The sequence below is a fragment of the Geojedonia litorea genome (genome assembly GCF_042654525.1).
GTDB classification, from domain to species: domain Bacteria; phylum Bacteroidota; class Bacteroidia; order Flavobacteriales; family Flavobacteriaceae; genus Geojedonia; species Geojedonia litorea.
On record NZ_JBHSGP010000024.1, the window covers coordinates 1 to 57,671 of the forward strand.

The 57,671-nt window shown below is 34.2% G+C and carries 39 protein-coding genes and 3 tRNA genes; 36 read left to right on the forward strand and 6 right to left on the reverse strand.

The annotated features are described in order from the left end of the window. Nucleotides 1-1,244: T9SS type A sorting domain-containing protein (locus ACFO5O_RS14920; RefSeq protein ID WP_387965228.1), on the forward strand; the 1,244-nt coding region annotated here is incomplete at its 5' end. 90 nt (nucleotides 1,245-1,334) lie between these two features. On the opposite strand, the gene ACFO5O_RS14925 is transcribed toward ACFO5O_RS14920, so the two are convergent. The 4 genes from ACFO5O_RS14925 to ACFO5O_RS14940 form a co-directional block, all read right to left on the reverse strand. Further along, nucleotides 1,335-2,159: a choice-of-anchor J domain-containing protein gene (locus ACFO5O_RS14925; protein ID WP_387965230.1), complete on the reverse strand. Its 825-nt coding sequence runs from the start codon at nucleotides 2,157-2,159 to the stop codon at nucleotides 1,335-1,337. 460 nt (nucleotides 2,160-2,619) lie between these two features. After that, on the reverse strand, nucleotides 2,620-4,392 hold the full coding sequence (locus ACFO5O_RS14930; protein ID WP_387965232.1) for a T9SS type A sorting domain-containing protein: 1,773 nt from the start codon (nucleotides 4,390-4,392) through the stop codon (nucleotides 2,620-2,622). A gap of 358 nt (nucleotides 4,393-4,750) precedes the next feature. Continuing rightward, complete coding sequence (locus tag ACFO5O_RS14935; protein WP_387965234.1) at nucleotides 4,751-5,125, reverse strand: hypothetical protein; 375 nt, start codon at nucleotides 5,123-5,125, stop codon at nucleotides 4,751-4,753. 74 nt (nucleotides 5,126-5,199) lie between these two features. Further along, on the reverse strand, nucleotides 5,200-7,752 hold the full coding sequence (locus ACFO5O_RS14940; protein WP_387965236.1) for an ATP-dependent Clp protease ATP-binding subunit: 2,553 nt from the start codon (nucleotides 7,750-7,752) through the stop codon (nucleotides 5,200-5,202). A gap of 260 nt (nucleotides 7,753-8,012) precedes the next feature. Between ACFO5O_RS14940 and gyrA the strand changes: the two genes are divergently transcribed. Beyond that, nucleotides 8,013-10,577 (forward strand): DNA gyrase subunit A, encoded by a 2,565-nt coding sequence (gyrA, locus tag ACFO5O_RS14945; RefSeq protein WP_387965238.1) that lies wholly within the window; start codon nucleotides 8,013-8,015, stop codon nucleotides 10,575-10,577. 24 nt (nucleotides 10,578-10,601) lie between these two features. After that, complete coding sequence (locus ACFO5O_RS14950; protein ID WP_387965240.1) at nucleotides 10,602-11,876, forward strand: tetratricopeptide repeat protein; 1,275 nt, start codon at nucleotides 10,602-10,604, stop codon at nucleotides 11,874-11,876. 53 nt (nucleotides 11,877-11,929) lie between these two features. Here ACFO5O_RS14950 and ACFO5O_RS14955 read toward each other — a convergent pair whose 3' ends face one another. Beyond that, entirely contained in the window at nucleotides 11,930-12,679 is a 750-nt protein-coding gene (locus ACFO5O_RS14955) for a C40 family peptidase (protein ID WP_387965242.1), read from the reverse strand. 9 nt (nucleotides 12,680-12,688) lie between these two features. Beyond that, entirely contained in the window at nucleotides 12,689-13,867 is a 1,179-nt protein-coding gene (locus ACFO5O_RS14960) for an acetyl-CoA C-acyltransferase (protein WP_387965243.1), read from the reverse strand. A 198-nt stretch (nucleotides 13,868-14,065) separates the two neighbouring features. Here ACFO5O_RS14960 and ACFO5O_RS14965 point away from each other — a divergent pair, with 198 nt between their 5' ends. The 33 genes from ACFO5O_RS14965 (at nucleotide 14,066) to ACFO5O_RS15125 (ending at nucleotide 57,643) form a co-directional block, all read left to right on the forward strand. Continuing rightward, nucleotides 14,066-16,111, forward strand: a complete 2,046-nt coding sequence (locus ACFO5O_RS14965) for an HD family phosphohydrolase (RefSeq protein WP_387965245.1) — start codon at nucleotides 14,066-14,068, stop codon at nucleotides 16,109-16,111. Between the two features lie 94 nt (nucleotides 16,112-16,205). Then, nucleotides 16,206-16,289 (forward strand) — tRNA-Ser (locus tag ACFO5O_RS14970). A gap of 20 nt (nucleotides 16,290-16,309) precedes the next feature. Next, a tRNA-Pro gene (locus ACFO5O_RS14975) sits at nucleotides 16,310-16,384 on the forward strand. A gap of 105 nt (nucleotides 16,385-16,489) precedes the next feature. After that, nucleotides 16,490-16,563, forward strand: a tRNA-Arg gene (locus ACFO5O_RS14980). 230 nt (nucleotides 16,564-16,793) lie between these two features. Further along, nucleotides 16,794-18,065, forward strand: coding sequence for a site-specific integrase (locus ACFO5O_RS14985; RefSeq protein ID WP_387965247.1), 1,272 nt, complete (start codon nucleotides 16,794-16,796; stop codon nucleotides 18,063-18,065). Between the two features lie 178 nt (nucleotides 18,066-18,243). Further along, nucleotides 18,244-19,101 carry an RteC domain-containing protein gene (locus tag ACFO5O_RS14990; RefSeq protein WP_387965249.1) on the forward strand — a complete coding sequence of 286 codons (858 nt, stop codon included), beginning with the start codon at nucleotides 18,244-18,246 and terminating at the stop codon, nucleotides 19,099-19,101. A 468-nt stretch (nucleotides 19,102-19,569) separates the two neighbouring features. Then, nucleotides 19,570-19,848 (forward strand): helix-turn-helix domain-containing protein, encoded by a 279-nt coding sequence (locus tag ACFO5O_RS14995; protein WP_387965250.1) that lies wholly within the window; start codon nucleotides 19,570-19,572, stop codon nucleotides 19,846-19,848. Nucleotides 19,849-19,936: 88 nt separating this feature from the next. Beyond that, nucleotides 19,937-20,494 carry a hypothetical protein gene (locus tag ACFO5O_RS15000; protein WP_387965252.1) on the forward strand — a complete coding sequence of 186 codons (558 nt, stop codon included), beginning with the start codon at nucleotides 19,937-19,939 and terminating at the stop codon, nucleotides 20,492-20,494. 164 nt (nucleotides 20,495-20,658) lie between these two features. Next, on the forward strand, nucleotides 20,659-21,348 hold the full coding sequence (locus ACFO5O_RS15005) for an ATPase (RefSeq protein WP_387965254.1): 690 nt from the start codon (nucleotides 20,659-20,661) through the stop codon (nucleotides 21,346-21,348). A gap of 386 nt (nucleotides 21,349-21,734) precedes the next feature. Next, the gene (locus ACFO5O_RS15010; protein WP_387965256.1) at nucleotides 21,735-21,950 is read left to right on the forward strand and encodes a hypothetical protein; all 216 of its coding nucleotides are present in this window, start codon (nucleotides 21,735-21,737) and stop codon (nucleotides 21,948-21,950) included. A 357-nt stretch (nucleotides 21,951-22,307) separates the two neighbouring features. After that, nucleotides 22,308-23,135 carry an SDR family oxidoreductase gene (locus ACFO5O_RS15015; RefSeq protein WP_387965258.1) on the forward strand — a complete coding sequence of 276 codons (828 nt, stop codon included), beginning with the start codon at nucleotides 22,308-22,310 and terminating at the stop codon, nucleotides 23,133-23,135. A 14-nt stretch (nucleotides 23,136-23,149) separates the two neighbouring features. Then, nucleotides 23,150-24,124 carry a Gfo/Idh/MocA family protein gene (locus tag ACFO5O_RS15020; protein ID WP_387965260.1) on the forward strand — a complete coding sequence of 325 codons (975 nt, stop codon included), beginning with the start codon at nucleotides 23,150-23,152 and terminating at the stop codon, nucleotides 24,122-24,124. Continuing rightward, the gene (uxuA, locus tag ACFO5O_RS15025) at nucleotides 24,125-25,300 is read left to right on the forward strand and encodes a mannonate dehydratase (RefSeq protein ID WP_387965262.1); all 1,176 of its coding nucleotides are present in this window, start codon (nucleotides 24,125-24,127) and stop codon (nucleotides 25,298-25,300) included. It abuts the gene before it with no gap. A 19-nt stretch (nucleotides 25,301-25,319) separates the two neighbouring features. Beyond that, nucleotides 25,320-26,162 (forward strand): 5-dehydro-4-deoxy-D-glucuronate isomerase, encoded by an 843-nt coding sequence (gene kduI, locus ACFO5O_RS15030; protein ID WP_387965264.1) that lies wholly within the window; start codon nucleotides 25,320-25,322, stop codon nucleotides 26,160-26,162. 3 nt (nucleotides 26,163-26,165) lie between these two features. Beyond that, entirely contained in the window at nucleotides 26,166-26,960 is a 795-nt protein-coding gene (locus tag ACFO5O_RS15035) for a gluconate 5-dehydrogenase (RefSeq protein WP_387965265.1), read from the forward strand. 92 nt (nucleotides 26,961-27,052) lie between these two features. Further along, nucleotides 27,053-28,231, forward strand: a complete 1,179-nt coding sequence (locus ACFO5O_RS15040; protein WP_387965267.1) for a DUF4861 domain-containing protein — start codon at nucleotides 27,053-27,055, stop codon at nucleotides 28,229-28,231. A gap of 7 nt (nucleotides 28,232-28,238) precedes the next feature. Further along, nucleotides 28,239-29,651: a glucuronate isomerase gene (uxaC, locus tag ACFO5O_RS15045; RefSeq protein ID WP_387965269.1), complete on the forward strand. Its 1,413-nt coding sequence runs from the start codon at nucleotides 28,239-28,241 to the stop codon at nucleotides 29,649-29,651. Between the two features lie 12 nt (nucleotides 29,652-29,663). Continuing rightward, a complete protein-coding gene (locus ACFO5O_RS15050) occupies nucleotides 29,664-30,635 on the forward strand; it encodes a TRAP transporter substrate-binding protein (protein ID WP_387965271.1) in 972 nt (323 codons plus the stop codon). A 2-nt stretch (nucleotides 30,636-30,637) separates the two neighbouring features. Beyond that, nucleotides 30,638-31,129 carry a TRAP transporter small permease gene (locus ACFO5O_RS15055; protein ID WP_387965273.1) on the forward strand — a complete coding sequence of 164 codons (492 nt, stop codon included), beginning with the start codon at nucleotides 30,638-30,640 and terminating at the stop codon, nucleotides 31,127-31,129. 2 nt (nucleotides 31,130-31,131) lie between these two features. Continuing rightward, nucleotides 31,132-32,436: a TRAP transporter large permease gene (locus ACFO5O_RS15060; RefSeq protein WP_387965275.1), complete on the forward strand. Its 1,305-nt coding sequence runs from the start codon at nucleotides 31,132-31,134 to the stop codon at nucleotides 32,434-32,436. Nucleotides 32,437-32,732: 296 nt separating this feature from the next. Beyond that, nucleotides 32,733-35,861: a SusC/RagA family TonB-linked outer membrane protein gene (locus ACFO5O_RS15065; RefSeq protein ID WP_387965277.1), complete on the forward strand. Its 3,129-nt coding sequence runs from the start codon at nucleotides 32,733-32,735 to the stop codon at nucleotides 35,859-35,861. A 58-nt stretch (nucleotides 35,862-35,919) separates the two neighbouring features. Continuing rightward, nucleotides 35,920-37,794, forward strand: coding sequence for a RagB/SusD family nutrient uptake outer membrane protein (locus ACFO5O_RS15070; RefSeq protein ID WP_387965279.1), 1,875 nt, complete (start codon nucleotides 35,920-35,922; stop codon nucleotides 37,792-37,794). Between the two features lie 39 nt (nucleotides 37,795-37,833). Then, on the forward strand, nucleotides 37,834-40,869 hold the full coding sequence (locus tag ACFO5O_RS15075) for a SusC/RagA family TonB-linked outer membrane protein (protein ID WP_387965281.1): 3,036 nt from the start codon (nucleotides 37,834-37,836) through the stop codon (nucleotides 40,867-40,869). Between the two features lie 27 nt (nucleotides 40,870-40,896). Beyond that, nucleotides 40,897-42,624, forward strand: coding sequence for a RagB/SusD family nutrient uptake outer membrane protein (locus tag ACFO5O_RS15080; protein WP_387965283.1), 1,728 nt, complete (start codon nucleotides 40,897-40,899; stop codon nucleotides 42,622-42,624). Between the two features lie 40 nt (nucleotides 42,625-42,664). Next, nucleotides 42,665-43,831 (forward strand): DUF5627 domain-containing protein, encoded by a 1,167-nt coding sequence (locus tag ACFO5O_RS15085; protein WP_387965285.1) that lies wholly within the window; start codon nucleotides 42,665-42,667, stop codon nucleotides 43,829-43,831. 310 nt (nucleotides 43,832-44,141) lie between these two features. Further along, nucleotides 44,142-45,530 carry a 3-keto-disaccharide hydrolase gene (locus ACFO5O_RS15090; protein WP_387965287.1) on the forward strand — a complete coding sequence of 463 codons (1,389 nt, stop codon included), beginning with the start codon at nucleotides 44,142-44,144 and terminating at the stop codon, nucleotides 45,528-45,530. A 3-nt stretch (nucleotides 45,531-45,533) separates the two neighbouring features. Next, nucleotides 45,534-46,877, forward strand: a complete 1,344-nt coding sequence (locus ACFO5O_RS15095; protein WP_387965289.1) for a Gfo/Idh/MocA family protein — start codon at nucleotides 45,534-45,536, stop codon at nucleotides 46,875-46,877. Between the two features lie 3 nt (nucleotides 46,878-46,880). Beyond that, entirely contained in the window at nucleotides 46,881-48,074 is a 1,194-nt protein-coding gene (locus ACFO5O_RS15100) for a Gfo/Idh/MocA family protein (protein ID WP_387965291.1), read from the forward strand. A 186-nt stretch (nucleotides 48,075-48,260) separates the two neighbouring features. After that, nucleotides 48,261-51,794: a sulfatase-like hydrolase/transferase gene (locus ACFO5O_RS15105; protein WP_387965293.1), complete on the forward strand. Its 3,534-nt coding sequence runs from the start codon at nucleotides 48,261-48,263 to the stop codon at nucleotides 51,792-51,794. Between the two features lie 86 nt (nucleotides 51,795-51,880). Next, nucleotides 51,881-52,810: a BNR-4 repeat-containing protein gene (locus ACFO5O_RS15110; protein WP_387965295.1), complete on the forward strand. Its 930-nt coding sequence runs from the start codon at nucleotides 51,881-51,883 to the stop codon at nucleotides 52,808-52,810. Between the two features lie 85 nt (nucleotides 52,811-52,895). Beyond that, a complete protein-coding gene (locus ACFO5O_RS15115) occupies nucleotides 52,896-54,245 on the forward strand; it encodes a family 43 glycosylhydrolase (RefSeq protein ID WP_387965297.1) in 1,350 nt (449 codons plus the stop codon). Further along, nucleotides 54,245-56,509 carry a glycoside hydrolase family 3 N-terminal domain-containing protein gene (locus ACFO5O_RS15120; RefSeq protein WP_387965299.1) on the forward strand — a complete coding sequence of 755 codons (2,265 nt, stop codon included), beginning with the start codon at nucleotides 54,245-54,247 and terminating at the stop codon, nucleotides 56,507-56,509. Before ACFO5O_RS15115 ends, ACFO5O_RS15120 begins: the two co-directional genes overlap by 1 nt. Nucleotides 56,510-56,515: 6 nt before the next feature. Then, complete coding sequence (locus ACFO5O_RS15125) at nucleotides 56,516-57,643, forward strand: glycoside hydrolase family 88/105 protein (protein ID WP_387965300.1); 1,128 nt, start codon at nucleotides 56,516-56,518, stop codon at nucleotides 57,641-57,643. The last annotated feature ends 28 nt before the right edge of the window (nucleotides 57,644-57,671 follow it).

Genomic DNA, 57,671 nt, shown 5'->3' on the forward strand with positions numbered 1-57,671 from the left:
ACTTAAGTGGTTATGCACTAGATACAACCCATACGTTTACGTATACAGTAGCCGCCAATGGTGACTGTCCAGGTGATAATGAGTCAGTAGATATCATTATCTACAGCCAGCCAACAGCAGGTACTGGAAGTGATTTACCCGCATTCTGTGAAGGTGATAATATTAATGGAGGTTCTGTAGATTTAACAGCTTTATTAACAGGGGCTGATCCAGGAGGAACTTGGACAGATTTAGATGGAGCAGGCGTTGATTTAACTAATCCTACTGCAGTAAACTTCACAGGTGTAACGGCGAATTTAAACCCATATAGGTTTAAATATACAGTTGCAGCCAATGGCGATTGCCCAGCAAGTGATACTATGGTAACAGTAACTGTACAAGATTGCATTGTAGATTGTGGTACTGCTTTTGGCGTATTTATAGATGATGCAGGTACTGTAGATTCTGGTGCCAGCAGATGTTTCCGTCAAGATGGTTTTAGCCGTTGGGGATGGACTAACTTTATTTCTGGATTTGGTACTTATACTTTAGAGTTATACCAAGGTGCTGGAAAATGTGATCTAGGAAAAGGAACATTTGTTGGAATAGTTACCGTTTCATATACACAAATTGGCGCAACCGATCAAGGTTATGTTAATGTTGAGTATGATATGGAGCCCGGCTATGGTATCGATGAAGCGCATTTATATATCGGTTGTGAACTCTATCCTAAGCATAATGGTAAAAAAACCGTTGCACCTGGTCAATATACCTTTGTTGCAGACGGGCTAGGTCATATCGACAAATGGAGTACTGAAACCGATGAGATAACCGTTACAGGAGGATTCTACATTATTGCGCATGCAGTTGCTTGTGGAGAAGATATTCCTGAAGGAAGTTATATTCCAGGTTCTCCATTTGAAGAAGGAAACTTCAATGGTGGAGTAGATCCTCAATGTAAAGTTGAAGTATCAGACTTTGGTAGAGTAGCAGACTTTACTGCCTATCCAAATCCATTTGAAAATGAGATTAATGTGAAATACTTATTTGAGTATGAAACAGATGTTAAAATAGAGGTCTTTGATGTTAAAGGAACTCTAGTGAGAGCGTCACTTGACAGAAATTATGTTAAGGGATCTGTAGGTAGAACAACCATAGATCTTTCAAAAGCAGATAACCAAATGTATTTTGTAAGGTTAACTACTAATGAGGGAACTGTTGTTAAGAAAATTGTTTCTTCTTCAAGCCTTGATAGACAACGGTAAGTTTTAGAACATCATCAATTAAAAATAAAAGAGCGACCGTTAATGGTCGCTCTTTTACATTTGACTAACTTAAAATTATATAAAACTATTCTATTGTTTCAAAAATTTAATTGATTTGGTACTATTGTTTATTTCTACTTGAGCAATATAAATGCCATCAACTAAGGTAGATAGATTTATAGTTTCATTAGATTTTGACAATGGTTTATCAACAACTGATTGACCCAAAATATTATAAATTTTAATAGAACTAATAGGGGCGGTTGAAGACTTTAATACCAAATTATCATTGGTACTGTTATAATAGTGCTTAAAATTTTGTTTAGCAAAATCATCACTACTTAATGTTCCTGACATGGTGAAATTATCTATATCAATTTTATTTTGATCAGTACTATTATGATGTCTAAAAGCTACATATATCGTTTCACCGGCGAGTGATGATAAGTCTAAACTTCTACTTGCAAAATTCAAACCAGCTGCATCGCTGTTATCTAAATCGTCATACATTGATACTGAACTTGCCAAAAAGTTTGAAATTTGATTTCCTGTGGCTGCATAAACTGAATAACGTTCTTTATCAAAAGACCAATCTGGAGTTCTTACATCCCAGTTCAATTGAATAGCTGAACCAGAACTATATGATGTCAGGTCAATGGCATTTGTTATAACCCAATTATCAGGATTTAAAGGGCCAGTGCTTGGAGTCCAAGAATTAGATACAAGGCCATTGTTTCCGCCTAAACTAGTTACAGTCCAATTATATCCATCTGTATCATTATCAATAAATGACCAGCAAACATTTATAGTGTTTGGATCATTGAAATCTTCATAGATTGGTAAAGAAGAATTACATTGGGCACTACTATTAAAAGTCCAACTTATAACAATAGTTAAAAGTAGTATTTTTTTCATATCTAAATAGGTTAAATTCGGTGTAAACATAGTGTTTATAATATTGAAATACAACATATAAACCGATTTTTATGTATTTAATCGATGAAATACAGTTATTTTGTAAGTATTGTAAGAATATACTTTAATATAATTTGTAATAATTTTAAGTTATTTCAAGTTTAAATAAAAAGTTGCCTATATAATTAACTTTCGGATTAAGCTTATCGATGTTTGAGAATACTTATATATAATTAAACTGTTGAATATCAACGCAACGGCAAATGGTTTGTTTTTAATTTGTAAGTAATCGATTATTTTTTGTGATAACCAAATTATATTTTCATTTCATCGAATACAATTAAAGGAGAAACTGGAATATGAAAGTATTTTAAGTGTCTTCATCTAATGTCATAAAACAAATACTGGTCATTACAGTACAGCAATGACCAGTTTTAATCTTTATTAATACATCTATTGATTAATTAATCACTATGCGTTCTGTTTTTATGACGTCACCGTTGTTATTTACAATTCGCAATAAATACAATCCTGTAGGTATCTTTTGAATATCAATTTTTTGACCTTTATTTGATGAATTATCGATTTTTGCTCCAAGAACTAAAGTACCATTAATATTATAGAGTAAAATATTGGAACTTCCTTCATTTGAAATACTTTTTACATATAATGCATCCGAAGCAGGATTTGGATAAACCTTTATTGATGATTCTATCGGTTCATCACTAATACTATTAGATGTCTTCCCAGTATTTAATTCACCAGATGTTCTGGCGGTACTAGTGGAACAAAACGTTACAGAACTTAAATCTACGCTCATCGTAGAAGTTGTATTACCATTTTGCCCATCAGTTAAACTTACTGTAATAGATTGAACTTTACCTTTTATATCGACTAAAGTTGAGCCAATGTTAGAGCCGTTAAATGTTCCATGTGTTTTAGTTAAACCTAACCCATCTTTATAAGTTACGGTAACTTTTTCAACATATTTATTACTCTCTTTTCCTTTAAGTTTATCGTCTAAACCACTAATCGTAAATACTACATCTTCACTATTGGTTGGTAAATTTAAAGTAGTTGAATTAGATCCAGAACCAGAATGCGTCAATGGGTTTTTTGTGAAATTTAATGAGCTTTGAACACATCCACTTTCACAACCATCAGGAATACCATTGTTATTGACATCAATCCTGTCATCTTTTCCTGGACATTGGTCTAAAGTGTCACAAATAGTATCTCCATCACTATCGGTACATGGAGGAGGAGCAGATCCAATATTACAATAACTAACTGAACTTAAACTTACACTCAAATTAGAATCAGAATTCCCACTATATATATCCTCAAGAGTTACAGTAATAGACTGTACTTTATCCAGTATGTTTACATCGGCTGAACTTACATTCAGTCCACTATATGATCTATAAATTCTTGAAACACCTAGTCCATCTTTATAGCTTATGGTAACATTTTCAATATATTTTGAACTTTCTTTACCTTTGGTTCTTTCATCAATATCACCAACAGTAAAAGATATATTTTCACCTAAATTTGGTAACACTAATGTAGTTGATTTAGAGCCACTTCCTAAATGACTTAAGCTATTACTACTGAAATTAGCTGAAGATTGAATACAATTATTTCCTCCGCCTCCAGAGCTACTACCAGAGAATATTTCAAAATCATCAATATTAATTTCATTTTGGTCAGTACTGTTATAGTGTCTAATGGCAACATAGACAATATTTCCAGCTAATGATGAAATATTAAGATTTCTTGTTGCATAATTCAAACCAGCAGCGTCACTATTATCTAAATCGTCAAACATTGTTACTGAACTTGCCAAAAAGTTTGAAATCTGATTTCCAGTTGCTACATAAACAGAGTACCTTTCTTTATCAAAAGACCAATCAGGTGTTCTAACTTTCCAACGAATTTGAATAGAAGACGACGAACTAAATGATCTTAAATCAATAGCATTGGTAATTACCCAGTTATCTGGTGTAAGAGGACCTGTTGCGGGAGTCCAAGATGCAGAAACTAATCCTGGATTGCCACCCAAATTTTCAATGTACCAATTATTGCCATCATTATCATTGTCCAGAAAAGTCCAACAACTATTAATTGTACTGATACTGTTAAAGCCTTCATTAATAGGCAGGGTTCCATCGCACTGGGCCTTTACTGTGAAAACTGCACAAAAAAGTCCCATAAAACATAAAATTTTATTCATAACATAATAGGTTTAGTTGGGATAAACGTATTAAAAAGAAATAAACAATCCAACAGAATAACCTGTTTATTAGTATTTTATCGATGAAATACTGTACTTTTTACAATAATGTAAGATAAAACTTGCTTAAACTTTAAAATAATTGCTATTAATTTAATCCCTATATTATAATACATACGTTAAAAACTATCATTTTGACGTTGAAACGCAAATATTTTCGCAAAACTAATTTTTTTATAAAAAAAATAAGGCGTTCAACGAAATAGTTATTAACAATATCTAATTGATTGTTAGTATGATAGCTTGTAATCATACAAAAGGCTAAAAATAATATACAATTATCAAACTATTATTGCTTTTATTGATTGGTGCCAGTAATAGTTTTAGCCCAAAGTATGGCCAATTCCATAGAATTAAAAATTTCAAAAGGTTTATTGAAAAAAAGCTTTTCTATTTCAGCATTTAGCTTTGCTTTATAATTTTTAGAGACTATAGCGAAGCCTAGTAAATTTGGAATTTTACTAGTTTCAAAATAAATAGCAGGGTCTACAGAATACGAATTTAGGCGGTGAGTTATATAAACAAATGATTTTTTTTTAAAATAACGGTTTACTATATTAATTAAGATTTGATTATGTTTAGGTAGTACAGTAATACCTTCATTCATGGTTACTATCATATAGTTATCATAAATTTGAATTTCAGAATATTGATTTTTTATTATATCTATCATTAATTTAGCAAAATAGAATATTTAAAAAACTCCTTTATTTCTAAAGGAGTTTTTATATTAAATAATTTAAACTCTTAAGATTCAGTCTGTTTTTCAGACTTTTCAATTTTAATAGTCAATTCATTAGTTTTAGAATCTAAATCCATTACTATTTTGTCACCTTCTTGTATTTTTGAATTGATAATCTCTTCGGCAAGAGCATCTTCAATATATTTTTGAATTGCTCTTTTTAGAGGTCTAGCACCGTATTGCTTATCAAACCCTTTTTCAGCGATATAGGCTTTAGCTGTTTTGCTCAATTTAAGTTCATAACCTAAATCTTTTATCCTTGTGATTAGCGCAGCCAATTCTATATCAATGATTTTATTGATGTCTTCTTGCTCTAAAGCGTTGAATACCATGACATCATCAATTCTGTTTAAAAATTCAGGCGCAAAAGCTTTTTTAAGCGCATTTTCAATAATGCTTCTTGAGTTGTCATCTGCTTGAGCGGTTTTCGCAGCAGTACCAAATCCAACGCCTTGACCAAAATCCTTTAATTTTCGGGCTCCAATATTAGAAGTCATTATTAAAATGGTATTTCTAAAGTCAATTTTTCGACCTAAACTATCAGTTAAATAGCCATCATCCAGTACTTGTAATAGCATGTTGAATACATCAGGATGGGCTTTTTCTATTTCATCTAGTAAAACCACTGCGTAGGGTTTACGACGAATTTTTTCTGTTAATTGACCGCCTTCTTCATAACCTACATAACCAGGAGGTGCTCCAACAAGACGAGAAATAGAGAATTTTTCCATATACTCACTCATATCAATGCGTACCAGCGCATCCTCACTATCAAATAATTCTCTGGCTAATACCTTGGCCAACTGCGTTTTACCAACACCAGTTTGACCTAAAAATATAAATGAACCAATAGGTTTGTTGGGATCCTTTAATCCAGCTCGATTTCTCTGTATAGCTTTTACAACTTTAGCAACCGCTTCGTCTTGGCCAATAACTTTACCCTTAATAAGTTCCGGAAGTTTGGCTAATTTATTGCTTTCTGTTTGAGCTATTCTGTTGACAGGAATACCAGTCATCATTGAAACAACGTCAGCAACATTGTCTTCAGTTACAATTTCTTTATGAAGTTTAGTTTCTTCTTCCCATTTTTCTTGTGCCAGGGCTAAATCCTTTTCAAGTCGTTTTTCGTCATCACGCAATTTCGCAGCTTCCTCATATTTTTGTTTTTTGACCACTGAATTTTTGGTAGTCTTAACTTCTTCAAGTTTCTTTTCTAACTCAAGAATCTGTTTAGGAACTGCAATGTTTGTGATATGAACACGTGATCCGGCTTCATCTAATGCATCAATAGCTTTATCTGGTAAAAACCGTTCAGTCATGTAACGATTTGTTAATTTTACGCAGGCTTGTATAGCTTCTTCAGTGTATTCTACATTATGATGCTCTTCATATTTCTCCTTAATATTATTAAGAATTTGAATCGTTTCTTCAACTGTAGTGGGTTCAACAATCACTTTTTGAAAACGTCGCTCTAAAGCACCATCTTTTTCTATATATTGTCTATATTCATCAAGAGTGGTGGCGCCTACACATTGAATTTCTCCCCGAGCTAAAGCAGGTTTAAACATATTGGAGGCATCTAAACTTCCAGTTGCTCCACCAGCCCCCACAATAGTGTGAATTTCATCTATGAATAAAATTATATCATCATTTTTTTCAAGTTCATTCATCACAGCTTTCATTCGCTCCTCAAACTGTCCTCTATATTTTGTTCCTGCTACTAAACTCGCCAAATCTAAAGTTACAACACGTTTATTAAACAAGATTCTAGATACCTTTCGTTTTACTATTCGTAAAGCTAAGCCTTCGGCAATGGCCGATTTACCAACTCCTGGTTCACCTATTAATAAAGGGTTGTTTTTTTTGCGACGACTTAATATTTGTGAGACACGTTGTATTTCCTTTTCTCGTCCCACAACAGGGTCTAACTTATCTTCTTCAGCCAATGCGGTTAAATCCCTTCCAAAGTTATCTAGTACAGGGGTTTTAGACTTTTTAGTAGATTTTGAACTCGATTGACTAAATGGATTTTGTTTAGCATCGTCTTCCTCATGTGCATCATCGTCATCAGAAAAAGATTCAGATTTTGGTGCATCTATATAATCATCATCACTTGTTATCATAAATTTGAATTGTTCTTTTACATTATCATAATCTACTTTGAGCTTATTTAAAAGTTTGGTAGTAGGGTCGTTTTCGTTTCTTAATATACAAAGCAACAAATGTGCTGTATTTATTGAAGTACTTTGAAAAAGCTTGGCTTCTAAAAATGTAGTTTTTAGGGCACGCTCGGCTTGTCTGGTTAAGTGTAGGTTCTTTTTTTCATTAGAAGAAATTCCACTATTTGGATTCGCCGGGCTTAATATTTCAACTTTTCTCCTTAAGTGATTGAGATCAATTTGTAAGGCGCTTAAAATATCAATTGCTTTTCCACTGCCATCACGAAGTAGCCCCAACATTAAATGTTCGGTCCCTATAAAATCGTGGCCTAAACGTAATGCCTCTTCCTTACTGTAAGCAATTACATCTTTGACTCTTGGTGAAAAATTATCATCCATAATAAAATCCTTTCTGCATTAAAAATAGTAAAAACAAATATATAAAGTCAAAAACTATACCCTAAATGTTTTCATATTGGCTAATAGAGTGAAAAAACTTTAAAAATTCAAAACATTTAACAGGATACTTATCAAATAAAAGCCTAGAATTATTGTTAATAAAAAACACTAAAAAAGACCTCATAAAGTTGAGCAACAACTATCAAAATACTTATATTAGCACGATTTGAAAACCTACAAAAAATCTAATTAATTTATATATGATTGAAGGAGAAAAACTGATTCCCATTAACATCGAAGATGAAATGAAGTCGGCTTACATTGATTATTCAATGTCGGTCATTGTGTCACGTGCCTTACCAGATGTGAGAGATGGTTTAAAACCAGTTCACAGACGTGTTTTGTATGGTATGCATGAATTAGGTGTAAGATCTAATACGGCACACAAGAAGTCAGCAAGAATTGTTGGTGAAGTTTTAGGAAAGTACCACCCACATGGTGATACCTCGGTATATGATACTATGGTACGTATGGCTCAAGAATGGAGTTTGCGCTATATGTTAGTAGATGGTCAAGGTAACTTTGGTTCTATAGATGGCGATAGTCCTGCGGCTATGCGTTACACAGAAGCAAGGATGCGTAAGATTTCTGAAGACATGTTGGCAGATATTGATAAAGAAACTGTTGACCATAAGTTAAATTTTGATGATACTTTAGAAGAACCTACAGTTCTTCCTACTAGAATCCCAGGACTATTAGTTAATGGTGCATCTGGTATTGCTGTAGGTATGGCCACAAATATGCCTCCTCACAATTTGAGTGAAGTTGTTGACGGTACAATAGCCTACATCGACAATCCTGATATTGAAATTGACGAGTTGATTACTCATGTAAAAGCTCCCGATTTTCCTACCGGAGGTACTATTTATGGTTACGATGGGGTCCGTGAAGCTTTTAAAACGGGAAGAGGACGAATCGTCATTAGAGGAAAAGCTAATATAGAAGAAGTACAAGGTCGTGAATCTATAGTTGTTACAGAGATTCCTTATCAAGTCAATAAGGCTGATATGATTAAGAAAACTGCGGATCTGGTAAATGACAAAAAAATTGATGGCATTTCTACTATTCGTGATGAATCTGATAGAAATGGGATGCGTATCGTATATGTATTAAAGCGTGATGCCATACCAAATATTGTATTAAATACTCTTTATAAATATACCGCGCTACAATCTTCTTTTAGTGTAAACAATATTGCATTAGTAAAGGGTAGACCTCAATTATTAAATTTAAAAGAGCTCATTCATCATTTTGTTGAACATCGCCATGAAGTAGTTACACGTAGAACTGTTTATGAACTTAGAAAAGCTGAAGAACGTGCTCATATATTAGAAGGTTTAATTATTGCTTCAGATAATATTGATGAAGTTATCGCTTTAATTCGTGCATCTTCTAATGCAGATGAAGCTCGTGAGAAATTAATAGAGCGTTTTGAGCTTTCAGAAATTCAGGCTAAAGCTATTGTGGAGATGCGTTTGCGTCAATTAACAGGCTTAGAGCAAGACAAACTACGTTCAGAATATGATGAGTTGATGAAGACTATTGAGGATTTAAAAGACATCCTTGATAAAAAAGACCGTCGTATGCAAATCATTAAGGACGAGCTTATTGTAGTTAAAGATAAATATGGTGATGAGCGTCGCTCTATCATTGAATATGCTGGGGGAGATTTGAGTATCGAAGACATGATTGCAGATGAACAAGTTGTGATTACTATTTCTCATGCTGGTTATATCAAGCGTACTTCTTTAACCGAATACAAAACTCAAAATAGAGGAGGGGTTGGGCAAAAAGCATCAACAACTCGTAATGAAGATTTCCTTGAACACTTATTTGTAGGAACAAATCATCAATATATGTTGTTCTTTACTCAAAAAGGAAAATGTTTCTGGATGCGCGTTTATGAAATTCCGGAAGGAAGTAAAACTTCTAAAGGAAGAGCAATTCAAAACCTTATTAATATTGAACAAGATGACAAAGTAAAGGCTTTCATATGTACTCAAGATCTGAAAGATGAAGATTACATCAACAGTCACTATGTGATCATGGCCACAAAGCAAGGTCAAGTAAAGAAAACATCTTTAGAACAATATTCTCGTCCGAGAACTAATGGAATTAACGCTATAACTATTAAGGAAGACGATGAACTTCTTGAAGCTAAATTAACAACTGGAAATAGTCAGGTAATGTTGGCTTTACGTTCAGGAAAAGCGATTAGATTCGAAGAAAGCAAAACAAGACCTATGGGTCGAAATGCTTCTGGTGTGAGAGGAATTACCCTAGCCAGCGATAAAGATGAAGTTATAGGTATGGTTGCTGTAGAAAATCCACAAGAAGAAACTGTTTTGGTTGTTTCAGAAAATGGTTATGGCAAAAGAACATTCATTGATGATCCGGAAGATGGTGAACCAGTTTATCGTATTACCAATCGAGGTGGAAAAGGTGTAAAAACTATTTCTATTACCGAAAAAACTGGTAATCTTGTAGCCATAAAAACAGTAACAGATGATGATGATTTAATGATTATCAACAAATCTGGTATTGCTATTAGACTAGAAGTTGCTAACTTACGAACTATGGGAAGAGCCACTCAAGGTGTTAAATTAATCAACTTGAAAGGAAACGACTCTATTGCTGCGGTCGCGAAAGTGATGCGAGATGAAGACGAAGAAGACATTTCTGACACACTTGAAAACCCGGATGTAGAAGGCAATTCTGAAAATGGCACAACTCTTGATAATTCACAAGACGAAAATAATAATTAACTCAAAAACTTAAATTTAACTAAAATGAAAAAAAGATTAATCATTGCTTTAGCCCTTATGGTTAGTGGTTTTTCTTTCGCACAGAAAGATGAAATAAAAACTGCTGAAAAAGCATTAAAAGATAATAATTTCGCAGAAGCTAAATCTGCGTTAAATGCGGCACAATCATTAATTGGTTCTGCTGACGAAAAAACCCAAGCCAAATATTACTTCCTAAAAGGACAAGCATTGTATGCTAATGGTGCTGGGTCCAATGCTGACATTGATGCGGCCATTGAAAGTTTTACAAAAGTAAAAAAGATTGAAGCCGATTCTGGTAAAGAAAAATACAGCTCTGAAGTTGATGAAATTAAAACGCAAATGTTGAGCAACTTTTTAACAAAAGGTCAAACTGCTCTAGAACAAAAACAATATCTCAAATCCTCAGATCATTTTGAGAAAGCTTATAGAATGTCTCTAAAAGATACAGTCTATCTATATTATGCTGCTTCTACCGCAGTATCAGCACAAGATTATGATAAATCATTAGGTCTTTATGAAGAATTAAAAGCTTTAGGTTTCACCGGTATAGAAATGGAATATACTGCCGTAAATAAGGAAACTAATGAAGAAGAAAATTTTACTAATAAAAGCATGAGAGATATTGCAATGAAATCTGGGGATTACATCAAACCTCAAGATAAGAAAAGCGAATCTAAAGCTTCAGAAATCATGAAAAATATTGCTCTTATTTATGTAAGTAAAGGTGATAACGAAAAAGCGATTTCTGCTATTAAAGATGCTCGTCAACAAGATCCTGATGATTTAAATCTTCTTATTACTGAAGCTAACGTGCATTTAAAGTTAGGAAATAGAGATGAATTTAAAGTTTTAATGGAAGAAGCTACTACAAAAGATCCTGATAATGCCGAATTGCAATACAATCTAGGCGTTATAGCAGCTGAAGGTGGTGATAACGAAGCTGCTAAAAAGTACTATGCAAGAGCAATTGAATTAAATCCAGAATATGCTGATGCACAAAATAATATGGCAGTATTAATTCTTGCAAAGGATGAAGAAATTATTGAAAAAATGAATGCTCTTGGGAATTCAGCAGCAGATAATAAAAAATATGATGAGTATAAAGCAGCAAGATTGGATCTCTATAGAGATGCAATTCCATATTTAGAAAAAGCTTATAAAATTAAACCTAATGTGTCTACCGCTAAAACCTTAATGAATATTTACAGTGCTATTGGTGATACTGTTAAGTTCAAAGAAATGAAAGCTAAAGTTGAGGCTTTAGAGAACGGAAACTAAATTAAAAGGACATTTAATTATATAAAAAAGCTGCAAAATAATTGCAGCTTTTTTTATATAATCTTTTTAATAACTCGAAGCTTATGGGTATGCATGCTTTTGTCTACATTATAAATTCCTGAATGGTCCAGCCTATCAATTCTAACTTTACCATGTGCATGGATGATGTAATTATCTTCCATAATTATACCCACATGAGTAATATGTCCCTCGCTATTGTCGAAAAAAGCAAGATCTCCAGGCTCGCTCTCTTCAATAAAACTTAAAGCATCACCTTGTGTGGCTTGCTGTGAAGCATCACGCAGTAATTTGTATCCATTAAGCTTATATACCATTTGAGTAAATCCTGAGCAATCAATACCAAAAGGCGTTTTTCCACCCCAAAGGTAAGGTGTGTTAAGGTAGGTGAAAGCCGTTTCTATTAAGTGTGATTTAGGTAATTGTTTATTTGTATGATTACCTTCGTGAGTATGATTCAATAACTTTAATCCATTCAAGGACGATCCCATTGGAATTGTAAAAAGTTGATGATTTTCATTTTCAACAAACTCAACTAGATCAGTTGAAAGCTTGAGTGCCTGTGAATTTAAGGCTTTATAGTCATCTTCAGTAATTTCTGTATACTGTTTATTATCAATCCAACCTTCGTACTTATCGAATGCTAAACGAATTCGACTCCATGATTTACGTTGCTCAAGAATTTTAAATATATCTCCATAAAGGAGTTGCGAGATTAATTCACTTTTATCTGAAGGTTCAGGCCTTAAAGGCACAATGCTTAAATTACAAATTCCGTATTGCATCAATAATATTTAGTTACGCTCTATAACAATTGCAGATGCACCACCGCCGCCATTACAAATAGCAGCAGCACCAATTTTTGCATTATGTTGTTCTAAAATATTTAATAAAGTAATTATAATTCGAACTCCAGAACATCCCAAAGGATGACCAAGTGACACTGCACCACCATTAACATTGACATTACTATCATTTAAACCAAGTAATTTCATATTGGCTAAACCAACTACTGAAAAAGCTTCATTAAATTCAAAAAAATCCACATCGTTTAATGAAATTCCAGCTTTATCTAATGCCTTTGGAAGTGCTTTAGCAGGAGCTGTGGTAAACCATTTTGGTTCATGAGCGGCATCGGCATAACTTTTTATAGTTGCCAATGGTTTTATTCCAAGTTCCATTGCTTTTTCCTTACTCATTAAAACAACCGCGCCAGCACCATCATTTATTGTTGAGGCATTAGCAGCTGTAACTGTTCCATCTTTTGTAAAAGCGGGACGCAAAGAAGGAATTTTTTCCAATTTCACATTCGTATATTCTTCATCTTTAGAAACTACTATGGCATCACCACGTCGTTGTGGCACTTCAACAGGAACTACTTCATTATCAAATTTTCCAGTTTCCCAGGCTTTAGCTGATCTATTATAGGACTGTATGGCAAAAGCATCTTGATCTTCACGCGAAAAATTATATTCAGTTGCACAAGCATCTGCACAAACGCCCATAGCATTTTGATCATAGGCGTCAACTAAACCGTCTTTTTGCATGCCATCTTCAAGTGTAGATGGACCAAATTTAGTTCCTGTTCTCGCATGAAAATAATGGGGAATTAAACTCATATTCTCCATACCACCAGCAACTACGATATTAACATCACCAAGTGCAATAGCTTGCGCGCCTTGCATCACAGCTTTCATTCCTGAAGCACAAACCTTATTAACAGTTGTACAAGGTACAGTGTTTGGTATTCCTGCATAAATAGCTGCCTGCCTTGCTGGTGCTTGACCAGTTCCTGCTTGAACTACATTTCCCATTAACACTTCTTCAACGAGTTCTGGTTTTAAGCTGATTTTTTCAAGTGCGCCTTTAATGGCAATTGCACCTAATTTAGGAGCTGGCACTGTTGAAAGACTACCTAAAAAACTACCAATTGGTGTCCTTGCTGCTGATACGATAACGACCTCTTTACTCATTTTCAATTCATTTGATTTTTACAGCCGTAAAATTAATCAAATTTTAGGAGACTATAGAACGAATTAAGATTAACCTCGGGTTTAAATAAAGTCAATGAATGTGTTTTAACTTCAACTCTTAAAAATGAATGAATTACTCTATTTAAGCTCAAAGTACTTTATTAATTTATTACTTTTGAATCTAAACTCAATTTCTGCATGAAAGATTTTATTAATGCGCTTTATAGAAATCATTCCTTGGCTTATAAAGTGCTTTTATTTTTCAGTACGACTTTTTTAATCGTTTACCTGTTTCCAAAAAGCGGAAAGTTTAAATATAATTTTGACAAAGGGAAGCCCTGGCAGTCTGAAAATTTATTAGCGCCTTTTGATTTCGCCATTAAAAAATCTTCCGAAGAACTAGAGAAGGAGCGTTTGGCTCTTACGCAAAATAGCCCTGTATATTTTGATATAAACACCACTATTGAAGCTGATGTTTTTGAAGCCTATAAAACCCAGTTTCGTGAAGTCATTGTTGATTCAACAAGGAGTTTTGATCAACGACTATATAATATCGGGATAGAAATTTTAGTGGACCTTTATGATCCAGGAATACTAGATGAAGATTACAACTACGAGGCCGATAAAAAAGTAGTTCTGCTTGAGAATCAAGTTCAAAAAGAAGAAGCCCTATTTTCCGATTTTACAAGTTTGAATTCGTTTCGAAGTATAACCGAACGCCAATTAGATTTGAAAGGCTATTCAAAATATGCGCCAAGCCTAATATCCTTATACTTTGATATTATTAAACCTAATGTCAAACTCAATGTTTCTTTAACGGAAAAAGCATCACAAGAAGAATTAAATAAAATTTCTCCAACACGAGGAAGTATCGAAAAAGGGACGCTTATTGTTTCAAAGGGTGAAATTATAGATGCTAATACATATGATATCCTTAAATCATTACAGTCTGAATATGAGTCCCAAGTGTGGACAGAGTCAGGCTATAACTGGGTTATTTTTGCTTATACAGTATTAGTTTCATTGACCTTATTAATGCTTTTATTGTTTTTAAGGAAATACAGAATGGAAGTGTTTTTGGACAATACTAAAGTCACTTTTATTTTCTTCAACATTTTTTTAATGATCTTTCTTACAACTTTGATTATTAACTACAACTCAAAATACGTCTACGTTATACCATTATGTGTGCTTCCGTTAGTATTCAAAGCTTTTTTTGATGCAAGATTGGGGTTATTTGCACATGTTTTAACCGTTTTATTATTAGGCTTTGTTGTTCCTAATAGTTATGAATACATGTTTTTGCAAATCATTGCCGGAATTGTAACTATTTTAACGGTTTCAGAACTTTATAAGCGTGCCAATCTCTTTATTTCAGTTGGGCAAATTACCCTAATTTATATCATAGCCTATTTTGCCTTTTTTGTAATTCACGAAGGATCAGTGAACAATTTAAATTTTGAAACCTTTGGTTTATTTATTTTATGCGGATTAGCAACCTTATTTGTACAACCATTGATTTACATATATGAAAAGGTTTTTGGTTTGGTATCAGACGTATCCTTGCTCGAATTATCGGATACCAACACGAAATTATTAAAAGAGTTATCAAACAAAGCACCAGGCACATTTCATCATTCATTAAATGTGGCTAATTTAGCTGAAGCTTCAGCCAATGAAATAGGAGCCAATGCTATGTTAGTACGGGTTGGAGCACTTTATCATGATATTGGTAAAATGAAGAATCCAACTTATTTTACCGAAAATCAATCCACGGGAATTAATCCGCATGACGAATTATCTGCAAAAGAAAGTGCTAAAATTATTATAGATCACGTCATTGATGGTATTGAAATTGCAAAGAAAAATAATCTGCCAGATCGGGTAATTGATTTTATTAGAACACACCATGGCTCAAGTCTTGTTTACTATTTTTACAATAAAGAAAAGGAATTGGATGAAGATTTAGATAAAGAAGAATTTAGATACCCTGGGCCAAAACCCTTTAGTAAAGAAACAGCAATTCTAATGATGTGTGATAGTGTTGAGGCTGCATCCAAAAGTTTAAAAGAACCTTCAACACCTAAAATAGACAAGTTTGTTGAGTCTATAATTGGAAAACAAATGGAAAGTGGTCAATTTTTAAATGCTAACATCACTTTTAAGGAGATACAATCCATAAAGAAAGTACTGAAAATTAAGCTCGCCAATATTTTTCATTTGCGAATTGAGTATCCTGAATAATTAATTGGGAAAAAGTTCAAAAAATAGTTGCGTTCTTTGTAATGAAAAGTTACATTTGCATCCGCTTTTACAGAAAAGTTCTTTACAATATTTAGGAGAGGTGCCAGAGTGGTAATGGAGCAGATTGCTAATCTGTCGACGGGAAACTGTCGCCGGGGTTCGAGTCCCCGTCTCTCCGCAAATTATTTAACACCTAATCGGGGTGTAGCGTAGCCCGGTCATCGCGCCTGCTTTGGGAGCAGGAGGTCGCAGGTTCGAATCCTGCCACCCCGACAAAAAAGAGGTCGTCACGTTCAAAAGGAGTGACGCCCAAACAAATTAGTGATCATTATGTCTAAAAACTTGATCACAACGATTTCAGAATTTTAATTCTTGAAGGGTCGCGTAGCTCAGTTGGATAGAGCATCTGCCTTCTAAGCAGACGGTCACAGGTTCGAATCCTGTCGCGATCACAAAAACGTTTTCAAAACGTATCAAAACCTTGCAAACTATATGATTTGCAAGGTTTTATAGTTTTTAGGATATCATAAATTTTGATATGATTTGATATCTTTGGTTCACAATTCGGTCAACAGAATAAAATGAAAAAAGTGTTGACCGAATAAGGCCTTAAAATACTGTATTTCAAATAGTTGATTTGACTTTCGTCTTTAGTAAAATGTATAATTAAACGACGACAACTATGAAAAATCGGTCAACATTTAGCCTACTATTTTGGGCTAACACTTCTCGTATTCAAGACAATCAAGTTCCAGTTTATGCTCGAATCACAGTTAATGGCAAAAGAGCTAACATTAGTTTACAACGTAAAATTGAAGTATCAGATTGGGATGCTTCATCTGGTAAGGCCAAAGGAACAAAGGAGCAATCTAGAGTATTCAATAGATTTTTAGACCAGGTTCGAATATTAATATACGAAGCGCAAGAAAGTCTTTTAAAAGAAAAGAAGTTAATTACAGCACTATCCATTAAAGCACGGTACTTGGGTGAAGACGAAACAAGCCACTCCTTATTGGAGCTATTCGACTACCACAATGCCATTTCCGAAAACAAACTCAATAAATACACGATGAAGCATTATAAGACCACTCAAAGGTATCTCAAGGAGTATTTGTTGGCCAAGTTTAAGACTGATAATACATTTCTAGATACTTTAAACTATTCCTTTATCATAGGGTTTGAGCATTTTTTGAAATCACATGAACCAAAAGATCATCAACGTATAATTAGCAACAATACCGTGATGAAGCATTTGCAACGGTTACGTAAGATGGTAACTATGGCATATCACATAGAATGGATTGGTCGCGATCCTTTTGTGAGGTTTAAATCTTCATTTGAAAAAAAAGAGCGAGAGTTTTTAACTAGTGATGAGTTAAATGCTATAGAGAAATTCCATAGCCCCGTAAATCGTTTAAACATCATAAAGGACATATTTGTATTCAGCTGTTATACCGGAATCTCCTATATCGATATCAACCAACTTAATAAAGACCATATATTAAAGGGAATTGATGGCAATGATTGGATAATGACTAAGAGACAAAAAACAAATACTTTAGTAAAAATTCCATTACTGGATACCGCTAAAGAACTCATTAATAAATATCAAGATGACCCAAGAGCAGTAGTATCGAGCACCTTGTTTCCAAGGTTTTCAAATCAAAAAACCAACAGTTACCTAAAAGAAATAGCACATCTATGCGGCATCAAAAAGAACCTAACATTCCATATGGCGCGACACACATTTGCCACAACAGTAACACTTTCCAATGGGGTACCAATTGAAACTGTATCTAAACTATTGGGCCATTCCAAAATAGCAACTACTCAAATTTATGCTCGGGTAATTGAAAGAAAAGTAAGCGATGATATGCAAAATCTTAAAAAAATGCTTTTAGAAAAACAATTAGGTTTTATTTACAATCATGAGAAATTAGCTAAAAACCGCTAATCAAATTATATAAATAATGTTCAACTAATTAATAAAAACATATCAATTGTAAATATGAGTTCATAAAAATTAAATTCTTTTATTTAGATTTGAGAAGGGATTAATTAATAATATAATTGGTTTTCTATAGAAAATATAGAAACCCAACAGCTTATGCATTAATCTTAACAAAAACTATTTGAAAACGTATTACAACCTCATTGCTACTCTTGAGTATGACCTCAAAGCACTGGAAACCAACACCAACAATTTACACACCCTATCCGAACAAAGCATCATTAAATGTAAAATAGCATTACAACAATTAAGAGCCTATAGAGAAAAGCACCCCTTTAAGGATAAACAAAGTGAAATAGAGTTTTATAAGCACATTAAACCAAGGGTCTTAAGCTATCTCATTTTTTATATAAAACGTCTTTACATAGAATCAAAACGACCAAAAGAAGGAACAAAAGAGGAGGTAAGACATTTAAAAAAGTACATAGCCGAATTTCAGAACTATTTCTACAATAACCTGGAGTTTTATCATTATTACAAAAGCGGCTCAACCAATCTTGATGAGCAATATTTTCTAAATATCAATAAAACCATCCGTTTGAATTTAGAGGCGTTCCACTTTTTTACCGATGAACAATTCTCTAGCAGTCATGATACTTCTGTAGCAACCATAATGGCGTTCACAAGACTCATCGAATACCTCAAAAATGAAATACACCAGTTCGAGAACCCACACCAACAAATGTCATCCATAAATCCTTTTCAAAATGAACCGCAACTCAATTGGACAGGGTCTTATAGGGAGTTTGTCGAGTTGACCTATGCATTATATACAACAGGTAGGATTAACAATGGTAATATCGACATAAGAGAATTGGCACTATCTATGCAAAATTTGTTTAATATAAAAAACAACGACTTCTATCACGCATTTGGAGAAATTAAAGGGCGAAAGATCAACCGCACCAAGTTTTTGGATACACTTAAAGAATCATTGAATAAATACATGGACAACCAAGATGATGTACTCAAAAACTAAATAACAGCACTTCAAGTTGACTGGCCTATTAGTTAACATAAATTTAGAAAAATAGATATCAAAAAACACCCAAGTAATACCCAACTTGGGTGTTTTTGTAAAATATGTTTTTTATATGCTTTTAAGCTGCTCTATATAACATGTTACATGTCAATTTTTGCCAAAAACATCTAATTTTTATTAAAATAAAAATCACCCACTGTAGGTGTTACTTGTGCATTTTACCCAACAAACTAATTCATTTTTGCCACACGAAAGTCAACTCAACGATTTGGTGAAACCAATCCGTTCCAAAGGCTCCCCTCTTAAGCCTAAGAGGGGTGTCCGATGGAATCGGATGGGGAGTTTGACTTTGTCACCCAAGAAATGTCATGCTGAGCTCCGCCTGTGCTGAGCTTGCCGAAGCATCGAAACATTGCGAGGAATTATTAAGGATCTATTTAATTATTAACCAAACAATTTGCACAAATGGCAGCAAACATCATCACAACAGAAGACCTAAAAGATTTCAAAAATGAATTATTGGAAGACATCAAAGCAATGATCAACCACCAATCCGGTTTCAATACCAAAAAATGGCTCAAATCTCCTGAAGTACGAGAGTTACTAAATATCTCTCCGGGCACACTTCAAAATCTGCGTATCAACGGCACATTGCCCTACACCAAAATAGGAGGCCTCATCTACTACGACCATGACGAAATCCAAAAAATCCTAACCCAAAACCGCATCCATAACAAGTTTTGACCGTCATTGCGAGCAGAGCGAAGCAATCTTTTTATTAAACCTGAATCACTAATGCTATGTCACCCCGAGCTTGTCGAGGGGTCTCACTATGAAAGAAGTAAACTACATCTTACACCTAAACGCCGTATTCGACCAATTCTCAAAAGACAGTCGCTTAAACCCATCCCACATAAGCCTTTATGTGGCCCTGTTCCAACTATGGAACAGCAACCATTTTCCCGAAGAATTCTTTGTAAATAGGGAAGAGGTCATGCAATTGGCAAAAGTGGGCTCAAAATCTACCTACCACAGGTGTATTAAGGAATTAAGCCATTGGAAATATATTGTGTATTACCCATCGCACAACCCGTACAAAGGGAGCAGGTTTAAGTTGTTCAAATTTGGGACAAGTACTGGACAAGTAGTGGTACACAACCGTACCAAAATCGAGACAAGCACTGGACAAGCATTGGTACCTATATATAAACATATAGAAACTATAAAAAACAATAAAACATTAAAAAAAGAAAAAGTTGAAAATCCAGAAAACGCTCCCCCTCATGGGGGAGTACGCGAAGCGGGAGGGGGGTTAAAACAAAACCCCACTGTACCAAAAATGGACAACCTCAAGACAACCAAAAACAAAAACTACAACGAACCCCTCTAACGTCATTGCGAACAAAGTTAAGCAATCTCATTAAATAAACTATGAACACCCAACCTCCACACATCATCATCGAAAAGGCGTCCGAGCGTAAAAAAATTGTCCAGTGGACATTTTTAGCGAAGGGGCGAGATGGCGGGTTGGGCTATGATATAAATTAAATTAAAATGCAAAATACATTTCCACATATAATAATCGAAAATGGAGTCCAATACCACCTCGGCACCCTAAAAGGCAACACCATCCAATACGACTTCCAAAAAATGCTCATCTACCTCGACCACAAAGGCAAAATGCTATTCGGGAATAACTTCAAAATCTACGAAGAAGATGAGATCATACTGTTCAAGCTCTGCATCTACTTCATCAAAGACTACGACTACTGTACAAAGTTCAACATCGACCCTAATAAGGGCATTTTGCTATCTGGTCCTGTAGGCTGTGGTAAAACCAGCTTGATGAAACTAATGCGCCACATTACACCCCACCAAAAGTCTTATGAGGTCATACCAGCAAGAAACATTGTATTTGGTTTCAACAACATTGGCTACAAATCTATAGAAGAGTTCGGAAACGATGGATACTACTGTTTCGATGATTTGGGCATAGAACCAATGGGTAGGCACTATGGTAAAGACTGTAATGTACTTGGTGAAATAATGTTATCCAGATACGACCTATTCACTAAAACCAATGTCCAACAGCTAAATGCAAAGAACCATATAAAAACTCACGCCACCACCAACCTAAACGCCCAGGAACTGGAAAACCTTTACGGCAATCGTGTCCGTTCCCGTATGCGACAGCTTTTTAATTTAATTGCATTTGATGAAAAAAGCTTAGATAAAAGAAGTTAATTTTTTTAACCTTAAGGTGATATAGATAATATGAATAAACTCAATTGTGTTTATCCGTATGTTAGCTACAATATGAAAAACTCAAAATGACAAGAAGCAATATTCTTCTAATTTTATCAATTGCGTAACATATTGCAAAGATAAAAACTCATAAGCTGAAATAGATAAAGCCAAATTATTACTCATTGATTGGCGAGCCAATTTAAACAATTTTATTATTTATTTAGTTCAAGATTTTGGAATGGCTTTTTATTCTTGTTTGCAAGAGGCAAAAGTTTTGTGATTCGAATAGCTTAGATTATAGTATTTGTAAGAACTCGAAAACTTTAATAGTAAAAAATCACACCGTTTATATTAGCCTAAATGACAGAATACTTTATGAACGGTTGGATCAATGTAGCAAAGCAAAATTTGAAATTGGAAGTGATGTTGGTATATTATTCTATAACGATAAACCATTAAAAAGATTTACCTATAAAGGAATATCTGTCGTTTCTGCTGGTTTTAAGAAATTTGGAAGTAAGGTTGCAGAATTTGTCACTTCTGATAAGCTCTTACAAACTTATTTGTCTACCAAGTTGATTTTAAGAGATTCTTTATAAATGCCATTGTTATTTAATACTATATATTACAGTATCCATTCAAATGGGGAGTCATTTAAATTTTTTATTGTTCCTATGTGTTCTGATGTTTAGTGTCAGGACAGAACAGGATGCTTAAAACATATTTGCTATATAGTTTTGTTATGAGCTTTTGAACATCATAAGATTTTTAAATTCTTCTGAAATGAATATCTTTATATAAAGGCGGCACAAGACTGTCAGCACTGATGTTCTAAAAATTTAATAGGGTTGCGTTTAATAACCATACAAAAGTTTATTTATTGTTAGTTAAAAGAAAAGAGAAAACCAAATATTTAAAAATTAAACACTACAGCAGCAGTAAAATATAATGAATTTATGAAAAAAACTATTGTGATAACAGGTGCGGGGGGTGTTTTGTGCAGCACCTTGGCAAAAGCTTTAGCAAAAAAAGGTCACAAAATAGCTGTACTGGATTTGAATTTGGAAGTTGCAGAACAAGTAGCTAGTGAAATTAATAATGAAGGAGGAAAAGCCATAGGAATTCTTGCCAATGTTTTGGAAAAAGAATCTTTGGAAATGGCGAAAATGAAAGTAAACAAAATTTTGGGAAGTTGTGATATTTTAATAAATGGCGCAGGCGGAAATCATCCTTTTGGTACAACAAGTAATCCATTTTTACAGGTAGAAGATTTAAGGAATAAAACGGAAGGTTTTAAAACGTTCTTTGATTTGGATCCATCAGGGATTCAATTCGTATTTAATTTAAATTTCATAGGTACACTGTTACCAACGCAAATTTTTGCACAAGATATGGTTGGTAGAGAAGGATGTAGTATTTTAAATATTTCGTCAATGAATGCCTTTACACCATTAACAAAAATACCGGCGTATAGTGGTGCTAAAGCTGCAGTTTCAAATTTCACACAATGGTTGGCGGTTCATTTTTCAAAAGTAGGTATACGTGTAAATGCCTTGGCGCCCGGCTTTTTCTTAACAGAACAAAATAGGACCTTATTAACCAATCCTGACGGGAGTTTGACAAAAAGAGGTCAGCAAATTATAGACCAAACACCTATGGGTCGCTATGGGAAACCTGATGATTTAATAAGCACTACGTTGTATCTATGTGATGATGCTTCCTCTTTTGTAACAGGTGTTGTAATACCAATTGATGGAGGCTTTGCAGCTTACAGTGGCGTATAATATTAATTCTCGTAATGGATAAAGACACAATAGTTTGGGGTATCATAGGCTGCGGGGATGTTGCTGAAGTTAAAAGCGGACCTGCATTTCAAAAATGTGATAATTCCTTATTGTTGGCTGTAATGCGTAGAAACGGTGAATTGGCGAAAGATTTTGCTAATCGTCATAAAGTTCAGTTATGGTATGATAACGCGAACAAACTTTTGGCAAATCCAGATATTAATGCCGTCTATATAGCCACACCACCATCTACACATTTAGAGTATGCTTTGAATGCATTAAAAGCGGGTAAAGATGTGTATATAGAAAAGCCAATGGTTTTATCTAAAAAAGAAGCGTTACAACTAGAAACAGCTGTAAATAAAAGTAATCAAAAACTAGTAGTTGCCCATTATAGGAGATTTTTGCCAATGTATATTATGGCAAAAGAATTACTTGATAGTAATGCTATTGGTAACGTTAAATTTGTAGATTTAAGGTTTCTACAACCTATTGATTTTAACTCTAAAGCAACGTGGAGACTCGAAGAAGAAGTTTCAGGAGGTGGTTATTTTCATGATATAGCACCACATCAATTAGATTTAATGTATCATTTTTTTGGAAGCTATACTGTAGCTAAAGGTATTGCCGTAAATCAATCAGGAATCAACAAGGTTGATGATACAGTTAACGGATTGATTAATTTTAAAAGTGGTGTGCAGTTTAGAGGCATGTGGTCATTCGCAATTCCCAAATGTTTAGAAGAAGACTGTTGCATTATTTATGGTGAAGAAGGTACTATTGAATTTTCGTTTTACGAAGAACAACTTAAGCTCAATTCAAAAAAAATAAATAAAGAATTTAATTTTAAAAACCCTATTAATATTCAGCAACCTATGATACAAGAAACGGTTAATTATTTCTTAGGAAAAAGAAGTAACCCTTGTCCTGTGGAAGATGGTGTTTTAGTTATAAACCTAATTGAAGATTTTACTAAAGATAATAATTAAATGGAACAAACATGGAGATGGTACGGGCCAAACGATCCTGTATCTTTATCAGATATTAAGCAAGCTGGAGCAACAGGAGTTGTTTCTGCACTACACCATATTCCTAATGGAGAGGCGTGGACGATTGATGAAATACTCAAGAGAAAATCAATTATTGAGAACGCTGGTTTAACATGGAGCGTAGTTGAAAGTATACCAGTACATGAGAACATCAAAACACGTTCAGGTCAATTTGAAACCTACATCCAAACGTATAAGCAAAGTATAGAAAATTTAGCAAAATGTGGTGTTAACATTGTTTGTTACAATTTTATGCCTGTTTTAGATTGGACGAGAACCGACTTAAATTTTGAGGTTGAAGATGGCTCCAAAGCATTACGATTTGATGTCATTGCTTTTGCTGCGTTTGAATTATTTCTATTAAAAAGACCTGGAGCAGAAAGCAGTTATCCTGAAGCACAACAAAAAGCCGCTAAAATATATACAGAACAACTTTCACAAAAAGCTAAAAAACAATTAATTAATAATATTATTGCTGGTTTGCCAGGAGCCGAAGAAGGCTATACATTAGAGCAGTTTCAATCTATTTTAGATACTTACAAAGATATAGATGCGCAAACGTTAAGAGATAATTTAGTGTCTTTCTTAAAAGAAATTATACCTGTAGCTTCTAGAAATAATGTATTAATGTGTATTCATCCAGATGATCCTCCTTATCCTATTCTTGGATTGCCAAGAGTTGTAAGTACAGAGGCTGATTATGCATATTTATTTGATAATGTTCCAGATAGAGCGAATGGTATTACTTTTTGTACAGGATCGTTAGGGGTTAGAGCAGATAATAATTTAGTTAACATTTTTAACCGATTTGCCGACCGCGTACATTTCTTGCATTTAAGAAGTACAAAAAGAGATGCTGAAGGTAATTTTTATGAGGCAAATCACTTAGAAGGTGATGTAGATATGTATAGTGTTGTAAAAGCAGTGTTAGTCGAAGAGAAAAGACGTAAAGCAGAAGCTTATTCAGATTTTGCAATTCCAGTAAGACCAGATCATGGACACCAAATGTTAGACGATTTGCATAAAAAAACAAACCCTGGATATTCGGGTATTGGAAGACTGCGTGGTTTAGCAGAATTAAGAGGCTTAGAATTTGGATTAAAACAAACGATATAATTATAAAAGCATAAAAACAATGAAAACGTATTACGAAACAAGATATGCATCAAGTCCACAAGGCGTAAAAAGCTATGATACTGAACAATTAAGAAAAGAGTTTTTAATTGATAATTTAATGCAGGAAGACAAAATTGTATTAGTGTATTCGCATTATGATAGATTTATCTCTGGCAGTGCAGTACCAACTAAAACTGCATTAAAATTAGAAGCTATAGACCCTTTAAAAGCGGAGTATTTTTTAGAAAGAAGGGAATTAGGAATTATTAATATAGGAGCCGCTGGTGCCGTTAATGTTGATGGTGTTGAATATGTTTTAGAACATAGAGAGGCTTTATATGTAGGACAAGGAAATAAAGATGTCACTTTTTCTAGCAAGTCTGCCTCAAATCCTGCATTATTTTATATTAATTCTACACCTGCAAACAAATCATATCCGAATAAAAAAATTGGAATAAACGATGTTGAGGTTATTGAATTAGGCGCTGCTGAAACGGCAAATGCCCGTACTTTAAGAAAGTATATCGTAAACAGTGTTGTTGATGTTTGCCAATTACAAATGGGAATGACAACTTTAAAATCAGGAAGTTCTTGGAATACCATGCCAGCTCATGTTCATGACAGACGCATGGAAGTTTATTTTTATTTTGAAGTTCCAGAAGATCAAGCGGTATGTCATTTTATGGGACAGCCACAGGAAACACGCCATATCTGGATGGGAAATAATCAGGCGGTAATTTCACCACCTTGGTCAATTCACTCAGGTTCAGGAACCAGTAGTTACTCGTTTATATGGGGAATGGCAGGTGAAAATTTAGATTATGGTGATATGGATGTTGCTAAAATAACCGAATTAAGATAAGTTATGAGTATGTCATTATTTGATGTAAAAGGCAAGAATGCCCTAGTCACAGGAAGTACACATGGTTTAGGTATGGCAATGGCCAGAGGCTTAGGATTAGCTGGAGCTACAATTATTGTAAACGGCAATTCTTCACAAGAAAAAATCGATAAGGCTGTCGCCGAATATAAAAGTGAAGGCATTAACGCCGTTGGCTACAAATTTAATGTTGCTGATGAAGAACAAGTTATTTCTGCTATCTCAAAAATAGAAGCTGAAATAGGACAAATAGATATTTTAATTAACAACGCTGGAATTATTAAAAGAACACCGCTTATTGAAATGGAAGTTGCCGATTTTAAACAGGTGATCGATATTGACTTGGTGAGTCCTTTTATAGTTTCAAAACATGTTGTAAAAGGCATGATTGCTAGAAAAGCGGGTAAGGTTATAAATATCTGTTCTATGATGAGCGAATTGGGTAGAAATAGTGTAGGCGCTTACGCTGCAGCTAAAGGCGGATTAAAAATGCTAACGCAAAATATGGCCACAGAATGGGCAAAACACAATATCCAAGTTAATGGGATTGGCCCAGGATACTTTGCAACATCTCAAACTGCACCAATTCGTGTTGACGGCCACCCTTTTAATGATTTTATTATCAATAGAACACCAGCAGCGAAGTGGGGAGACCCTAACGATTTAGCTGGTGCTGCCATATTTTTGTCTTCGAAAGCTAGCGATTTTGTAAATGGACATATTCTTTATGTTGATGGCGGAATTTTAGCTACCATAGGAAAACCATCAAACGAAAATTAATATGAAATGAGCCATAACAAGAAGTTGATAACAACCAAAATGATTATTGGCGAATTACTTCTGACCGATAAAAAACAATAAAATTTAAACAGATGAAAATTTCAACCTTTTACAGCCTAATATTGATATGTTGCGCTTTAGTCAGTTGTAGCAGAGGATCAAATCAAATTATAACGGTAAAAAACACTTTGGACCTTGCTCGAAATTTCGAAACTGTTGAAATTAAAAGAGCAGACGTTAATCTTAAAACAGAAGGAGTATTTGAAAACTTAAGTGTTAAAGATTTAAAATCGAATGCGATTTTAGTATCTCAATTTGTAGACGAAGATCAAGACGGGAAAGTTGATGTGTTATTATTTCAACCAGAAATTGAAGCCTATTCTGAAAAACAATTCGAGCTTTTAGAAGTTGATGCATCATCCAAACCAGAGGTAATAGAATATTGCTATTCAAGGTTTGTACCAGAACGCACAGACGATTATGCTTGGGAAAATAATAAAGTTGGTTTCAGAACTTTTGGTCCTACAGCTCAAAAAATGATTGAAGATAATGTAAAAGGTGGCACACTTTCTAGTGGTATAGATGCTTGGTTAAAACGAGTAGAATATCCAATTATAAATAAATGGTACAAAAAAGCAGAAAATGATAAAGGTGCTTATCATAAAGATAGTGGAGAAGGACTAGATAATTTTCACGTTGGTGTGAGTCGAGGCGTAGGAGGAATTGCCGTAAAAATAGATACGACGTATTACATTTCTAAAAACTTCACAAACTGGAAAACAATTACAACTGGCCCAATAAGAACCAGCTTTGTATTAGAGTATGCTGATTGGGATGCCAACGGACAAACCATTACCGAAAAAAAGCACATCTCATTAGATTATGGAAGTAATTTATCAAGATTCGAAATTGAAATTACTGGTACTGATGCCATTTATACGGGTTTAACACTGCACGAGAAAGGTGGAATGCCAACACAGAATGAAGCTTCTGGTTGGATTTCGTATTGGCAACCGCATGATGATTCCGAGCTTGGAATAGCCATTGTAGTTCCAAATAAAAACATGCTTTCAAGTGAATTATTTGATACTCCAGTGAAAGATTGGAGCAATTTATATGCACAAGTAAAAGTAAATAACGGAAGAGCTTTGTATTATGCAGGCTTTGGTTGGAAGAAAGCAGATGAATTTACTACCAAAGAAGCATGGGAAAATTATTTAGAAACTTTTGCACTAAAAATCAATAACCCATTAGTTGTTACAATCAACTAGATTTATTATGAAAACATCAAACTTCATAACTGATAATTTTATTTTACAATCCGAAATTGCTAAAACTTTGTATCATGACTTTGCCAAAGATTTACCAATTATAGATTACCATAATCATTTATCACCACAATTAATTGCAGAGGATAAACCTATTAGAAATATTACTGATGCTTGGTTAAATGGCGACCATTACAAGTGGAGGGCTATGCGCGCTAATGGTATTGACGAAATTTACATTACAGGTTCTGCAACTTCAAAGAAAGAAAAGTTTTTAAAATGGGCAGAAACGGTTCCTTATACCTTAAGAAACCCCTTGTTTCATTGGACGCATTTAGAGTTAAAGCGATATTTCAACATAGATGATATATTACAACCTAGTTCTGCAGAATCTATATATGAAAGTGCTAATGTTATTTTAGAAAATAAAACACCAGCACAATTACTAGAAGACTTGAAAGTAGAAGTAGTGTGCACTACCGACGACCCAGTGGACGATTTGTTATATCATCAACAGATTGCTAATGGCGATTTTTATACCAAAGTATTACCAACGTTTAGAGCAGATGCGTTGTTTTTTATAAACAAAGAAACATTTTCAAATTATTTGATTAAACTTTCTAAGGCAAGTGCTATAAAAATAAATAGCTTCGATGCATTTTTGGATGCTATTGATAAACGTATAGCATTTTTTAATGAACAAGGTTGTAGATTATCTGATTTTGGAGTAGGGGAAGAATTAAGAATTGTAGATGCTTTAAAGGATGATGTAGATGCGATTTTTTCTAAGAAGTTATCTGGTGAAGATCTAATTCAACATGAAGTAGATCAATTCAGATCTTTTCTTTTTGTTTATTTAGGAAAGAAATATTATGAATATGATTGGGTACAACAATATCATTTAGGACCTATTCGTAATAACAATAGTAGGTTGTTAAACCAAATTGGACTTGATGCTGGGGTTGATTCTATTGGGGATTTTCCAATGGCAGAGTTCATGTCAAATCTTTTCAACAAGCTAGAGTCTACAAATCAACTCGCTAAAACCATTACCTATAATTTAAATCCATCTCAGAATGAAGTTTTTGCTACAATGATGGGGAATTTTCAAAATTCTGATTATCCAGGAAAAATGCAATGGGGTTCTGGTTGGTGGTTTTTAGATCAAAAAGATGGCATGGAAAAGCAATTAAATTGCTTATCTAACATGGGGCTTTTAAGTCGTTTTGTTGGCATGCTTACAGATAGCCGTAGTTTTTTATCTTTTCCAAGACATGAATATTTCAGACGTATTTTGTGCAATCTATTAGCGGAAGATGTAAAACAAGGCCTTATACCAAACGATATAGATTTCTTAGGTAAAATGGTTCAAGATATTTGTTACTACAATGCCAAAAATTATTTTGGATTTAAATTGAATTGAAAAAAATATAAGATGAAAAAAATACTTCTAGTGTGTATCCTTCTTACAGCCTTTATGTCCTGTAAAAAAGATGGAAAAACCCAAACACTTTATTTGGCACATACCTTACCTCAAACACATCCTGTTCATAAAGGGATTGTAGAATTCAAAAAAGCACTTAACGAAAAATCCGGTGGTACTATGGATGTTAAGATTTTTCCAGACGGACAGTTAGGTTCAGAACGAGAAGTACTTGAGCTTTTGCAAATTGGTAGTGTTGCTATAACTAAAGTAAGTGCAGCAACATTGTCAAACTTTGTGCCTGAATATCATGTTCTGGGAATTCCTTATTTATTTAGAGATAAAGAGCATCAATTTGAAGTTTTAGAAGGCGAAGTAGGGATATCTATATTAGAGAAAGGAAGTAAATTTTGGTTAAGAGGATTGTGTTATTACGACGCTGGCAGTCGTAGTTTTTATACGTCAACAAAACCTATTAGAACACCAGATGATCTCAAAGGATTAAAGATACGAGTAATGAATAACCAAATGGCCATTAATATGGTAAATGCTTTAGGAGGTTCTGCAACACCAATGGCATATGGCGAATTATATACAGCAATACAACAAGGCGTTGTTGATGGTGCGGAAAACAATCCGCCTTCATTTGTGTCTTCAAATCATTACGAAGTTAGTAAGTATTATACTTTGGATCAGCATTCATCTGTCCCAGATGTTTTATTAATTGGCACAAAATATTGGGATAAACTATCCGATGAACAAAAGCAATGGATTCAAGATGCTGCAGATGAGTCGTCAAAAGCTCAAAAACAGTTTTGGAATGAATCAGTCGAGGAATCTATGGCTATTGCCAAAAAAGCAGGCGTAGAGATTATCATTCCAGAGAAATCATTGTTTCAAGAAAAATCAAAATCGGTTTTAGAGGCGTTTTTAATAGAACACCCTGAAATGACCGAAATTATTAATAAGATAAAAAACCAATAGGTATGAAGCCATTAGATGTTATTTTCAATAAAGCCTGCAGAATTATGGAAATTTTCCTGATATCTATTTTTGGACTATTAGTGGTAGATGTATTAGGGCAAGTATTTTCTAGGTATATATTAAACACATCTTTTGCTTTTACAGAAGAATTAGCAAGATTTTCTTTAATATGGTTATCAATTCTAGGTGCTGCATATTTAAATGCCAAAAGGGAACATTTGTCCATGGATTTTCTGTATCAAAAGTTTTCTATAAAGTCTAGGAAAAGGGCTTTGATATTTATTGAAATCTGTATTTTTTTCTTCGCGTTAATAGTTATGGTTATAGGAGGTTCTAACTTAGTCTACACCACACTGCATCTAGAACAATTATCAGGCACTTTACGAATACCTTTAGGATATATTTATGCTATTATGCCTTTATGTGGCTTGTTAATAATGTTGTTTTCAATATACCATTTATCAAAAATTAATGCGAATAAAATAACCGACTAAAAATGAGTGTAGAATTAATAAGTATAATCGTTTTATTTGCAAGTTTTTTTATTTTATTAATGTTAAAAGTTCCTGTAGCCTATAGCCTTGGTATTTCAACAACGTTAAGTTTGTTATTAAATATTGATAAGTTACCCGGAATTACAACCATCGCTCAACGAATGACAACTGGCATAGACAGTTTTGCACTACTGGCTATTCCATTTTTTGTTTTAGCGGGTGAAATTATGAAACGTGGTGGAATTGCAAATCGGTTAATAAACTTTGCAAAATCTTTAGTAGCGAGCCTTCCAGGAGGATTAGCTTATGTAAATGTTTTGGCTTCTATGTTATTTGGGGCCATTTCTGGTTCTGCGATTGCAGCCACTTCGGCAATTGGTAGTATTATGACGGATAGAATGGAAGAAGAAGGTTATCCCCGAGAGTTTAGTGCATCAGTTAATATAACTTCGTCTACTACAGGTTTACTAATTCCACCAAGCAATATTCTAATTGTTTATGCTCTGGCCAGTGGTGGTACAGCTTCGGTTGCAGCGCTTTTTATTGCTGGATATTTACCAGGGATTCTATTAGGTTTTGCTATCATGGGTTATATTGCTTTTGTAGCTATGTCGCGCAAATTTGTTAAAGGTAGTCGCACACCAATTTCTTTAATTTGGACCTATTTTAGAAAAGCGTTCTTTAGTCTTTTATTGTTGGTTATTGTTGTAGGAGGTATTGTGGCTGGTATTTTTACAGCTACAGAAGCTTCTGCTATTGCGGTATTGTATGCTGCTGTTTTGGCTCTAATTTATGGTGATGTAAAAATTAATGATTTTCCAGAAATTTTGTTAACCAGTGCAAAAACAACTGCCGTAGTAATGTTTTTAATTTGCACATCTATGGCTATGTCTTGGTTGTTTTCTTTTGAAGGCATACCAGAGTTAATAAGTGGATTCCTTCTAGAACAATTCAGTAATAAAATCGTAATATTTTTAGTTATCAATTTGGTGTTATTAATTATTGGAACATTTATGGATATGACACCAGCAGTTTTAATTTTTACCCCTATATTCTTGCCAGTAGTCGTGGCGTTGGGTATGGATCCAGTGCATTTTGGAATTATTTTAGTCTTAAATTTATGTATTGGTTTATGTACGCCACCAGTAGGCACCATACTTTTTGTTGGTAGTGGTATAGCTAATGTATCCGTTTCTAAAGTTATAAATCCTTTGTTGCCATTTTTACTTATAATGGTAATTGTTTTACTCTTGATAACCTATATTCCTGAAATTTCCATGTATCTACCAACATTGTTTGATTTGTAGATTTGTAATGTAAGTCAGAAAAATTTTAGACCATTATTATTAGAAATAGTAGGCTCCATTTTCTTTAGAACAATTTTGGGAGACTTCCTTTTAAATTACGATAAAATGCATTATGTGGTTATTAAAGGTCTAGTAATATTCCGTCAATAAACAAATCATGCAGTATAGTGCAGGATAGTTATACAATCATTAAGTCGTAAAATTGCTTATGTAACTTTAAGACTATTATTTTATTATAGTATAGAGTATATATAAACTATATAAATTCAAAATATATGTCAAAACTAAAACTCAAAATGAAACCAAAATTTAAAAGGCGAAGCGTTGTACAGGTAATGTTTCTGTTCCTGGCAATATTGTTCTCCAGTTTCACTTCGGTTGACTTATTGGCTCAGCAGAGGGTTTCAGGTACTGTTACAGATGCTAACGGTATGCCTCTACCAGGGGTTAGTGTAATACAAAAAGGAACGACACGAGGTGCTTCTACAGATTTTGAAGGAGGCTATTCCCTTGAACTTACTTTAGGAGATGAAATTTTACAGTTTTCTTTCTTAGGTTACAAATCTGTAGAAATTAATGTTCAAGGTAAAACAACTATCAATGTAATTTTAGAAGAAGATGTAGCAGCCTTAGGTGAAGTAGTCATTATAGGTTATGGTACTCAGAAGAAAGAGAGTGTTGTGGGGGCCATTACGCAGGTAAAGGGAGAAGAATTAATGGTAAGAGCAGCTGGTATAACCAATGTTGAAGAAGCATTACAAGGAAATTTACCAGGTGTTACTGCTATACAAGGTAGTGGTGCTCCTGGGGAGGATAATATTAAAATTTTTATTCGTGGCCGAAGTTCATGGAACGGTGATGGAGACCCTCTTGTTCTTGTAGATGGTGTTAAGAGGTCGATGACCGATATAGATATGAACGATATTGAAAACTTATCTGTGCTTAAGGATGCTTCTGCTACGGCTGTTTTTGGTGTTGAAGGAGCTAATGGTGTAATATTGATTACTACCAAGAGAGGGCAAAGAGGGAAAGCAGAGTTGTCTCTAAATGTGAATACAACCATTAAAATGGTTTCACAATTGCCGCAAAAATTGAATTCTTATGATGCAATATTACAGGCAAATAGCGCTATTCTTAGAGAAATAGCAGTTTCTCCTTCGTCCTGGGGAGATTATACGCCATTAACTATTCTTGATAGATACCGTAACCCTACATCTCTGGAAGAAAGTTATATTTATCCTAACGTTAACTGGGAAGATGAATTGTTGAAAGATTTTGCGCAAGATTATAGAATTAATTTGTCTGTTCGCGGTGGTAATAAAACGGCCAAATATTTTGGGAGTTTAGCTTACCAAACAGTAAATGATATTTTTGATGGTGGCAAGTATGATAATGGAAGAGGCTATTTAGGTGAATACAAATATGACAGATATAATTTTAGAACTAATATTGATTTTAATATTACAAGTACTACTGAGTTGTCTGTTAATCTATCTGGTTATTTAGGGATTAGAGAAAATCCTTCTATAATAGGTAATGTAACAAATGGACTTTACCAAATAGCTCCAAGTCTTTACACGCCTGTATATCCAGATGGTTTTTATGGGCAATCTATTAATACTGCTTTTATTTTCAATAACCCTATTGTTAATTTGTCGGCCTCAGGATATGAAACTTTTACGAACTTCCAAGTTAATACAGATTTTATACTAAAGCAAAAATTAGACTTTATAACTGAAGGCTTGTCTTTTCAAGGACGGTTTTCGTTAGATAATAATATGAGGAGTAGGCAATCTCTAAATGATGGGGGTGTATCATATAGGTTTTACGATGGTGATCGTGAGGAGTTTAACATTCCAAATAGTGATACTCGATTTGATTATGTTCAACCACCTTGGACTTTGGGAACTTCTGAGGTTGAGAATAGCCAACGATCGCGACAAATGGTTTATGACTTTTCATTTAATTACAACCAAACTATTGCAGAAAAACATAACCTGACAGCTCTGTTTTTAGTGAGAAGACAGCAGTCTGCTACGGGTAGTCAGTTTCCAAGATATCGTGAAGATTGGGTAGGAAGGGTGACTTATAACTATGATTCAAGATACTTTTTAGATGTGAACGGAGCATACAATGGGTCTGAACAATTTGGTCCAGGATTTCGTTTCGACTTATTCCCTTCTTTAGCACTAGGATGGACAGTGTCAAACGAAGCCTTTATGGAAAATGTTGATTGGGTAAATTTGCTCAAATTTAGAGGGTCTTATGGACTTGTTGGAGATGATAATTTTGGAGGTCTAGGCAGGTTTCAATATCAAACACAATGGGAAAGTGGAGGATCCGCATTTTTAGTGCCAAGTACATATTCAGGCAATGGAGGACGATCGCCTTATACTTTCTATAGAGAATTGTTAGTTGGAAATCCAAACCTGCAATGGGAGACATCTACTAAGTATAACATAGGTGCCGAGATCTCTTTATTTAATGGTTTATTAACGGGTGAATTTGATTATTTTGCAGAAAATCGCGATAATATTGTAGTTCTAGGTAGTGACCTTAGTGTGCCAGATTTCTATGGTGCAACGCCTCCAGCTCTTAATATAGGTGAAGTTGAGGTAAGAGGTTTTGAGATTGTTCTGGGTGCCAATTATACCTTCGATAACGATTTAAATTTATTTGGCGATTTTAATTATACGCAAGCCATAGATAAAGTGATAGCAAGAGATGATCCATTTTTGAGGCCTGCTTATCAACAGTTTGCTGGTTATCCAATTGGGCAAGGAAGAACAGCCATTCCCGCAGGGATATTGACAAATTGGGATGATGTTTATATGTCAACACCAACAAATGCAAATCAAAATTTTACACGTGTAGGTTATTATGGTCTTGTTGATTTTGATGGAGATGGTATTTACAATCCTAATTTTGACAACGCACCTTTTGGTTATCCAGAACAACCTCAAAGAAACTGGAGTGCTACTTTGGGGGCTCGCTACAAGGGTTTTAGTATTTCAGCTCAGTTGTATGGAACTCAAAATGCTTCTAGACGTTTTAGCAACAATACGTTTACTCAAACAACACCATTGATTTTTACACATGATTTAGATTATTGGACCGTAGATACGCCTAACAATATAGATACACAACCAAGTTGGCAAGCTAATGGAGCTACCAATCCTAGAGATAACTGGTTGGATGGATCATTAACAAGGCTTAAAGCAGTTTCTTTATCTTATGATATACCAGAAAAGACATGTGAAAAGTTGGGGCTGAAGAAACTTCAAGTTTTTGTGAATGGTAATAACCTGTTCTTATGGTCTGATCTACCTGATGATAGAGAGTTTAACACGTCATCTGATGCACAGTCAAGAGGGGATTATCCTACCTTAAAGAGATTTAACTTTGGTTTTAATATGAATTTTTAAAAAAAAAGAAATAATGAAAAACTATAAAATAAATTTATTAATAATCTTAGGACTCGTATTGTCGTTTTCATGCGAGGATTATTTAGATCAGGCACCAGAGTCAACCTTAGACGAAGTAGAGGTTTTTTCAACCTTTAAAAATGCTCAAGGCTTCGTTGAAGAAATGTATGCCTTAGTGGTAGCTTATGAAGTGCAAACGCATACTTTTCAAGATTTTCTTTTGGGTGATGATGGGCATGTTAATAGAGAAGTAAAAATAAGTGGTGATATTGATGCAGGAAACTTCAATGCTGTTATATCAGATAATTTTTCTTACTTTAATAATCACTATAATTCTTTATATGGTTCGACAGGAACCAATTCAGCCAATGTCCAAAACGATAATAATTTTAATAGACAAAGACCTGGTTTATATGATGGCAGCTTACGTGGTATTCGTAAAGCTAATATTGTTATTAGAAATGTAGAAAGTGTAGATAATGGAGGGTTAGATTTAATGGTAAATGCTACTCAAGATGAAAGAGATGTTATTCTTGGACAAGCTTATTTTTTTAGAGCATTTTTCCATAATGAGATTATGAAATTTTGGGGGCGTTATCCATACATTAATAAAGTTTTAATAGATGATTTTCAAATACCACGTCCAGAAACCTATAAAGAAGTTGCTTTACTAGCTAATGAAGATTACAAAAAAGCCATTGGATTATTACCTAATGATTGGGATGAGAAGGCATACGGTCAACTAACATTAGGAGAAAATAAAGGTAGGCTTACTAAAGGAACGGCATATGCTTTTCAAGGTAAAAACTTACTTTTAGCAGCAAGCCCTTTAATGTTTGGAAATAACGGAAGTATAAATACTTATCAATATGATACAGAGTTATGTGATATGGCTGTTGATGCTTTTGCAGGGATACTTAAATTAGCTGACCAAGGTTATTATGCATTAGCTTCTTGGGATAATTATGATGAGGTGTTTTGGAAATCACCAACACCTAATGCGTGGCCAGGAGGTACAGAATATGTGTTTTCTGCTGGAGGAGGTAATCAAGGTCAAGTCGAAAGATTTATGACATCAGGAGTAAATAGAGAATTACATGGTAGCATATCAGAAAATATCTCTCCAACCCATAATTATATTCATAACAATTTTGGAATGGCTAATGGCCTTTCAATAGAGGATGATTTAAGTGGTCAATACGGGCCAACTTTATATAACCCTACTAAACCTTTTGAAAATCGTGATCCACGCTTTTACAGATGGCATATTATAGATGGTCAAGAGGTAGCTCCAAAAGCAACAGGAGGAGATGCAAAGCAAAGATTTGCTCAACTTTGGTATGAAAATGCAAGTAATGCAGGTATACATCGTAGAACTAATTTTGATAATAAAAAATCTACAACAGGGTATATGTGGACAAAATTTTATCCCATAATTGATGGTGAGTATCATAGTATTTGGAATAATATTATAGGACAATATTCTGGTATGCGTATGCATATGAGACTTACAGATGTTTATTTAATGTATGCAGAAGCATTACATGCATCTAAGGGAGCAACTACAGCTCCCGGTTCCTACAGCCTAACTGCTGAGGGTGTTATTAATTTATTCCGTAATCGAGCCGGTATTCCTAATGTACATCCTAGTATAGTTGCAGATAACAACAAGTTTATGGATGAATTAAGAAGAGAAAGAGCTGTTGAGTTAAGTTATGAGGCACATAGATGGGTTGATATTCGCCGTTGGGGAGTAGCACACGAAGAAAAGTATAGAAGAAAATTAGCTTTAGATTTCCCAGAGAACAGAAGTAATTTCACAGAAAGACTTCTTGTAGATAGAGTTTGTGAGTTCCCTAAACATTATTGGTTACCATTTAAAGCTGATCAAACACAAATTTATGAGGGTTTCCCTCAAAATCCTGGATGGTAGTTTTATACAATTTCGTTTTAATTAATATAAATAAAAAAAATGAAGATAAATAAATTATATAGGTTGTTAACGTTAATGTGCTTTACCTTGTTTTGCTTTTGTAGTATTGCAACAGCGCAAACAAAAGGTTCAGAAGTAAAAGCAACGGTGGTTGATGAGCAGGGCAACCCTTTAAATGGAGTTAATGTTTTTGGACCTAATGGAAATAAATCATTTTCGGATGTTAATGGACAGTTTCAAATTAAGTTACTTGGTGATGAGTCTGTTGTAATTGAAAAAAAAGGATATGAATCGAAGCTCATTTCTATGTCTGATTTGACTGGTAATATTATCTTGGAGAAATCGCCATTTCTAGCCACCGAAGATGACGAAATTAAGATGGGAGTAGCCACTAAAGATCGTCGTGATATTGTTGGAGCAGTTTCATCAATAAACACAAGAGACCGTTTAACCTATGACAATACGCAATGGGTAAGAGATTACATTAATGGCCTAACTTTAGGAGTAAGAGGCTCTGATAATATAAGAGGTATAGGAAATGCCATTTTTGTTATTGATGGTGTAATTGGACGTGACCCTAATATTCTTAATATGGAAGAGATTGAGCAGATAACGGTGCTTAAAGATGCAAATTCCGTGGCATTATATGGTAGTCAAGGTAGAAATGGTGTTATTGTGATTAACACAAAACGCGGAAAAATAAATAGAAAAGAGATTAACGTTAATGTACGCTCTGGTATTAGTGTGCCTAGGGCTTTGCCCAATTATTTGAGTTCAGCAGCATATATGACACTGTTTAATGAAGCTCTGGATAACGATGGTGCAGCAGTAACTGATGGACGAAGATTTTCAAACCAGAGTATTCAAAATACTATAAATGGTGTAAATAAGTACTTATACCCAGATGTGGACTTATATTCAAGTGAGTATGTGCAACCCTTTATTAATACTACAAATGTTATTTCTGAGTTTTCTGGTGGAAATGATAAAAATCAGTATTATGTTAATGTTGGTTGGAATACTAGCGAGGAATGGGTTAATATTAATGATGATATAAATGCAGGAACTAACCGTTTTAATGTAAGAGGTAACATAGATTTTAAAATAAATGATTGGATTACTAGTAGTCTAGATGGTATTGCGGTTATAAGTACAAATAAGGCGTCTAGAGCTGATTTGTTGAGAGCGGGTACTACGTTTAAGCCTAATGCTTATTCTCCATTTTTACCTATAGATTTAGTAGACACCAGCGACCCTACGGTTGCAGCACAATTGCAAACGGCACGGACGTTTAATGGCTTTCTTTTGGGGTCAACACAAGAATTCGGTTCAGATGCACCTATAGCCTTGGCTATTGCTGGTGGTTATCAAACTACAGTGTTTCGTTCTACACAGTTTAACAACTCAATCAGTTTTGATTTAAACAGGATAACAAAAGGTTTGTCGGCTAGAACCTATATAAGTTTTGATTTTTATGATTCTTATAATTTATCTATAGAGAATCAATTTAAAACCTATGAACCAATTTGGCAGGGTAATAGCATAACAGGTCTTAATGTTTATGGTGAAGACCTAAAAGATCAAACTGAAAATGTTAGTACCAATGGTTTTGTATCTCGATTTGGTTTTTATGGACTGGTAAATTACGATACGACTTTTGCTAAGGATCATTCTTTAAATACAACGTTATTAGGTTATTATAATTCACAAAAGACAAACGATGTTATTCAAAGAGATGTTGATGCTCACTTAGGGTTTCAAATAGCTTATGACTACAAAAAGAAACTGTTTTTTGAATTAACTGGAACCTATGTTAATTCGCTAAAACTACCAGAAGGAAATAGAGGTGCTTTATCACCAACTTCGGGTGTGGCGTACATTTTAAGTGAAGAACCTTTTTTGAAGAATAGTAATTTTATTAACTACCTTAAGTTAAAGGCTTCAGGTGGTGTTTTAAAGTCTGATCAAGGGATTGATGGTTACTATTTATATGATGTAAACTATTCTAATGGTAACAATTTTAATTGGGCTGATGGAAATCGTAATCGCAGACTAAATATTTCACAAGGAGAGAATCTTGATTTAACATTTGAAGAGCGTATTGATTTAAACATAGGTTTAGAAAGTTATTTAATAAATTCTCTTTGGTTCGAGTTTAATTATTTTAAATCAGAGCTCGATAAGCAAGTAGTATTTTTGAATGCCCTATACCCGTCTTTTTATGATGACTTCAGACCATATAACAATTTCGATAAAAATTCATATACTGGTTTTGAAATTGGTATGAATTTTAACAAAACCTTTAATGATGTTTCAGTAGCTATAGGGGCTAATATTTTATATAGTCAAACAGAAGCATTACAACGATCTGAAATAAATGAGTTTGATTACCAAAACAGAGTTGGAAAAGAGCTTTCTACAATTTTTGGTTTAGTTGATCAAGGCTTTTATTCTGAAGCCGATTTTGATGGAGATGGTAATTTAAATGCCGGTTTGCCAGTTCCTCGATTTGGTACGGTGAAACCAGGTGATATAAAATATATTAATCAAAATGGAGATGATTGGATTGATGACGATGATAGAATTGCTATTGGACAGACTAGTAGTCCTTGGACTTATGGAGTTAACCTAAACATAAAATATAAAGCGTTCAACCTATTTATCCTTGGAACGGGACAAACAGGAGGATATGGTAATAAATTAAATGATAATTTTAACGAATATTATTCAGTTGACGGAAATGAGAAATATTCTGAAGTTGTTTTAAATCGTTGGACTCCGGAAACTGCAAATACAGCAACGTTTCCTAGGTTGTCAGCTGGTACAAATCAAAACAACTTTAGATCATCTACATTTTGGTTGTACGATAATAGCTTCTTTTCTATTAATCGTGCTCAGTTAACATATGAATTCGATGATTACATATCTAATAAAATTGGTATGGAAGATTTAAGTTTAAATTTTCAAGGAACTAACCTTTTGGAAATAGCTAAAAATAGAGATGTTCGCCAATTAAGGATTGGTACAACGCCACTAACTAGAGCTTTTACTCTTGGATTGAGAGCGTCATTTTAATATAATTAGAAAATTAAGATAAATAAAATGAAAAATTTAATAAAATATATATTAATTGTGTTAGTGTTTTCTGGGATGATTGCCTGTGATATCCTCGAACCTTTTGATGAAAACAGGTTAGATTTTGATGAAGTTAGCACGAATCCAAATTTAGCAGAAGGCATATTATTAAATGGATATTCGGGCTTGGTTGATCAATATTCATTTTCTGAAGCGGCTACTGATGATGCTGTTAATAATAATTTGAATAATAATTACAAGCGAATGGCTCTTGGCGAGTTAAGCGCACAATTTAATCCTGCATCCCGTTGGAATAGTTTTGAACGTGTATTCTGGGTAAACCGTTTTCTAGAAATTATTGACGCAAGAGAAATAAAATGGAGCAGAGATACATTAACCAATAAAATGTTTTACATGCGTTTGGAGGGTGAAGCATTGGCGTTACGAGGATTGCATCATTTTTATGCGCTACAAGCACATGCAGGTATTGGTACTTCTGGCGAATTATTAGGTATTCCTTATTTTACTGAATTTATTGAACCTGATGGTAACTTTAATGTACCCCGTTTATCATTTGAAGCTTCTGTTCAGGCTATTATGGCAGATTTTGATAAGGCACTTACTTTATTGCCAACTGATTATGGATTAAGTCAGGGACAGGTAGATGATTGGTATTCAGATTTGGAAGATTTTGATTATGTTAAATACCAAGTGGTAAATGATAATTTTTTTAATTTACGTATTTCAGGAAGAATTGTAAAAGCACTTAAAGCACGCTTGGCGCTTTTTGCGGCTAGTCCTTCTTTTTTAAATAATCAAGGCTATTATAATTTGGCAGCAAATAATGCAGCTGAAATTTTAAATACTATTGGAGGCGTTGCTGGTTTAGATCCAAATGGTCTTGAGTTTTATGCATCAGATGATAAATTAGTGAGTAGCGAAATGCTTTGGCGTAGTTCTTTAGGAAGTAATTCTTCTAATTATGAAAAAAGAATGTTTCCGCCTTCAGTGAATGGAAATGGGGAGATTAATCCAACACATAACTTTGTAATGGCATTCCCAATGCAAAACGGAAATCCTGCAACTGAGGCTAATGGTTTTGACCCTCAAAATCCTTATGCCAATAGAGACCCTAGGTTAGAAAAATTTGTTGTTCTTAATGGGGCTTCTTTTGGAGGTGGAACTATTAATACTGGTGTAGGTGGAGGAAATGATAGGTTAGATTCTATTCCTCAGCAATCTACAACTACTGGCTATTACCTTAAAAAATTATTACGTCCAGATGTTAGAATCAATAATGATGGAACTGCTACAGGTAAGATACATGTTGATGTGTATTTTAGATATACTGAATTGTTTTTAATATTTGCCGAGGCAGCCAATGAAATTGGTGGTCCAGACCATCAGGTTGGTGGTATTACCGCTCGTGACGTGATTGCAGCTATACGTAATAGAGCAGGAATTGCACAACCAGATAACTACTTAGCATCTATTACAACTATGGAGGAGATGAGAGAGCTTATTAGAAATGAACGTCGCATAGAACTAAGTTTTGAAGGACACAGGTTCTGGGATCTTAGAAGATGGGGACTATCTTTAAATGAAACGGCTAAAGGTTACTTTTTTGACGGAAGTAATTATGTTGAGTTACCGTCTGTTGAAATTAGAAATTATCAACCATTTGCTACTTATATGCCAATTCCAAATAATGAAATTGTGAAGTTTTCTGAACTTGAACAAAATAATGGCTGGTAAGATTATTATGTACTTTAAAACAATTAAAAAAGGATTAGATATGAAAATAAAATTTTTAATAATATTAGCACTTGCCTTTAGTTTAATGGCTTGCTCTAATCAGCCAAATGAATTTGACGACTTTGGCTCAACTTCAGTATATTTTCCATTTCAAACTCCTGTAAGGACATTAATTTTAGGGAAATATGATTTAGGATTTAATGACAATGATAATAATGGTCGGTTTGAAATCGGTGTTACCATGTCCGGAGTTTATGAAAACAATAAAAACAGACTGGTATATTTTGAACTCGCTCCAGAATTGATAGACGCTACGTTATTAGGTGTAGACTCGGTAAATGTACAGATATTGCCTTCTTCATATTACACCATCGAACAAGCAAGTCCGGTAACTATTCCTATTGGTTCTATTAAAGGGCGAATTCCAGTACAGCTTAACGATGCCTTTTTTGATGATCCATTATCATTTGCGGAGTTTGGTGAGGTACATTATGTAATTCCTTTAAGAATTACAGATTATGAAGAATTAGATTCACTTTTAACCGGTGTCCCAGCTGAAGGTGTTACAAATCCTACTAAAATTAAAGCAGATGATTGGCAAACACAACCAAAGGACTATACACTTTTTGGCATCAAGTATATGAATAAATATCAAGGTATATATTTAAGACGCGGTGAGGATAAAGCTGTAGGATCTAACCAATCGGTTACGGTTTATGCTAATGGAAATCCAACAGAAACAACCACAGAGAGCATTGAAGGTTCCACAGTTTATAGATCTGAGTTTGTTGAAGGTGATGAATTACTTCCACTATCAACTGCAGGAAGGAATACTGCGACTACTACTATTAATATTAGAAGACCAGGTATTGCTACTAATAGTACATTGTCTTTACTATTGACATTTAACGATAATGAAGATATTACTGTTGCTAATGCTGACCCAAATAGCACTGTTACTGTAACGGGCTCAGGAAAGTTTGTAGAAGATGGAGATGAATGGGGAGGAAAAAGTAGAGACGTAATTTACTTAGATTATCAATATCGAGAACTTGAAGTTGAAGTCTCTGAGGTACGCTTTTTTGGTACATTAGTTTCAACAACAACATCAACATTTGATTTATTGCATACAGTTAAAGATACTTTAGTAATAAGAGATAGAGACGTAAAATTCGAAGAGTTTACATTAGAGTTAAGAACACCTTAGTTTCTTTTCATAATAAACTTGAAACTAAAAAAATAGCGAGGATTAAATCCTCGCTATTTTTTTTAATTTAACAAAGATATTTTGCCATTTTAATCCTCCATAAGGATTTAAGAGGTAGAACAACAGGATTTAATATGAAAAATATTGATTTCAGGATAGAACAGGATGGGTCCCAGTTAAAAATTCTGTATTTATGTTGAAGAATTAAAATAAAATTTAGTAATTGTTTGAGTTAGTCAATTCTCTCCGTCATAGGTGTAAATTATTTTATGGTGGAGAGATTTATTTATAACTTTTAAAAATAATTAAAATGAGAGTATTTAAATTAAGCTTATTATTTTTAGTTGTCCTTCTAATTACGGGTAATATGTATTCGTGCAAAGAAGAAAAGCAAGAAATCCCTTGGGTAATTTTAATTTCCCAAAATTCCCTTGAAGGATGGAATATAAAAGGAGGAGAAGCTTCTTATAAAAATGAAAATGGTGTTATTATTGGCACAACCGCGGCCAATACACCCAATACGTTTTTAACAACAAATGAAATGTATAGCGATTTTATTTTTGAAATAGAATTTAAGGTAGATTCAATCATGAATTCGGGAATCCAAATTAGAAGTAATAGCTATCCATATTATCAAAACGGAAGGGTGCATGGATATCAAGTAGAAATAGATCCATCAAAACGCTCATGGAGCGGTGGAATCTATGACGAAGGTAGACGTAAATGGTTATACACCTTGGAGAATAACCCTGAAGCCCAAAAAGCTTTTAAGCAAAATGAATGGAATCATTATCGCGTTGAAGCCATTGCTGATACTTTAAAAACTTGGATAAATGGTATTCCAGCTGCATATTTGATTGATGATAAAACAGCTAGTGGGTTTATTGGACTACAAGTACACTCTATAGGCAATGATTCTGAAAAACTGGGTAAACAAGTGATGTGGAAAAACGCCAAAATTTTAACAGATAATCTTTCTAAATATTCTACAAAATCCTCTTTAGAACCGGTTTTTACTAAAAATAATCTTACGGTTAACGAGAAAAACTCTGGATGGCAAATGCTCTGGGATGGGAAATCCACCGTTGGATGGCGCGGTGCTAAGTTAGATACATTTCCAGATAAAGGTTGGGTAATTGAAAATGGAGAACTTATTGTTTTGTCTTCTGGAGGAGCAGAATCTGCTGCAGGAGGAGATATTGTTACTTTAAATGATTATAGTGATTTTGAATTACAAGTGGATTTTAAATTAACACCCGGTGCAAATAGTGGTATAAAGTATTATGTAGATACCGAAATAAACAAAGGTCCTGGCTCATCTATTGGCTTGGAATATCAAATTTTGGATGATGCGCTTCATCCGGACGCTAAGTTAGGTTCTCATGAAGGAAGTAGAACAGTATGTTCATTGTACGATTTAATTCAGGCTGACCCGAGTAAACCCATTAAACCTATTGGTGAATGGAATACGGCATATATAAAATCTATTGATAACCATGTTGAGCATTGGGTAAACGATGTAAAAGTATTGGAATATGAAAGAGGTAGTAAAGAGTTTTTAAAATTGGTTTCGGTAAGTAAATATGCAAAATGGCCTAATTTTGGTTTGTTGGAAAAAGGCCAAATTCTGTTACAAGATCATGGCGATAAAGTGGCATTTAGAAACATTAAAATTAAAGTTCCAGAAATAAAGAATTAAAACATGCGAAATAATCGAAGAGATTTTATAAAGAAGGCAACTTTGGCAGGGACAGCTTTAACAGTTGGAAGCTCTGCCATGGCAATGACCGCCAAAAGTTATAACAGCATTATAGGGTCTAATGAAAGACTAAACGTTGCTATTGCTGGTTTAGGAAGACGAATGGGGGCTTTTACACAACCCATAGCCATAAAACAAAGCAATGCGAAGCTAGTCTATTTATGTGATGTTATGGAAAGCCAGCGTTTAAAAGGCCTAAAAACGTTTAGAGAACATATTGATTATAACCCAACTTTAGAGAATGATATTAGAAAAGTTTTGGACGATAAAAATGTAGATCTGTTGATTAATGCCACTCCAGACCATTGGCATACACCGGGTTCTATTATGGCTATGAAAGCAGGTAAGCATGTTTATGTAGAGAAACCATGTAGCCATAATATGTACGAAAATGAACAATTGGTAAAAGCATCCAAGCATTTTAACAAAGTGGTACAAATGGGAAATCAGCAACGTTCGTCTGGTCATACCATTGAAATTATTAATGAAATTCATAAGGGAATAATTGGAAATCCATACAAGGCCGTTGCTTTTTATAACAACGGACGTGGTAAAGTGCCATTACAAAAAAATACAGCTATTCCTGAAGGATTAGATTGGGATTTATGGCAAGGTCCAGCACCTAGACGAGCTTATACTTCTGAAACTTGGGATTATAATTGGCATTGGTATGGTTGGGAATATGGCACTGCCGAAGCAGGTAATAATGGAACACATGAGTTAGATGTGGCGCGATGGGCATTACAAGTTGATTTTCCGCAACATGTTTATGTTGAAGCAGAAAAACGTCACTTTTTAGATGATGGTTGGGAAATGTATGATGATATGGAGGCTACATTTAAATTTGCTAATAATAAAGTAATTAAATGGGATGGTAAATCTAGAAATAGTTATAGTACCTATGGTACTGGACGAGGTACTGTTATTTACGGTACTGAAGGATCTGTATTTGTAGATAGAGGTAAGTATATGTTATATGACCGTAACGGGAAATTAGTAAAAGAATATAATTCAGCATCAAATGAAGCAGGAACTGCTTTAGGTGGTGGCGGAGATACTTCAACAAAACATGTTCAAAACCTTTTTGATACCATTAGAGGCAAAACTAAATTAACTGCACCTATAGATGATGCCAGTAAAAGTATGGCTATGGTGCATTATGCGAATATTGCTTATCGAATTAATGATGGTTTTGATATAAACGATAAAACGGGTATGATGTACAATCGAGAGGCCATGAAATTATGGTCAAGGACGTATGAACCAGGTTGGGAACCTAAAATATAAATTTTGAAAAGACGCTCATTTATTAAAAAAACAACTGCAGCTACTGTGGGTATTGCTAGTTCTGCATATTTATATGGCAATGTAATGTCTAATATTAATGCTAATAATACTATAAATATTGGTGTTATCGGTACAGGAGATCGTGGAGGTGGACTAACAACAATTTTAAATTCTATTAAAAATGTGAATGTTGTAGCATCCTGCGATGTTTTGTCATTCCGGTTAAAAGAAGGCTTGGCTAAAGCTAATTCTAACCCTATTGGCTACTCAGATTATCGACAACTTTTAGATAACAAAAATATTGATGCTGTAATAGTAGCAACACCATTTAATACACATTCAAAAATTGCTATAGATGCTCTTGATGCAGGGAAACATGTGTATTGTGAAAAAACTTTAGCCAAAGGATATACTGATATTCAGGATTTAGTACATAAAACCAACGATTCTAAATTAATATTTCAAACAGGACATCAATACCATAGTTCGAGGCTTTATACAGCTGTAGTTGATTTAATAAAAGAAGGAAAAGTAGGTAAAATTACTGCTTTTGAGTGCCAGTGGAATCGTCATGGCAATTGGAGAAGACCTGTCCCAGATCCTAAATTTGAAAAGGCTATAAATTGGAGAATGTATAAGGAGTTTTCTGGAGGGCTTACTGCGGAGTTGTGTTCACATCAAATCGATTTTGTAAACTGGGTACTTAATGAAACTCCAAATCAAGTCATGGGTGTTGGAGGTATTGATTATTGGAAAGATGGTAGAGAAACATATGACAATGTTCATTTGGTATATAGTTATCCAAATGGAGTCAAAGCAAAATTTACATGTTTAACAAGCAACGCTAAAGATGGTTACCAAATAAAAGTATTAGGAGATAAGGGTACTATCATAATCGATACAAAAAATGCTTGGTTTTACCCTGAAGGACAAAGAAATAAGATTATTGCCGATGTAGATGGTGTTAGTGGCGCCACATCAGGTTGGGATTCAGAAAAAGGATATCCCATAGATGTTGAACATTTAGACCCTAGTAAACAAGCCCTTTTAGATTTTAAGGAATCTATTTTAAATAACAAAAATCCAGAATCGAATATAAAAACAGGAGCCAAAGTAGCTATTTGTGTTCAAATGGGTTTGGACGCTATGTATAATAACAAAATAATTGATTGGAATTCGAATTGGAGTTTTAGATAATTAATTCATTTATTAAATTTTTAGAATATTAATCTTCGTCTTAAATAAAATTTTGTCGAAGATTTTTTAATTTAAGAATCTTTTAAACTATTTCAGGACAGAGCAGGATAGAACTGCTAGGGTTAAACGGTAGTTTTATATTTTACAATTAATTTTTTTTTATAATTCTCTTTTAAATAAAAAAGTATGCAAGTGCAAAAAGTCAGCTATTTATTCATCTTAATTTCAACCATCTGTGGTTTTAATATATCAAATGCTCAACAGAAGAGTAATGAAGATAAACCAAATATCATATTCATCCTTACTGATGATCAACGTTTTGATGCCATTGGGTATGCAGGTAATAAATATGTAGAAACACCTCAAATGGATGATTTGGCAAAATCTGGCACCTATTTTAATACAGCCATTGTTACCACACCTATATGCGCTGCAAGTAGAGCGAGTATATTAACAGGCTTGCATGAAAGAGCACATAATTTTAATTTTCAAACAGGAAATGTGAGAGACGAATATATGCAGAATTCATATCCAACTGTTTTAAAAAACAATGGCTATTACACCGGTTTTTATGGTAAATATGGCGTACGTTATGACGACTTGGATAAACAGTTTGATGAATATGAAGATTACGATAGGAATAACAGATATAATGATAGGAGAGGATATTACTATAAAACTATTGATAATGACACGGTACATTTAACCCGTTACACTGGGCAACAAGCTATTAATTTTATTGATAAAAATGCTACAAATAATAAACCTTTTTGCCTTTCATTAAGCTTTAGTGCCCCTCATGCACATGATAGTGCACCAGAACAATATTTTTGGCAGGCTGAAACAGACAATTTACTTGAAGACACAACCATTCCGGGTCCTGAATTAGGGGATGATAAATATTTTAATGCACAACCTAAAATTGTAAGAGACGGATTTAACTGGCTACGTTGGACATGGCGTTACGATACTCCAGAAAAGTACCAACATAGCTTAAAAGGGTATTACCGTATGATTTCTGGAATAGATCTAGAAATTGCAAAAATTCGAAAAAAATTAGAAGAAAAAGGCATAGAAAAAAATACGGTTATCATCATAATGGGTGATAATGGATATTTTTTAGGTGAACGTAAATTAGCAGGAAAATGGCTGATGTATGACAATTCTATTCGCGTGCCGTTGATTATATATGATCCACGAGTGAACTCACATCAAGATGTTGATGAAATGGTATTAAATATTGATGTACCATCAACAATTACAGATTTAGCTGGTGTAAATGCACCAGATACATGGCAAGGAAAGAGCTTGCTACCCATTGTTAAAAAAGAAACCAATACCATTGCAAGAGATACCATTTTAATAGAACACATATGGGATTTTAGCGAAATCCCTCCGAGTGAAGGTGTTCGAACTGAAGAATGGAAATATTTTAGATATGTAAATGATAAATCTCTTGAAGAGCTTTACAACCTTAAAAAAGACCCGAAAGAGATTAACAATTTAATAGGAAAGAAAAAATATAAAGCAGTAGCCGATAAGCTTCGAGCAAAACTTGATGAGTTAATTAAGAAAAACAGTAACGAGTATAGAGCGGCACCAAAAGATTTAACGGTTGAGTTAATTAGAGAACCCAGTACGGATGTTAAAATATTCGATTTAAAACCAGAATTTGGCTGGACAGTGCCTTTAGGCGCTAAATATCAAGGAGCTTACCAAATATTAGTAGCTTCCAACCAGAAAAACATCAACAATAATAACGGCGATGTTTGGGATAGCGGTCAAGTACGATCTTTAGAGTCAACAAATGTAGAGTATAATGGCAGTCTACTTGAAATAGGAAAAACTTACTACTGGAAAGTAAGAATTTGGGATGAAGAAAATCGTTTAGTAGATTATTCAGAGCCTCAAAAGTTTACCACAGGTAAAAGTGATAGTTATATTATTTCAACTGAAAACAAATTTGTAGTTACGAAAGTAGCACCGGTAAAATTTGAAAAACGAAATAACTTCATTTTTATAGATTTCGGCAAAGCAGCTTTTGCTACTATGGATTTTACCTATAATGCAAAATCGCCACATACCTTAACAATTAGAATTGGGGAAATGTTAGACGAAAAAGGTAATGTTAACAGAACTCCACCTGCAAAAAGCAACATTCGTTATCAGGAAATAAAAGTTGATGTTAAACCTGGGCAAACAAAGTATCAAATAAAAGTTCAGGAAGATGAGAGAAATACAAGAGCTAATAAAGCCATTCCTTTACCAGATGGATTTCCACCATTGGTGCCATTTCGATATGCCGAAATAGAAGGCGCTCAAGAATCAATTTCAGCAGAAAACGTTGAACAACTAGCATTTCATACCTATTGGGATGATAATGCCAGTAGTTTTAAAAGTAATAACGATGTTTTAAATCAGGTTTGGGATTTATGTAAATATTCCATAAAAGCAACAACGTTTAATGGGTTATATGTTGATGGAGATAGAGAACGTATTCCTTACGAAGCAGATGCATACTTGAATCAATTAAGTCATTATACTACGGATAGAGAATTTGCCATGGCGAGAAGAACTATCGAGTATTTTATGAAAAATCCAACATGGCCTACCGAATGGCAACAACATGTGGCTTTATTGATTTATGCCGATTATATGTATACTGGAAATACAGAACTTATTGAAAGGTATTATGAGCCATTAAAACATAAAACACTTTTTGAACTATCAAATGACGAAGGATTAATTACTTCTACAAAAGTAGATGACGAATTCATGAAAAAGTTAGGTTTCCCTGAAGGTTATAAAAAACCATTAACAGATATTGTGGATTGGCCATCTGCCAATTTTAACGGCAGTAAAACAAAAGGAGAGCGAGACGGATTTGTGTTCCAACCTTACAGCACTGTAATTAATTCGTTTTTCTACGAAAACATGAAAATTATGGCGGAGTTTGCTCAAATTTTAGGCAAAACACAGGAGGTATTAGACTTTGAATTGAGAGCGGCAAAAGTTAAAAAGGTGGTTAACGAACAAATGTTCGATAAAGAACGAGGTATTTACATAGACGGTATTGGAACAGATCATGCGTCTTTACATGCTAATATGATGCCGTTGGCATTTGGGTTAGTTCCAGAAGAGCATTATCAAACGGTTGTGGATTTTGTAAAATCACGAGGAATGGCTTGCAGTGTTTATGGAGCTCAATTTTTAATGGATGGGTTGTACAATGCAGGTGAAGCAGATTATGCTTTAGAGCTACTTGCTAGCAAAGCTGAAAGAAGTTGGTATAATATGATACGTTCAGGTTCAACCATAACTTTAGAAGCTTGGGATTTAAAATTCAAGAACAATTTAGATTGGAATCATGCTTGGGGTGCTGTACCTGCTAATGTAATACCAAGAGGATTATGGGGTATAAAACCTAAAACACCTGGTTTTGGCGTGGCAACTATTCAACCTCAAATGGGTAAATTAAAATCTAGTGAAATAAAAGTTCCAACGGTGAGAGGTCCAATTATTGGAAAATATACATACAACGGAGCTAGACTTCAAACTTATGAGATAGAAATTCCAGGAAATATGGTAGCAGAGTTTTCTTTAAAAGATATAGACGGAAAAGACTTAATCCATAATGGAAATAAAATTCCACCTGCTTTCGATTCGGTTAGATTATCTCCAGGTAAACATGTTATTCAGTTAAAAATAAATTCATTTTAAAATTAGTAACTATAAAAAAGCCAGCAGAATCACTATTTGTACTGGCTTTTTTATAAGTAATGAAAGCTATCAAAATATAAAAAAATATGAAAAAGAATCAGTTGGTATTATTTGTTTTGATAGTTTTTGTGTCAATCACGATAACAGCGCAAAAAGAGCTCGACGTTGTATTAGATAGCTCAACAAAAGTGACACCTGATGGAGAAGGAGGATTGTATTTTGCAGGAACAAAAGATGTAAATTATAGGTTCTCGCAAAGAATAACACCGCATGGGGACTGTATTGATGTTGTTAACGGGTATGCTTTTATTACTTGGTATAAAGGGGGCATGGATACAAGAAATTTAATGCTCTCCAGAAAAAATTTAAACATACCAAACTCCCCATGGGTTACCATTCAATTTCCGCACAAACATGTTGGACAAGGCGGTGAACTTCTTAATGGTACAGGTATACGTGGTGATTCTCATAATACAGCGGCTATTGGTGTTAGTACGATAGATGATACGATTCATATCATTTATGATATGCATGCTTATAGTTCAGCATCTTTACCTAATGATTTTTTTAATTATTCAGTATCGCTTAAGAATAAAGCTTTCGTACCAGATAATGAATTCACATTGGCTATTTTTAATTATTTAAAATCTGGAGGCGATTACGAGCGTATGACCTACCCCATGATTCATAGAGCTGACGATGGAAGTTTGATTGCCAGATATAGACAAGGCGGTTCTGGTAATGGTGATATACTTTTAGCACATTATGATGGTAGCGTTTGGAGTAATAACTGGTTATTTCATGAAGGTACGCTCGCATTACCGAATAGAAACAATATGTATGGTGGTGAGCGCTTTTTAAACGGTAAGTTTTATTCTGGTTTTTCAATAAGATACTCTACTAACAATGATGCCAATACTAGTAATGGTTATCTGTTAAATAGTGGACTATATTATGCGTATACTAACGGAATTCCCGCAAATGCATACACACCATGGTTCGATTCTTTCAGTTAGTGGAGGAGGTATGGTCGAATTAGGAATACCACCTTCAGATATGGATAAAGATTGGGCGATTTTAATTATTAAAGAGAATTAAGTTATGATTAGACTATATAAGTGTATAATAAAAGCATGTCTGTTTTTAAATGGCTTTTTATTATTTGCTCAAAATCCAATCGTACCAAACCAAGGACTAAACGATCCACATATTCACATATTTAATGACACGGCATACGTGTATGCATCTCATGATAAATCTATAGAAAACAAAGAATTCATCATGGAAGATTGGTGGGTATGGTCGTCTCCTGATTTAGTGAATTGGACAAAACGCAGTGTGCTAAATCCAAAAAACACATACATAGGTAATAACTTTTCGAGTTGTTGGGCTACCGATGCAGCATATAGAGAAGGTAAATACTATTTTTACTTTTCAGAGGGTAATGAACAAACAGGTGTAGTTGTAGGTGATTCTCCAATTGGCCCTTGGGAAGATGTTTTGGGTGGACCACTGTTGTCTTCAGAATTAACACCAACGCATGAATATGATATGGCCGTTTTTAAAGATAATGGAGAACATTATATAATTTTTGGTGTTTGGGATTACTATATAGCCGAGTTGAATAATGACATGGTAAGTTTAGCTGAAAAACCTAAAAAAATTATTATTAATAATCCGCGCGGACCTTATAATCCTGATGGTAATAATAAAAAAATGCCAACAGATGATAAACCATTCATGCATAAATACAATGGAAAATATTATTTGTCATGGGGTTGTTTTTATGCCATGTCTGATAATTTGTATGGTCCTTATGATTATAAAGATTCTGTGATAAAAGAAGAGAGTTTTGATGAAGGCTATGATGCACCAACATGGCCAAATGGATTTTTACAAGGGCGTCACGGGTCGTTTTTTGAGTGGCACAACCAATGGTATTATATCTATTGTGATATCAGTCAAACAGGAAATCGATATTTTAGAGATAGTTTCATAAGTTATATTCACTACAAAGAAAATGGTGAAATGGCTACTATTAGAGTTGACGGTGTTGGTGTCGGGAACTATGATGCCAACTCTAGTATTGAAGCTGAAGATTATTTTAAATCCGATAACATCGTAAAAGTTGAAAATACTAAAGGCGGGTTTTCAATAGAACCGACCGAAGGCATAAGTTACGTTGTATATCCTAATATCAAGAATTTAATGCATTCATCCACTTTGGAATTAGAAGTTATCGCTAATCAAGCAATACAAATAGAGGTTAGAGAAAATGATGCCCAAGGTATGTTATTATTTACTTGTGATGTGCCTAAAAATGAAATCTACTCATTTCAAAAAAGAAGTTTTGACGCCAAAATCCTTAAAAATAATCAATCACTATGCTTTGTTTTTAAAGGTATAAAACCCGAGTCTTTCAAATTAAACAGATTTAAATTTAAAAACTAATGAAGAAAATATTTTTTTTAGCAGTACTAATAATTTTTGCGTCATTTAAAACTAATGATTCAAGTTCAAAGGATTATAAGGATTCATCTTTATCTATTGATGAACGTGTGGAGGCTTTATTGCCTAAATTATCGCTTGAAGAAAAAGTGGCACAAATGCGTATTTTTCATGCCAATATTGGAGTAGAGCATGATGAGAACGGAAAACTAAAACTTTCAGATCGAGTAGTGGAAAAATTGAAGTTAGGAATTGCAGGAATAAAAAATCCAGGAGAGCATATCGATGCGGTGTCTGCGGCGAAATTAAATAACGAACTTCAAAAGTATATCATAGAAAACAACCGTTGGGGTATTCCAGCTTTATTTGTTACAGAATCATACAATGGCGTAGATGCAGAAGGCTGTACCAAGTTTGGTCGTCCAATGACTTCGGCAGCATCATTCAATCCAGAATTGGTGAGAAGACAATGGGATGTTGTAGGTAGAGAAGCAAGATTAAGAGGGATGCATATGTGTCATTCACCTGAAGCCGATATTGTTCGCGATCCACGTTTTGGACGAATGAGTGAGGCTTTTGGAGAAGATACGTATTTAACAACACAAATGGTTAAAAATGCAATAATTGGTGTTCAAGGAGATTACGAAGGCTTAGGTAAGGGCACACACATTGGTGCTGTTGCAAAACATTTTGCAGGATATGGACAGGTTTTAGGTGGTTCAAATTTTGCTGCTATTGAGATTTCTGAAAGAACATTAATAGATGAAATTTATCCACCATTTGAAGTGGCCGTAAAAGAAGCTAAAGCATTAGGTATTATGGCATCACATGGCGATTTAAATGGAATTGCGAGTCATGGAAATCCTGAATTGCTAACGGGAGTACTTCGCGATCAATGGGGATTTGAAGGTTATGTGGTTTCAGATTCAAATGATATTGCACGATTATTCTATTTTATGAAAGTTGCTGAGTCTCCTGAAGCTGCAGCTCAAATGGGTTTAGAAGCAGGAATAGATATCGATTTATATGCTGAAGACTCGTATGCTTACCTACCGGAAATGGTGAGGAAAAATCCTGAGTTAGAAAAGTTAATCGACCGTTCTGTAAGACGTGTGTTAAGAACAAAATTTATTTTAGGATTGTTTGATAACCCTTACATCGATATTGAAGAAGTTAAAAAAGGTGTACGTATTCAGTCTTCGTTAGAATTGGCCAAAGAATCAGATTTAGAGTCTATAATTTTATTAAAAAATGAAAAAAGCATATTGCCCTTGTCAAAAGATAAATCATTAAAAGTAGCCTTGTTAGGTCCTCTATTAAAAGAAAACACAAAAGAAATGTTCGAGTCTGTTGCGGGTTCAAATGTAAAATTCATTGCCGAAAAAGGATTTCAATTAACGAATCAAAAAGGTGGTGCACCAGAACTTTTAGACAGAGATCCAAAAGCCATAGCAAGTTTGGTAAATAAAGCAAGGTCTTCAGATGTTTCAATACTATTTTTGGGAGGTGACGAGTACACTGCAAAAGAAGCTTATTTTAGTAATAGTACCTTAGGTGATAGAGCAACTATTGACCCTGTTGGCCCTCAAGACGAACTCGTTGAAAAAATTAAAGCTTTAGGTAAACCAGTAATTGTGGTTTTAAAGCACAGAAGAACCTTATCTATTAATGTTATAGCAGAACAAGCCAATGCTATTTTAGATACTTGGGATTTAAGTGAGTTTGGAGATCAGTCTACGGCAAGAATCATATTTGGTGAGGTGTCGCCTTCTGGTAAATCACCGGTTACTATTCCTAGATCCATTGGTCAAATACCATTTCATTATAGTATGAAAGAAATTAATTATAAAAAAGAGTATTTATTTTTAGCTAAGGGCCCACTTTATCCTTTTGGATACGGATTAAGTTATGCCGATTTTGAATATTCAAACATTGCAATTTCGAATACTGAATTGACTCCTGATACAGAATTGGAAGTTAGTGTAAAAGTAACTAACATTGGCAATGTAAAAGCTAAAGAAGTGATTCAAATGTATATTAAAGATGAAATTGGTTCTGTAACTAGACCTGATAAAGAATTAAAAGGTTTTAAGAAAATTGAATTAGGTGCAGGAGAAAGTAAAACGGTTTCATTTAAAATAACACCTAAAATGTTGGAATTTACGGGACTTAAAATGAAAAAAGTTTTAGAAGCTGGTGATTATAAAGTTAAAATAGGAACCTCTTCACAAGAGTATTTAGAAACAACATTCAAACTAAAAAAATAAAACGTAATGAATAAGATGATTTTATCGCTTGTAGCAATTGTAATATTTTTCAATTGTTCAACAGCCCAAAAAGTAGCTGAATCTCAAAATATAGATAAAGCTAAAGTGAAAGCATCTATGATAAAGGCTTTAGAGTGGCAAGAAGCACACCCCATTATCGCTATAGCACCAACCGATTGGACTAACGGCGCATACTATACTGGTGTTGCAAGGGCACATAAAACCACAAAAGATATGATGTATATGGCGGCCTTAAAAAATCAAGCCTATTGGAATAACTGGCAGACTTTTGATAGAATGCATCACGCTGATGATGTAGCCATTTCATATAGCTATCTATATATTGATATAAATGAAGGTAGAAAAAACTTTGTGGATTTAGAGCCAACTAAAAAGTTTTTAGATGCGCACTTGTATGAAGATGACGACTGGAAAGCCGGAACAGATAAATCCAAATACGGAAGAACCATCTTATGGTGGTGGTGTGATGCCTTGTTTATGGCACCTCCCGTACTAAACTTATACGCAAAACACACTAATCAACCTAAGTATTTAGACGACATGCATAAGTTTTATATGGAAACCTATAATCAATTATATGATAAAGAAGAACGTTTGTTTGCAAGAGATATGCGTTTTGTTTGGACTGGCTCCGAAGATGATAGCAAAGAACCAAATGGCAAGAAAGTATTTTGGTCTAGAGGAAATGGTTGGGTTATTGCTGGTTTAGCGTTGATTTTGGATGATATGCCAGAAGATTACAAACACCGCCCGTTTTACGAAAAACTGTATAAAGAAATGGCTGCTAAAATACTAGCTATTCAGCCAGAAGACGGTTTATGGAGAACAAGTTTACTTTCTCCAGAATCGTACGATCATGGTGAAGTGAGTGGTAGCGGTTTTCATACCTTCGCTTTAGCTTGGGGAATAAACAATGGCTTAGTGGAAAAAAAACATACACCAGCAGTCGTTAAAGCTTGGAACGCTCTAGCAGCTTGTCAACATGAAGATGGTCGTGTAGGTTGGGTTCAAAATATAGGAGCTTTCCCCGAACCTGCATCATTTGATAGTTGGCAAAATTTTGGAACAGGCGCATTTTTATTGGCAGGAAGCGAAATTTTAAAATTAAAATAAATACGTAAACAACGTAAAAAGAAAGGAT

Excerpts from the sequence above, each read along its gene's own strand:
- ACFO5O_RS15000 (WP_387965252.1), top strand. The coding sequence starts at position 19,937 with ATGAAAGAAGTAAACTACATCTTACACCTAAACGCCGTATTCGACCAA.
- ACFO5O_RS15085 (WP_387965285.1), top strand. The coding sequence starts at position 42,665 with ATGAAAATAAAATTTTTAATAATATTAGCACTTGCCTTTAGTTTAATG.
- ACFO5O_RS15095 (WP_387965289.1), top strand. The coding sequence starts at position 45,534 with ATGCGAAATAATCGAAGAGATTTTATAAAGAAGGCAACTTTGGCAGGG.
- ACFO5O_RS14955 (WP_387965242.1), bottom strand. The coding sequence starts at position 12,679 with ATGCAATACGGAATTTGTAATTTAAGCATTGTGCCTTTAAGGCCTGAA.
- ACFO5O_RS15075 (WP_387965281.1), top strand. The coding sequence starts at position 37,834 with ATGAAGATAAATAAATTATATAGGTTGTTAACGTTAATGTGCTTTACC.
- ACFO5O_RS15040 (WP_387965267.1), top strand. The coding sequence starts at position 27,053 with ATGAAAATTTCAACCTTTTACAGCCTAATATTGATATGTTGCGCTTTA.
- ACFO5O_RS14960 (WP_387965243.1), bottom strand. The coding sequence starts at position 13,867 with ATGAGTAAAGAGGTCGTTATCGTATCAGCAGCAAGGACACCAATTGGT.
- ACFO5O_RS15015 (WP_387965258.1), top strand. The coding sequence starts at position 22,308 with ATGAAAAAAACTATTGTGATAACAGGTGCGGGGGGTGTTTTGTGCAGC.
- ACFO5O_RS15120 (WP_387965299.1), top strand. The coding sequence starts at position 54,245 with ATGAAGAAAATATTTTTTTTAGCAGTACTAATAATTTTTGCGTCATTT.
- ACFO5O_RS15110 (WP_387965295.1), top strand. The coding sequence starts at position 51,881 with ATGAAAAAGAATCAGTTGGTATTATTTGTTTTGATAGTTTTTGTGTCA.
- ACFO5O_RS15055 (WP_387965273.1), top strand. The coding sequence starts at position 30,638 with ATGAAGCCATTAGATGTTATTTTCAATAAAGCCTGCAGAATTATGGAA.
- ACFO5O_RS15080 (WP_387965283.1), top strand. The coding sequence starts at position 40,897 with ATGAAAAATTTAATAAAATATATATTAATTGTGTTAGTGTTTTCTGGG.
- ACFO5O_RS15005 (WP_387965254.1), top strand. The coding sequence starts at position 20,659 with ATGCAAAATACATTTCCACATATAATAATCGAAAATGGAGTCCAATAC.
- ACFO5O_RS15050 (WP_387965271.1), top strand. The coding sequence starts at position 29,664 with ATGAAAAAAATACTTCTAGTGTGTATCCTTCTTACAGCCTTTATGTCC.
- ACFO5O_RS14940 (WP_387965236.1), bottom strand. The coding sequence starts at position 7,752 with ATGGATGATAATTTTTCACCAAGAGTCAAAGATGTAATTGCTTACAGT.
- uxaC (WP_387965269.1), top strand. The coding sequence starts at position 28,239 with ATGAAAACATCAAACTTCATAACTGATAATTTTATTTTACAATCCGAA.
- ACFO5O_RS14985 (WP_387965247.1), top strand. The coding sequence starts at position 16,794 with ATGAAAAATCGGTCAACATTTAGCCTACTATTTTGGGCTAACACTTCT.
- ACFO5O_RS14995 (WP_387965250.1), top strand. The coding sequence starts at position 19,570 with ATGGCAGCAAACATCATCACAACAGAAGACCTAAAAGATTTCAAAAAT.
- ACFO5O_RS14950 (WP_387965240.1), top strand. The coding sequence starts at position 10,602 with ATGAAAAAAAGATTAATCATTGCTTTAGCCCTTATGGTTAGTGGTTTT.
- ACFO5O_RS14935 (WP_387965234.1), bottom strand. The coding sequence starts at position 5,125 with ATGATAGATATAATAAAAAATCAATATTCTGAAATTCAAATTTATGAT.
- ACFO5O_RS15020 (WP_387965260.1), top strand. The coding sequence starts at position 23,150 with ATGGATAAAGACACAATAGTTTGGGGTATCATAGGCTGCGGGGATGTT.
- ACFO5O_RS15090 (WP_387965287.1), top strand. The coding sequence starts at position 44,142 with ATGAGAGTATTTAAATTAAGCTTATTATTTTTAGTTGTCCTTCTAATT.
- uxuA (WP_387965262.1), top strand. The coding sequence starts at position 24,125 with ATGGAACAAACATGGAGATGGTACGGGCCAAACGATCCTGTATCTTTA.
- ACFO5O_RS14930 (WP_387965232.1), bottom strand. The coding sequence starts at position 4,392 with ATGAATAAAATTTTATGTTTTATGGGACTTTTTTGTGCAGTTTTCACA.
- ACFO5O_RS15125 (WP_387965300.1), top strand. The coding sequence starts at position 56,516 with ATGAATAAGATGATTTTATCGCTTGTAGCAATTGTAATATTTTTCAAT.
- ACFO5O_RS15065 (WP_387965277.1), top strand. The coding sequence starts at position 32,733 with ATGAAACCAAAATTTAAAAGGCGAAGCGTTGTACAGGTAATGTTTCTG.
- ACFO5O_RS14965 (WP_387965245.1), top strand. The coding sequence starts at position 14,066 with ATGAAAGATTTTATTAATGCGCTTTATAGAAATCATTCCTTGGCTTAT.
- ACFO5O_RS15105 (WP_387965293.1), top strand. The coding sequence starts at position 48,261 with ATGCAAGTGCAAAAAGTCAGCTATTTATTCATCTTAATTTCAACCATC.
- ACFO5O_RS15115 (WP_387965297.1), top strand. The coding sequence starts at position 52,896 with ATGATTAGACTATATAAGTGTATAATAAAAGCATGTCTGTTTTTAAAT.
- ACFO5O_RS15060 (WP_387965275.1), top strand. The coding sequence starts at position 31,132 with ATGAGTGTAGAATTAATAAGTATAATCGTTTTATTTGCAAGTTTTTTT.
- ACFO5O_RS15035 (WP_387965265.1), top strand. The coding sequence starts at position 26,166 with ATGAGTATGTCATTATTTGATGTAAAAGGCAAGAATGCCCTAGTCACA.
- kduI (WP_387965264.1), top strand. The coding sequence starts at position 25,320 with ATGAAAACGTATTACGAAACAAGATATGCATCAAGTCCACAAGGCGTA.
- gyrA (WP_387965238.1), top strand. The coding sequence starts at position 8,013 with ATGATTGAAGGAGAAAAACTGATTCCCATTAACATCGAAGATGAAATG.
- ACFO5O_RS14925 (WP_387965230.1), bottom strand. The coding sequence starts at position 2,159 with ATGAAAAAAATACTACTTTTAACTATTGTTATAAGTTGGACTTTTAAT.